Annotated in this window: 51 protein-coding genes and 1 riboswitch (1 of these 52 running past the window's edge); of the genes, 28 read left to right on the top strand and 23 right to left on the bottom strand. The window is 38.5% G+C overall.

What is annotated here, in order from left to right; all coding sequences use genetic code 11:
• On the top strand, window positions 1–822 hold the 3' portion of the coding sequence (locus HPC41_RS00935; RefSeq protein ID WP_172392149.1) for an SRPBCC family protein. The gene continues 105 nt to the left of window position 1, outside the view; the window shows 822 of its 927 coding nt (coding positions 106–927); the start codon falls outside the window, past its left edge; the stop codon is at window positions 820–822.
• A gap of 78 nt (window positions 823–900) precedes the next feature.
• Complete coding sequence (locus HPC41_RS00930; RefSeq protein ID WP_216660618.1) at window positions 901–1,272, top strand: luciferase domain-containing protein; 372 nt, start codon at window positions 901–903, stop codon at window positions 1,270–1,272.
• 271 nt (window positions 1,273–1,543) lie between these two features.
• Here the strand turns inward: HPC41_RS00930 and HPC41_RS00925 are convergent, their stop codons facing one another.
• Window positions 1,544–2,557 (bottom strand): phosphotransferase enzyme family protein, encoded by a 1,014-nt coding sequence (locus tag HPC41_RS00925; protein WP_172392147.1) that lies wholly within the window; start codon window positions 2,555–2,557, stop codon window positions 1,544–1,546.
• Window positions 2,558–2,877: 320 nt separating this feature from the next.
• On the opposite strand from HPC41_RS00925, the gene HPC41_RS00920 reads away from it, so the two are divergent.
• From HPC41_RS00920 to HPC41_RS00910, 3 genes are read left to right on the top strand one after another with little or no spacing between them, the layout of a single operon-like run.
• On the top strand, window positions 2,878–4,419 hold the full coding sequence (locus HPC41_RS00920; RefSeq protein WP_172392146.1) for a TerB N-terminal domain-containing protein: 1,542 nt from the start codon (window positions 2,878–2,880) through the stop codon (window positions 4,417–4,419).
• A gap of 12 nt (window positions 4,420–4,431) precedes the next feature.
• Window positions 4,432–5,772 carry an ATP-binding protein gene (locus tag HPC41_RS00915; protein WP_172392145.1) on the top strand — a complete coding sequence of 447 codons (1,341 nt, stop codon included), beginning with the start codon at window positions 4,432–4,434 and terminating at the stop codon, window positions 5,770–5,772.
• Between the two features lie 37 nt (window positions 5,773–5,809).
• The gene (locus HPC41_RS00910; protein WP_172392144.1) at window positions 5,810–8,071 is read left to right on the top strand and encodes a DEAD/DEAH box helicase; all 2,262 of its coding nucleotides are present in this window, start codon (window positions 5,810–5,812) and stop codon (window positions 8,069–8,071) included.
• Here HPC41_RS00910 and HPC41_RS00905 read toward each other — a convergent pair.
• The gene (locus HPC41_RS00905; RefSeq protein WP_172392143.1) at window positions 8,039–8,719 is read right to left on the bottom strand and encodes an NADPH-dependent F420 reductase; all 681 of its coding nucleotides are present in this window, start codon (window positions 8,717–8,719) and stop codon (window positions 8,039–8,041) included. The two genes, HPC41_RS00910 and HPC41_RS00905, sit on opposite strands and share 33 nt — an antisense overlap.
• Window positions 8,720–8,925: 206 nt before the next feature.
• On the opposite strand from HPC41_RS00905, the gene HPC41_RS00900 reads away from it, so the two are divergent.
• The 3 genes from HPC41_RS00900 to HPC41_RS00890 are packed head-to-tail and all read left to right on the top strand — an operon-like array spanning window position 8,926 to window position 11,474.
• On the top strand, window positions 8,926–10,050 hold the full coding sequence (locus tag HPC41_RS00900; RefSeq protein ID WP_172392142.1) for an LLM class flavin-dependent oxidoreductase: 1,125 nt from the start codon (window positions 8,926–8,928) through the stop codon (window positions 10,048–10,050).
• Between the two features lie 48 nt (window positions 10,051–10,098).
• Window positions 10,099–11,118 carry an LLM class flavin-dependent oxidoreductase gene (locus HPC41_RS00895; protein WP_172392141.1) on the top strand — a complete coding sequence of 340 codons (1,020 nt, stop codon included), beginning with the start codon at window positions 10,099–10,101 and terminating at the stop codon, window positions 11,116–11,118.
• Between the two features lie 8 nt (window positions 11,119–11,126).
• The gene (locus HPC41_RS00890) at window positions 11,127–11,474 is read left to right on the top strand and encodes a winged helix-turn-helix transcriptional regulator (RefSeq protein ID WP_172392140.1); all 348 of its coding nucleotides are present in this window, start codon (window positions 11,127–11,129) and stop codon (window positions 11,472–11,474) included.
• A 273-nt stretch (window positions 11,475–11,747) separates the two neighbouring features.
• Here the strand turns inward: HPC41_RS00890 and HPC41_RS00885 are convergent, their stop codons facing one another.
• Window positions 11,748–14,135 carry a TonB-dependent receptor gene (locus tag HPC41_RS00885; protein ID WP_172392139.1) on the bottom strand — a complete coding sequence of 796 codons (2,388 nt, stop codon included), beginning with the start codon at window positions 14,133–14,135 and terminating at the stop codon, window positions 11,748–11,750.
• Window positions 14,136–14,244: 109 nt separating this feature from the next.
• On the opposite strand from HPC41_RS00885, the gene HPC41_RS00880 reads away from it, so the two are divergent.
• A complete protein-coding gene (locus tag HPC41_RS00880; protein WP_172392138.1) occupies window positions 14,245–15,339 on the top strand; it encodes a hypothetical protein in 1,095 nt (364 codons plus the stop codon).
• Between the two features lie 262 nt (window positions 15,340–15,601).
• On the opposite strand, the gene HPC41_RS00875 is transcribed toward HPC41_RS00880, so the two are convergent.
• The 8 genes from HPC41_RS00875 to HPC41_RS00840 form a co-directional block, all read right to left on the bottom strand.
• Window positions 15,602–16,510: a DUF4267 domain-containing protein gene (locus tag HPC41_RS00875; protein ID WP_172392137.1), complete on the bottom strand. Its 909-nt coding sequence runs from the start codon at window positions 16,508–16,510 to the stop codon at window positions 15,602–15,604.
• 72 nt (window positions 16,511–16,582) lie between these two features.
• Window positions 16,583–17,161: a Crp/Fnr family transcriptional regulator gene (locus HPC41_RS00870; RefSeq protein WP_172392136.1), complete on the bottom strand. Its 579-nt coding sequence runs from the start codon at window positions 17,159–17,161 to the stop codon at window positions 16,583–16,585.
• 449 nt (window positions 17,162–17,610) lie between these two features.
• The gene (locus tag HPC41_RS00865) at window positions 17,611–18,561 is read right to left on the bottom strand and encodes a helix-turn-helix domain-containing protein (protein ID WP_172392135.1); all 951 of its coding nucleotides are present in this window, start codon (window positions 18,559–18,561) and stop codon (window positions 17,611–17,613) included.
• A gap of 100 nt (window positions 18,562–18,661) precedes the next feature.
• A complete protein-coding gene (locus HPC41_RS00860; protein WP_172392134.1) occupies window positions 18,662–19,498 on the bottom strand; it encodes an SDR family NAD(P)-dependent oxidoreductase in 837 nt (278 codons plus the stop codon).
• A gap of 198 nt (window positions 19,499–19,696) precedes the next feature.
• Window positions 19,697–20,134 carry a Rid family detoxifying hydrolase gene (locus HPC41_RS00855; protein ID WP_172392133.1) on the bottom strand — a complete coding sequence of 146 codons (438 nt, stop codon included), beginning with the start codon at window positions 20,132–20,134 and terminating at the stop codon, window positions 19,697–19,699.
• A 64-nt stretch (window positions 20,135–20,198) separates the two neighbouring features.
• Window positions 20,199–21,107 carry an alpha/beta fold hydrolase gene (locus tag HPC41_RS00850; RefSeq protein WP_172392132.1) on the bottom strand — a complete coding sequence of 303 codons (909 nt, stop codon included), beginning with the start codon at window positions 21,105–21,107 and terminating at the stop codon, window positions 20,199–20,201.
• A 223-nt stretch (window positions 21,108–21,330) separates the two neighbouring features.
• A complete protein-coding gene (locus tag HPC41_RS00845) occupies window positions 21,331–22,155 on the bottom strand; it encodes a helix-turn-helix domain-containing protein (protein ID WP_172392131.1) in 825 nt (274 codons plus the stop codon).
• Window positions 22,156–22,548: 393 nt separating this feature from the next.
• Window positions 22,549–22,938 (bottom strand): cupin domain-containing protein, encoded by a 390-nt coding sequence (locus tag HPC41_RS00840; protein WP_172392130.1) that lies wholly within the window; start codon window positions 22,936–22,938, stop codon window positions 22,549–22,551.
• A 537-nt stretch (window positions 22,939–23,475) separates the two neighbouring features.
• Between HPC41_RS00840 and HPC41_RS00835 the strand changes: the two genes are divergently transcribed.
• Window positions 23,476–23,865, top strand: coding sequence for a RidA family protein (locus HPC41_RS00835; protein ID WP_172392129.1), 390 nt, complete (start codon window positions 23,476–23,478; stop codon window positions 23,863–23,865).
• Window positions 23,866–24,427: 562 nt separating this feature from the next.
• Here HPC41_RS00835 and HPC41_RS00830 read toward each other — a convergent pair.
• Window positions 24,428–25,309, bottom strand: a complete 882-nt coding sequence (locus HPC41_RS00830) for an NmrA/HSCARG family protein (RefSeq protein ID WP_172392128.1) — start codon at window positions 25,307–25,309, stop codon at window positions 24,428–24,430.
• A 75-nt stretch (window positions 25,310–25,384) separates the two neighbouring features.
• Here HPC41_RS00830 and HPC41_RS00825 point away from each other — a divergent pair, with 75 nt between their 5' ends.
• The 4 genes from HPC41_RS00825 (at window position 25,385) to HPC41_RS00810 (ending at window position 27,980) form a co-directional block, all read left to right on the top strand.
• The gene (locus HPC41_RS00825; RefSeq protein ID WP_172392127.1) at window positions 25,385–25,771 is read left to right on the top strand and encodes a winged helix-turn-helix transcriptional regulator; all 387 of its coding nucleotides are present in this window, start codon (window positions 25,385–25,387) and stop codon (window positions 25,769–25,771) included.
• Window positions 25,772–26,123: 352 nt separating this feature from the next.
• A complete protein-coding gene (locus HPC41_RS00820) occupies window positions 26,124–26,666 on the top strand; it encodes a Crp/Fnr family transcriptional regulator (RefSeq protein WP_172392126.1) in 543 nt (180 codons plus the stop codon).
• A gap of 219 nt (window positions 26,667–26,885) precedes the next feature.
• Window positions 26,886–27,476 carry an NAD(P)H-dependent oxidoreductase gene (locus tag HPC41_RS00815; protein ID WP_172392125.1) on the top strand — a complete coding sequence of 197 codons (591 nt, stop codon included), beginning with the start codon at window positions 26,886–26,888 and terminating at the stop codon, window positions 27,474–27,476.
• A 27-nt stretch (window positions 27,477–27,503) separates the two neighbouring features.
• Complete coding sequence (locus tag HPC41_RS00810) at window positions 27,504–27,980, top strand: DUF4405 domain-containing protein (RefSeq protein WP_172392124.1); 477 nt, start codon at window positions 27,504–27,506, stop codon at window positions 27,978–27,980.
• Window positions 27,981–28,575: 595 nt separating this feature from the next.
• Here the strand turns inward: HPC41_RS00810 and HPC41_RS00805 are convergent.
• The 4 genes from HPC41_RS00805 to HPC41_RS00790 all read right to left on the bottom strand — a co-directional run bounded on the left by HPC41_RS00805 (window position 28,576) and on the right by HPC41_RS00790 (window position 32,142).
• Window positions 28,576–29,445, bottom strand: a complete 870-nt coding sequence (locus HPC41_RS00805; RefSeq protein WP_172392123.1) for an SDR family oxidoreductase — start codon at window positions 29,443–29,445, stop codon at window positions 28,576–28,578.
• A gap of 10 nt (window positions 29,446–29,455) precedes the next feature.
• Window positions 29,456–30,577, bottom strand: a complete 1,122-nt coding sequence (locus HPC41_RS00800; RefSeq protein WP_172392122.1) for an FAD-dependent monooxygenase — start codon at window positions 30,575–30,577, stop codon at window positions 29,456–29,458.
• Between the two features lie 80 nt (window positions 30,578–30,657).
• The gene (locus HPC41_RS00795; RefSeq protein ID WP_172392121.1) at window positions 30,658–31,494 is read right to left on the bottom strand and encodes a helix-turn-helix domain-containing protein; all 837 of its coding nucleotides are present in this window, start codon (window positions 31,492–31,494) and stop codon (window positions 30,658–30,660) included.
• 291 nt (window positions 31,495–31,785) lie between these two features.
• Window positions 31,786–32,142 (bottom strand): winged helix-turn-helix transcriptional regulator, encoded by a 357-nt coding sequence (locus tag HPC41_RS00790; protein ID WP_172392120.1) that lies wholly within the window; start codon window positions 32,140–32,142, stop codon window positions 31,786–31,788.
• A gap of 164 nt (window positions 32,143–32,306) precedes the next feature.
• On the opposite strand from HPC41_RS00790, the gene HPC41_RS00785 reads away from it, so the two are divergent.
• On the top strand, window positions 32,307–33,041 hold the full coding sequence (locus tag HPC41_RS00785) for an SDR family NAD(P)-dependent oxidoreductase (protein ID WP_172392119.1): 735 nt from the start codon (window positions 32,307–32,309) through the stop codon (window positions 33,039–33,041).
• Window positions 33,042–33,312: 271 nt separating this feature from the next.
• On the opposite strand, the gene HPC41_RS00780 is transcribed toward HPC41_RS00785, so the two are convergent.
• The gene (locus HPC41_RS00780; protein WP_246250244.1) at window positions 33,313–33,642 is read right to left on the bottom strand and encodes a DUF3592 domain-containing protein; all 330 of its coding nucleotides are present in this window, start codon (window positions 33,640–33,642) and stop codon (window positions 33,313–33,315) included.
• 759 nt (window positions 33,643–34,401) lie between these two features.
• On the opposite strand from HPC41_RS00780, the gene HPC41_RS00775 reads away from it, so the two are divergent.
• The 4 genes from HPC41_RS00775 to HPC41_RS00760 all read left to right on the top strand — a co-directional run bounded on the left by HPC41_RS00775 (window position 34,402) and on the right by HPC41_RS00760 (window position 41,210).
• Complete coding sequence (locus tag HPC41_RS00775; protein ID WP_172392117.1) at window positions 34,402–34,914, top strand: sigma-70 family RNA polymerase sigma factor; 513 nt, start codon at window positions 34,402–34,404, stop codon at window positions 34,912–34,914.
• 84 nt (window positions 34,915–34,998) lie between these two features.
• The gene (locus HPC41_RS00770; RefSeq protein ID WP_172392116.1) at window positions 34,999–36,180 is read left to right on the top strand and encodes a FecR family protein; all 1,182 of its coding nucleotides are present in this window, start codon (window positions 34,999–35,001) and stop codon (window positions 36,178–36,180) included.
• Between the two features lie 214 nt (window positions 36,181–36,394).
• Entirely contained in the window at window positions 36,395–39,604 is a 3,210-nt protein-coding gene (locus tag HPC41_RS00765; RefSeq protein ID WP_172392115.1) for a SusC/RagA family TonB-linked outer membrane protein, read from the top strand.
• Window positions 39,605–39,614: 10 nt separating this feature from the next.
• A complete protein-coding gene (locus tag HPC41_RS00760; RefSeq protein WP_172392114.1) occupies window positions 39,615–41,210 on the top strand; it encodes a RagB/SusD family nutrient uptake outer membrane protein in 1,596 nt (531 codons plus the stop codon).
• Window positions 41,211–41,600: 390 nt separating this feature from the next.
• Here HPC41_RS00760 and HPC41_RS00755 read toward each other — a convergent pair whose 3' ends face one another.
• Window positions 41,601–41,939, bottom strand: a complete 339-nt coding sequence (locus HPC41_RS00755) for a winged helix-turn-helix transcriptional regulator (protein ID WP_172392113.1) — start codon at window positions 41,937–41,939, stop codon at window positions 41,601–41,603.
• Window positions 41,940–42,054: 115 nt separating this feature from the next.
• Between HPC41_RS00755 and HPC41_RS00750 the strand changes: the two genes are divergently transcribed.
• From HPC41_RS00750 to HPC41_RS00740, 3 genes are all read left to right on the top strand, one after another.
• The gene (locus HPC41_RS00750; RefSeq protein ID WP_172392112.1) at window positions 42,055–42,525 is read left to right on the top strand and encodes a nuclear transport factor 2 family protein; all 471 of its coding nucleotides are present in this window, start codon (window positions 42,055–42,057) and stop codon (window positions 42,523–42,525) included.
• Between the two features lie 15 nt (window positions 42,526–42,540).
• On the top strand, window positions 42,541–43,761 hold the full coding sequence (locus HPC41_RS00745) for an epoxide hydrolase family protein (protein WP_172392111.1): 1,221 nt from the start codon (window positions 42,541–42,543) through the stop codon (window positions 43,759–43,761).
• A 192-nt stretch (window positions 43,762–43,953) separates the two neighbouring features.
• Window positions 43,954–44,048: riboswitch (TPP riboswitch) on the bottom strand.
• 258 nt (window positions 44,049–44,306) lie between these two features.
• Window positions 44,307–45,497 (top strand): exo-beta-N-acetylmuramidase NamZ family protein, encoded by a 1,191-nt coding sequence (locus HPC41_RS00740; protein ID WP_216660616.1) that lies wholly within the window; start codon window positions 44,307–44,309, stop codon window positions 45,495–45,497.
• A gap of 157 nt (window positions 45,498–45,654) precedes the next feature.
• On the opposite strand, the gene HPC41_RS00735 is transcribed toward HPC41_RS00740, so the two are convergent.
• The gene (locus HPC41_RS00735) at window positions 45,655–47,013 is read right to left on the bottom strand and encodes a hypothetical protein (protein ID WP_172392109.1); all 1,359 of its coding nucleotides are present in this window, start codon (window positions 47,011–47,013) and stop codon (window positions 45,655–45,657) included.
• 247 nt (window positions 47,014–47,260) lie between these two features.
• Here HPC41_RS00735 and HPC41_RS00730 point away from each other — a divergent pair, with 247 nt between their 5' ends.
• The 5 genes from HPC41_RS00730 (at window position 47,261) to HPC41_RS00710 (ending at window position 52,067) form a co-directional block, all read left to right on the top strand.
• Window positions 47,261–48,118 (top strand): retropepsin-like aspartic protease, encoded by an 858-nt coding sequence (locus HPC41_RS00730; RefSeq protein WP_172392108.1) that lies wholly within the window; start codon window positions 47,261–47,263, stop codon window positions 48,116–48,118.
• 174 nt (window positions 48,119–48,292) lie between these two features.
• Window positions 48,293–49,276 carry a type I glyceraldehyde-3-phosphate dehydrogenase gene (locus HPC41_RS00725; protein ID WP_172392107.1) on the top strand — a complete coding sequence of 328 codons (984 nt, stop codon included), beginning with the start codon at window positions 48,293–48,295 and terminating at the stop codon, window positions 49,274–49,276.
• A gap of 10 nt (window positions 49,277–49,286) precedes the next feature.
• Window positions 49,287–49,892 (top strand): pyridoxamine 5'-phosphate oxidase family protein, encoded by a 606-nt coding sequence (locus tag HPC41_RS00720; protein WP_172392106.1) that lies wholly within the window; start codon window positions 49,287–49,289, stop codon window positions 49,890–49,892.
• A 91-nt stretch (window positions 49,893–49,983) separates the two neighbouring features.
• Window positions 49,984–51,525 carry a protein adenylyltransferase SelO gene (locus HPC41_RS00715; protein ID WP_172392105.1) on the top strand — a complete coding sequence of 514 codons (1,542 nt, stop codon included), beginning with the start codon at window positions 49,984–49,986 and terminating at the stop codon, window positions 51,523–51,525.
• A gap of 107 nt (window positions 51,526–51,632) precedes the next feature.
• Entirely contained in the window at window positions 51,633–52,067 is a 435-nt protein-coding gene (locus tag HPC41_RS00710) for a GNAT family N-acetyltransferase (RefSeq protein ID WP_172392104.1), read from the top strand.
• Window positions 52,068–52,434: 367 nt separating this feature from the next.
• Here the strand turns inward: HPC41_RS00710 and HPC41_RS00705 are convergent, their stop codons facing one another.
• The 3 genes from HPC41_RS00705 to HPC41_RS00695 form a co-directional block, all read right to left on the bottom strand.
• Window positions 52,435–53,094, bottom strand: coding sequence for a SanA/YdcF family protein (locus HPC41_RS00705; protein WP_216660615.1), 660 nt, complete (start codon window positions 53,092–53,094; stop codon window positions 52,435–52,437).
• A 68-nt stretch (window positions 53,095–53,162) separates the two neighbouring features.
• Window positions 53,163–54,302 (bottom strand): hypothetical protein, encoded by a 1,140-nt coding sequence (locus HPC41_RS00700; RefSeq protein ID WP_172392103.1) that lies wholly within the window; start codon window positions 54,300–54,302, stop codon window positions 53,163–53,165.
• 132 nt (window positions 54,303–54,434) lie between these two features.
• The gene (locus HPC41_RS00695; protein ID WP_172392102.1) at window positions 54,435–54,809 is read right to left on the bottom strand and encodes a toxin-antitoxin system YwqK family antitoxin; all 375 of its coding nucleotides are present in this window, start codon (window positions 54,807–54,809) and stop codon (window positions 54,435–54,437) included.
• Window positions 54,810–55,449: 640 nt separating this feature from the next.
• On the opposite strand from HPC41_RS00695, the gene HPC41_RS00690 reads away from it, so the two are divergent.
• Complete coding sequence (locus HPC41_RS00690) at window positions 55,450–56,313, top strand: alpha/beta hydrolase (RefSeq protein ID WP_172392101.1); 864 nt, start codon at window positions 55,450–55,452, stop codon at window positions 56,311–56,313.
• A 49-nt stretch (window positions 56,314–56,362) separates the two neighbouring features.
• On the opposite strand, the gene HPC41_RS00685 is transcribed toward HPC41_RS00690, so the two are convergent.
• A complete protein-coding gene (locus tag HPC41_RS00685) occupies window positions 56,363–57,595 on the bottom strand; it encodes an IS256 family transposase (RefSeq protein ID WP_120334405.1) in 1,233 nt (410 codons plus the stop codon).
• Window positions 57,596–57,671: the final 76 nt, after the last annotated feature.

The following is a 57,671-nucleotide window of genomic DNA, read 5'->3' as shown; positions in this document are numbered from 1 at the left end:
TTGGCGCCTAAGGATACAGGTATACTTGTCTTTTCAGAGTTTGTAATTATTCCAATGTTAATGGGTATTATCACGGCTTGGTTTTGGAAAGATATAGAAATAAGGGGAAAACAAATAACTGGATATTCTATCCTGAATGGTCTTATCGCCATTTTAATGAGTTTTTTCTTCTTAGGTGAGGGCTTTATTTGTCTCCTAATTGTTTCGCCCCTTATTTTTGGCTTTATCATCTCCGGGGCCTTTATTGGAAGGGCAATGTTTAAAAAGAGAAATCAAAAATTGAATATAAGCATTGGGAGCCTATTACTGGGGATTTTTATTGTTGACTCCTTGAGCGACCATTATCATGAAAATATGGTTTCTGATGAAATCTTAATTCATGCGAGTACCGCAGAGGTATGGCAACACGTGGTCGCCTTTGATCCGATATCCCAGAAGGAAAACTATTGGCTCTTTAAAATTGGGATGCCGAGCCCTATGGCGACTACGGTAAGCGAGCATAAACTGGGTGCAAACCGAAAATGTATTTTTAGCAATGGGTATATCTTCGATGAGAAGATTGTAAAATTTGATGTCAATAAAAACCTAATTTTTGATATCGTTGATCAACCCAAAGACCCTGAAATTATGGGCCACATTGATATTAAAAGAGGTCAATTTATATTGAAGGATAATGGAAATGGTACCACCACTCTTATTGGAAACAGTTGGTATAACCTCCATGTGTTCCCTACCTGGTACTATGATCTTTGGGCAGAAAGTATCACCAGAAATGTCCATTTTAGAGTCATGGAGCATATTAAATTATTAAGCGAAAGATAGCCTATGTTTTCTTTTGTAGTAAATAGAGTCGGCTTTTTAAAGGATATCCCTTTATTCGCCATTATATTTGATAGTCTCATGAGATTCTGGATGTTTTTTACCAAGCCTGAGCTATTGGATTGGATCGACGATCTGGAAGAAAATGTGACACAAATGCCTGGAACTACGGTTGGAATACATAAATATGGTGGGACTGAGTTTAATTATATGGGAAAAGAGTTTGCACATGTACATAGCAATGGCTTATTGGACATCTTATTAAATAAAGAACTAAAACAATCGCTAATGACTGAAGGAAAAATTAAGGACCATCATCTATTTAAAAATTCAGGATGGATAAGTTTTTACCTTCAGAATAAACAAGACCTAGGCTACGCGTGTTACCTCCTGAACAAGGCCTACGACCACACCAAACAAAAGCAGAATTCTATACAGCTAGATACTATATGAAAACTATTCTATACTTTTAGCAAAACATGTTGTTCTTTAAGCTTTCTCAATAACACATACTTATCGGGCAAACAATGGTTTTGGAGCCAGCTGAACACCGGAGTGTGTCCCGATATTTAATGCTTCGATTTCACATACGGACAGTAGCACAAATATTATAAAAAGATATGATTTAAAGCCTGGACAAAGTCAAAGAAGTGTTCAAAGAATTTCCCGCCCTGTACAAGTAATTGGAATCAGCATAGTCAGTTTACAGAAAAAAAATTGTAAGCTACTTGTGCAAACTTCGGTCTGGCTTATCCCAATAAGTAGCTACCAAATGTTTTAAAAGTCCGGTATACGCCTTTACTTGGGAAGACTGGCTAAAAGCATAGAATTGATCGTGGGTAGTATGAAAGCCCATATAGAAAAGCCAGAATCCCAGAGAGAGGTAAGGTACGACAACCAATTCCTGTTCACTTATAGGACGGTTTGCGCGATATCCATCAAGAAAAATGGCATAGGCATCATTGGCCGCCTGCTGCGTCATCCTTCCAGTGTATACTTCCAGCATAAGGTGTTGCCAAAAGGACATGATATCATTCACCAGCCAGCCATAGCCCATAAAATCAAAGTCAAAAAAGGTAATCGAATTACCTTCAAAATGAAAGTTTTTGGGAAGGAAGTCAAAGTGACAATAGCCTTTTGAGAAGTGAAATGTATTTAGTTGAGACAGTTTATTCTCTACCTGTTGCGCTGCCTGCAAAAGCCAGGCATGTCCTTCTGGATCCTCTGCAAAAACGGGTTTCAACATTTCGAGGGGCTTAAAAAGGGTTGTTTTGAGATCAAAATTCCACCGCTCTTCTCCCAGCCTGATTTCTGATGATATATTATGAAAGCGCGCCATTTCATGGCCTAAGATGTGAAGTTGGTTTTCATTCAGCAGCTTTACTGTATTACCGGGTGCATAGCTCAATAGCACCGCATGCCTTTCCCCTTCAACCGCTTCAAACTGCTGAATAGCGTTTCCGAAAATATCCAAAATGGGATAAGACACGGATACGTTCGCCTGTTTCAACGCCAAAAGCAATTCCACTTCCTCTTTTATTTGCGGCAAACTTCGATGAGAAGAACGATAAACCCGAAGTATAAAGCGGGTGTCAGATGATTGAACCAAATAGGTATCGCCTACTCCTCGCACCAGGAGTTTACATTGAACGTCGCTTACTCCGTATTTTTCTGAGACCACCGAGGATAGCGCAATTGGGCAAAGGGTAGAATAAGTTGCAGGGAAAACCGCTTTCATAGGACAAAGATATAATCCTAATATTATATTGTAAAGTAAATTCGTGACTACCAAGGTTTGATATATGTACAAAAAATAGATACTACTGCCTCTGCGAGCGATCTTAAGCGCTATCGGTATGTGTAAACCCAGCAGAAAGGTATGACATCGCAAGAACACAAAGATCGTTAAGCATACAAAAGAACTGACCAACTACATGATAAACAATAAATGTATTTTGTGCGCAAGCTCGTTCCGAAAAGTGACATTAATTTACTTGATTATTCTACCTCTTAACAATATATTATAGCTATATTTACACTAAATTTTTTAGTTATTTAATGAACGGAAAATTATATTATACCGATCAAAAGATATCCTTCGATGTTGCTAAAAATCAAACTGACAAAGGAGATAGCGTACAAAACTGGGATTATGTTCCACCCAGCTTGCCCTTAAAACGAGGAATATCTTCTGTAAAGATGAGAGGGATTGATGATGCTCCACAAGAGCTAAGACAGCTTAACCAGATGTTCGAAGACGAGCCATGGTCAGTGCTGCGGAAAAAATCGTTTTATGAACAAGCCCTGGTTATGGTAGACTTTGAGGACGATGCGGATATCGTTCCTTTTTCTGAATATTTTCCTGTCTATAGGAGCATGAACACAGCTCAACTTAGAAGCTATTTTACGTTCAGAAAATTAATACGCCGTGGAGAATATCCAGATGTAGGACTGTCCTATATATTCGTATATATCTATGAAATATTAATGCAGATCGGAATTGAAAATCCCAATATTGGCTTGGATATCCTTAAGAATCTTAAGGATGCATATTCCTTCAGTCAGCCAAAAGTAATCCGATATCTGGATCTTTGGATGCAGGACTATGTTGTGTATTATAGGCTTACAAACCGCGTTGGAGAATTTTTCATCCAAGAAAAACAGGAAGATGATCTTGCAGCATTACTATCGGATTATAAGGACATCAACGAAACTCTTTTATTTGATACGGCATCGTTAATTGCTTCCTACAAAATAAAAAATGGTGCTTTATTCAAAAAATATCCTGATGATGTGACATCTGTCGCTGCACGCACAATCAAAGCAGCCATCCCTATTTACGAACAAAGAACTACTCATCACATAGAAGAACTTTGTCTAGGGCTGAAAAAACAGACTCCACATCCCATATTTGCCTCCGCTGTGTTCTATAGGCCAGATGCCCCAAAGGAGAATTCCTTTCAGATATCGCCACGGCGAAAATATTACTGCAAGGGAGGACTATGGTCGAAAGACACTTTTAGGGATAAAATATTTCAAAAAAAAGGAGAACCTTTTGGACTTATCCTACAGGAGACTGACAGAAGGTTGCGCATCAGCATGCATTTAAAATTCTCCATGGCAAAGAAGATAGCTGACCCTATAGTCGAAAATGCCATTCAAAAAGCAATAGATCAGTACCTACTGGAAAAAGCAGAAGAAGCACGTCCAAAGATAAACGTTGATTTCACCAAATTGGATAAGATAAGATCCGATGCCGATATCATCAGGGATGCGCTTCTAAGTGAGGAGGAAATTGAAAAAGATCTCCTTCCTACAGATAATCAGTTGAAAGACACCCCGGAAATAGCGGAAGAACCTCCCACTCCCTGCCGGAATAATTCGATTTTTTCCGACCAGGAGGTGAGCTTTTTACAATTACTTGTGAAAAGTGGTGACTGGAAAAATTACCTCCGTAATATCCGTTTGCCAATAGGTGTTATAACCGATAGCATAAACGAAAAAACAATGGTGGATATACAGGATATCGTTATTGTAGATGAAGGCGATGGACCTACATTACTCAGTGACTATATAGATTATATTATCAAAATGATATAGAAGCAAAAGGAAATGACAGAAAAAAATAATAAATCAGTTACAATACCCCGACGTATAGCTCAGACCCTGCTCAACGCTCTTAAGGGAGGTGTTGTGCCCCGTGTAGGATTGCCCTATATAACGGTGGGCAGGAGAAAGGAAATGGAAGCGTTGTTGCACGATGCGGAAATCGTCAGTGAGGGCGGTGCTTCTTTTCGCATGATCGTAGGCAAATATGGAAGTGGAAAATCTTTTCTATTGCAAACCCTTCGGAACTATGCGATGGACCGAAACTTCGTAGTGGTAGATGCCGATCTATCGCCTGAGCGGCGCCTGCACGGCAATAATGGTCAGGGATTAGCGACGTATCGCGAAATGATCAAGAACTTGAGCGTAAAGACACGGCCTGAAAGCGGCGCACTGAGCATGCTATTGGACAAATGGATCGATTCGCTGCAGACCGAAACGGCCGAGACTGCTAATATTAGCCCGGAAGACCCTATTTTTACCCAGAAAGTGGAGCAGAAAATTTTTGCTGTGATCCACGCGATGCAGGAACTGGTACATGGTTTTGACTTTGCGAAATTGCTCACCATGTATTACCGGGCATTTATCGAGGGTGATGATGATCTTAAGGCAAAAGTGCTCAAATGGTTCCGCGGAGAGTATAACACAAAGACCGAGGCGCGGCAGGAACTTGGGGTAAACGTAATTATTACAGATGATGACTGGTACGATTACCTGAAACTGTTTGCCTTTTTTTTCCGACAAGCAGGTTATAAGGGGATGATGGTTTTTGTGGACGAACTGGTGAATATCTATAAAATCCCAAATAGTATCGCAAGGCAATATAATTACGAAAAAATCCTTTCTATCTATAATGACGCACTGCAGGGCAAGGCCCAATATGTTGGAATCATTATGAGTGGTACTCCCCAATGCGTAGAGGATATTCGAAGGGGAATGTATAGTTATGAGGCGCTGCGTTCACGTTTGCAAGATGGTAAATTTGCACAGCAGGGCCTGCAGGATATGCGTGCTCCAGTACTCCGGCTTCAGCCATTAACAAGTGAAGAAATGATGGTACTCACTGAAAAAATAGCTAACATCCATTCCAGCCTGTACAATTACGAATGTAAATTAACGGATGTAGATCTATTGGATTTTATAAAAATAGAATTCGGAAGGATCGGCGCGGCATCAAACATTACCCCGCGTGAGGTGATACGGGATTTTATTGAACTGCTCGATATCCTTTACCAGAATCCTGACACCGATATCAAAACGCTCCTTGGTTCAGAAGCATTTGACTATGCAAAGCCAGAACTGGAAAATAAGGACATTGATCCCCTGTTTGCAAAATTCACCCTATAGGAAATTTATCCGAGATTCTCGAAACACCGAATTAAATATGGACACCTTTTCGCGATATTCACCTTTAATAAAAGAGTATATCTATCAGAATGGCTGGAATAAACTTCGTGCCATTCAGGCGGCTGCAGGAGAGGCAATATTCAATACGGATGAAAATGTACTTTTATCTGCCTCCACCGCATCAGGAAAAACGGAAGCGGCTTTCTTTCCAGTCATTACCATGATGCAGGAGGACCCTCCTACATCTATAGGCTGTTTGTACATTGCTCCCTTAAAGGCGCTTATCAACGACCAGTTCATCCGCCTGAACGATATCTGTGCGGAAAGCGGTATCCCTGTCTGGCACTGGCACGGCGATGTTTCGCAGTCGAGGAAAAAGAAAATGATGAAAGATCCGTCGGGCATCCTGCAGATCACCCCGGAATCACTTGAAGCCATGCTGCTACACCGTCACTCACAGATCCCCCATCTTTTTGGTGACCTCCGTTTTGTCGTCATTGACGAAATCCACTCTTTTCTCAGGGGGGACCGTGGTGGACAGACTTTATCACTGATCGAGAGGCTGTCGCGCCTTGCGGGTGTCAATCCCAGAAGAATAGGGCTCTCTGCCACCATAGGTGATACGCGAATTGTCGGCGAGTTTCTTTCGGCGGGAACCGGCCGTGGCACTGTTATACCACGTATCCAAAGTGGAGGAGCTGAATGGCACCTGTCCATGCAGCATTTTTTTACGACTGGGGCACAAGCGCATGAAACAAAGGGGAAAGGTGAAGCGGATGGCGATGCTTCAGAACCTGCGACAGATATCGCGCCCAAAAATGCAGATCCCGGTATTGGCTATATTTTTGAACATACCAGAGGTCATAAATGTCTTGTTTTCTCCAATTCACGTGAAGAGTGCGAGGTGGTAACAGCTACCTTACGCCAATACTGCGAGGTGAAACGTGAACCGGACCGTTTTCTCATACACCACGGAAACCTCTCTGTCTCCTACCGTGAAAGTGCGGAAGATATGATGAAACAAGAAGATAGCCTGATCACAGTCTGTACGACTTCTACGCTGGAACTTGGTATAGACATCGGTCGCCTGGAGCGGGCCTTTCAGATAGATGCTCCCTTCACAGTTTCTTCATTTCTGCAAAGAATGGGAAGAACGGGAAGGCGAAATGCACCTTCGGAAATGTTGTTTGTGATACGCGAAGAACATGCTGAGGCTCGTGCGCTACTGCCCGAGACTATTCCGTGGAAACTGCTTCAAGGGATCGCACTGATCCAACTGTACCTTGAGGAGCGTTGGGTAGAACCGCCTCGCACCGGGCGTCTGCCCTATAGCCTGCTGTATCATCAGACGATGAGCACTCTTGCCTCGGGGGGTGAAATGACACCTGCTGAACTTGCCTCCCGTGTCCTTTCGCTTGCTTATTTCCAGCATATAACAGCTGATGATTTTCGGGTACTGCTGCGGCACCTGCTCAGCATGGACCACCTTCAGCAGACGGAGAATGGCGGACTTATCTTGGGGCTTGCTGGTGAACGTATTGTCAACAACTTTAAATTTTATGCCGTATTTCAGGAGAATGAGGAATACAGTGTCCGATGGGATTCCGAGGAATTGGGTACCATTGTAAAACCACCTCCCCTTAACGATAAAATTGCAATTGCCGGTCGCGTCTGGGTCGTGGAGGAGGTTGACCGTAACAGCCATGTGGTCTATTGCCATCCGGTAAAAGGAATCGTGCCTGCTTACTTTGGTGATGAACCCGGAGATATCCATACAAAAATCCTGCAACGGATGCATCTGTTGCTGCAACAGGATGATACGTACCCCTATTTGCTTAAAAATGCGATAGCAAGACTTGCTCAAGCACGAGATATCGCTGCCAGATCCTTCCTTGATAAAAAAACACTGATCCCTCTTGGTGGTAAGATGTATGGTTTGTTTCCCTGGCTCGGAAGTTATGCCTTTCTAGCACTGGAGCGTTTCCTTCGCATTAAATGTGGCCCGGCTCTCGGTCTTAAGGCATTTGACTCAAAACGGCCCTATTATATCCAGTTTACGATGAACGTCAGTGAGCAGGATTTTTACCGAATTGTAGAGGAAGAGATAAAAAAGGATATAGACCCGATGACATTGCTTTATCCGAAAGAAGCACCGATATTTGACAAATATGATGATATTCTGCCGGAAGAGCTCACACGGAAAGGTTTTGCGATGGGTGTTTTAGACGTAAAGGCGATGAAGCAAAGCGTACTAAATTGGTTGGATTTACAAATACGGACGAGCAATCTCATCCGCTAAGGCAAGGTTTTCTGCGCGCTTGTTGATATCAGCTTTTTCTAAGGCATCAATCAAATTTTGTTTATCGAGATCCCTGCAATAAGCCGGCTCACCAGGTTGTTGTCGCCAGGATGAAGCAATCGCACCAGCATCGATGGCGTCAAATCCGATTTCATCAATCAATTGCATGATGGAAAGTTTGTCAGCTAAATTGTCACCTGCAACCGACAAAGCAATACGGCCAGGGTTCTCTTTGGGTAGTGCTTTTGCAGCCAGGCTTCCTGCAACAATATTGTTGAATGCTTTTATCACAGGATGACCGATTACTTTTGCCACCCATTCGCTGTCTGTTAAACCATTTTCGATGTCTATATTTCTGCCATCTCTTGAGGGATAATAATTGCCTGAATGGATGATTATCGCTTTTGATATGGATAAAATTGAAACTGGAAGATTTGGGATAGCTTTTTCTGGAATAGCTATAATAATAAGATCTTCTGCAGCAGCAGCTTCTTCCACCGTTCCAGCAATAGCACCTGTTTTTTCAACAACTTCTGTCAACGATGCGGGCCCACGTGAATTGGAGATGATTACTTCGTGTCCTAAATTTATTAAATACTTGGCAAGCGTACCGCCAATATTTCCTGAACCAATAATTCCTATTTTCATCCTTTAACCATTTTATGATGTTACAAAATTAACAATCATTTTGTTTGTTTTACGACATGCTTTCCCGAAGGAAAGCGAAATAGATTTCCCGTTTAAAAAATTAATTCTACTTTCCTTTAGGAAAGTACTATCTTTTGGTAAGTATAATTCAGTTAATTTTGCACTCTAAGATTTTGCTGTTTAACAGCATCAATAAGATTGGTATCATGAGTCAAAATAGAACATTGAAATTATCCGCAGGGATTGCCGGAACCGGCTGGAACTACACGTCGTGGATGCATAAAGATATGCCTGCCGATGCGGGGGAAAATGTGGATTTTTATGTAGAGCAAGCACAGATTGCCGAAGCTGCCAAATTTGAAACCCTCTTTTTGTTTGATGTCAGCCACGTTGGTGCAGGCAATATTCCGCATTACCTAAGCATGTTTGACGGCGCAACCATCATGTCTGCTATTGCAATGAAGACCAGTAAAATTGGGCTTTCTTTTACAGCTTCATCGTCTTACACGGATCCTTACAATATTGCAAGACAGGTATTATCACTTGATAAAATAAGCAAGGGGCGTGCTTCCTTAAATGCTATTACTTCCAATCCTGGTGGAATGGTCAATTTCAGCCGTGGGCATTTGGGCAAGTCTGACCAATATCCAATGCATAGAGAGTTTTTAGACATTCTGCTGGGACTCTGGGATACTTATGAAGATGATGCTTTTCCAAGGAATAAAGAGACTGGCGTCTTCTTAAAACCGGATAAAATGCATACCATTAATTACCGTGGTGCGTATTTCTCCGTGGATGGACCGCTCAATATCAGTCGTTCCGTGCAAGGCCGACCGGTATTGTACACAGCTGGCTCGTCGACCACTTTTGTAGATATCGCAACAAGCTATACAGACGGCGCCTTTATAGCCGGGCCAAGTTTGGAACACGCCCTTTACACTGCTACCGCCTTACGAAATAAACTAATCGAGAAAAATAGGTCTCCCGAAAATTTTGTGATCGCTACTTCGCAAAATGCTATTGTTGGAAAGACTGACGCAGAAGCCCAGCAGAAATATATGGAACTGGTATCCCTCGACCGATATAGAGCGATGCCAGCACCTTTGTTTTTTGGATCTGCTGAAAGAGTGGCTAATCAGGTGCAGCAATGGTATGAGGCAGGGGCCATGGATATGCTGGTCGTAACGCAGGATTATCCGACTGGATTGGCCGATTTTGCTGAGCTGGTCGTTCCTATTTTACAGGATAGAGGAATTTTCCATAGAGAATACAAGGCAGATACGTTAAGAGAAAATCTGGACCTGAAAAAACCTTTATTCCGAAAAATTTAAAACCATGAATGCTTATCAGCATTTTAAATAATCATTAAAAATAAAAAAATGAAAACGAATATAAAATATTCCATATTGGAGTTGGCAACAGTATCACAAAATACCTCTGTGAAAGAAACATTGAATAACACGATAGCGCTTGCCAAAGTAGCGGAAGAAAATGGCTATGAAAGATATTGGTTCGCCGAACATCATAATTCGCATACTGTTGCCAGCTCAGCAACTGCTGTTTTGATCGGGTATGTAGCAGAAAACACCGAGCGCATAAAAGTAGGTTCGGGTGGTGTAATGTTGCCCAACCATTCGCCACTTATTGTAGCAGAACAGTTTGGAACCTTAGCACAATTGTATCCACACCGCATTGATCTGGGGTTGGGGAGAGCTGTAGGAACAGACAGTGCAACGGCACAGGCCATCCGTTCGGATTCGTTTCAGGCTGCACATTCTTTTCCCGATGAAATTGGGAAAATACAGCGTTACTTTTCTGAGGAAAACAAATCTGCCAAAGTAAGAGTTCCTATGGCTGAAGGTATGGACGTTCCGATTTTTATATTAGGCTCGAGCACTGACAGTGCTCATCTGGCTGCCCAAAAAGGACTGCCCTACGCTTTTGCCAGTCACTTTGCTTCTACGCATCTGTACAATGCCCTTCGCATATATGAACAGGAGTTCCAACCTTCTGAATTCTTAAAAGCACCTTATACCATCGCTGGTATCAATGTAATCCTGGCAGATACGAATGCGGAAGCAGAAAAATTATTCACGTCATTGATCGGAATGTTTTATGGAATGTTAACTGGAAATATGCAAAGCGTACAGCCACCAACAGCAATGACAGATGAATGGCGGGAGATCTTTAATCATCCACAGGTGAATCAGATGCTAAAATTTTCTTTTGTTGGTGATAAAGAGACCGTAAAAAAACAGGTCATCAATTTTCTGGAAGAAACTAATGTAGATGAACTAATTGCAGTTTCAACAATGTATTCGGCTGAAGACCGCATAAAATCAGCGCAAATATTTGCAGAGGTGATGAAAGAAATTAATGTAAATTTAGCAACTCAATAAGCTTAATTATGGCACAGAAAAAAATGCATTGTGATTGCCTTGCGACCATCAAGCCCGTTCGCGATACTTTAGATGTCATCAACGGTAAATGGAAATTGCCGATTATTATTTCCATAGGTGTCGGAAATGACCGCTTTACCGATATTCAGGAGAGTATTCCAGGCATTACACCGAAGGTTTTGGCCAAAGAGCTAAAAGATCTAGAACAGCATAAACTAATCTTACGAACAGTTATCGATGAGTATCCTGTTAAGATCTCTTATCAATTGGAACCTTATGCCGATACCTTAACACCGATAATTTATGCATTGAAAGATTGGGGGCTAAACCATCGGAAGGTGGTAACAGCAGAATAAAAAGACAACTATTGTATTGGTTGTAAACAGAATTGGCATCAATATAATAATATTCTCATCCAGTATTCGTTGTATTATCTCTTCGAAATTCAAAACCTGCATTGCTGTTTTTATAATTTAGAGAATAAGAAACAGAAAATGTTACACATTAAATAAAAAAAGCGTGAAATATCAATCGTCTCCTTGGTTAAAAATTGATTTGTCATATTCTTTTGATTTTATGTGTATAGCAAAGTATGGTGATATGACTATCTCAGTAAAATAAGGCTTGTATTATAGCAATAACTTCATTCCAATGGAAAGATTTCGTCCTGGAAGGGGAGCAAGATATTTGAGTATGGAATTTTGCGGGCGTGCTTCTACATTCAATAGATTATTTCCTGAAATAAAATAGACGAATTCATATCGTTTTATATTCACCTTGTAACTCAATTGTCCTGATAGCAAGGAATAAGCGGGCATAGCCGGTTCAACATTGATATTTTTGCCTAAATAACGTTGTCTCAGATATCGGTCGAAATTGGCGTTCCCAGAAAACTTTTTGTATTGCAGTGCAATAGATAGTCCATATCTACTGGTTGGTAGGTTGGGCATATAGTCTCCTTCTGCCCATTTACGCATGCTGTCATCCGATGTATTTATATTTTTGACCAAATCGGCGAAAGCATTTAACACAACATGACAATCTGTTGCCCATACATGTGTGTAGCCTCCCTCTAGCTCCCAGCCCCGGATCTCGGTATCTGATGCACGCCATTCCTTAACCAAAAAGCCACCAGAACGGGAAATGCCGGTGTGGGCCAAATAGAGATAATTTTTAAAAAAACTGTGGTAATGAGTCGCGGAAAACTTTAATCCACCATGTTTTATCCCTCCGGATAACTCATAGGAATCTGAGCTTTCCTTGTCAAGGCGATCATCGCCATTTTCTTCCACCAGGATTGCAAAATGGTCATTTCCGGCGTAAAGTTCATTCACCCCTGGGGCACGTTCGGCATGTGAATAGGTAGCTTGTAGATAGGCAATGTCAAAAATTGAATAGCTGATATCGGCCGAAAAGTGATTTAAGCTAAAATCTCGGGCCGAAAGATGACCTCCGGCAAGCCCCCTGCTCCGCTGGTAGGTAGGATCGCTCAATGTACGTCGGGCAATCCAGTCATGTCGATATCCTAAATGAAGCGCAATTGGATTAAGATCTATTGTCTGCAAGGTAAAGATACCGCCCTCTCGACTTAAATTATTGGGAATATAACGTCGATCCCCCTCGCCCTTTAAGGCTACAAACGAAAAATCAAATCCGCTCACCCCGGACCAAAAACGGGCGAATTGTTGGGTTATCTCCGATCGAACCGCATGCCGCTCGCTATCAAACCTATTGACACGATATCTGCCTAAAATCTCTCGATCATCAGATAATTCACCTCTATAGCTAAATTTAATCTCCGAGATCAACTGTGTTTTGGGCTTAAAAGCAGATTCTAATTGCCAGGCATAGGAATAGGTACGTGTATTGATCGCTTCATATATCGGAGTCCAAACCGTGGTGTGGCTATGAACAGGCTTGTTACGCTGCGCAAAACCGGGAATACCATAATAACTCTCAAGAGCGTAAAGTCCCAGTCCTATTCGAAAGTTGTCCCTGATATAACTTGTTCCTGCATGGACAGACCGTCTCTCGGCATGGCTATTGGGCATCAGGCCGCGCTCAACAGGGACGTAATCCGTAATCCCATGAATGACTTCGGTATACAGTGGTGTCTTTGGATCCTGTCCAGAGATATATTTGTCATTTTGTGGATTTAACACCTTTACTCCATTGATAAAGGAATAATTTTCAAAAGTATATAAATCAGCTTCGGACAGGCCCCACTTTGGATCTGCCATATTATCGAGTACAAACTGGCTCAGATAAGGATAAAGCGTCAGATTCCGAATCGTTTCGCGGTCTACATTTACCTGCGCCATCGCGGCTGTCAGATGATCGATCTTGGGATCATAAGCAATCGGTGCTTTGGTATTACCCGGGATCTTGAGGTCTCCATGCGCGAGCCTTGTCGCACCGATATGTCCCACCCAATACTTGCCGACGTTTGTATTGAAGGCAAGCGATTGTCTACTTCCACTATTGGTTCCAAACTCCGCACTCGCCTGACCTGAAATCCCCCTTTGTAAACGGGTAATCGGAATGCTGTTGTCGCTGAGATTGACAGCTCCACCAATCGCCTTTCCACCAAATAATACGCTTGCTGCTCCCTTGTACACTTCTATTTCCCGGAGATTATCCATATCAATATTTGGGTTGAGGTTTGGACTGATTCCCGATAGATCATTGATCGAAAGACCATTGGACAGAATATTCACCCTGCTGCCGCTTAAACTGCGTATCATTGGAATTCCCGAATTGGGGCCAAAAGAAGCGTTTTGTACCCCAGAAATATGGCTCAATGTTTCGCCGACTGTTTGCGCCTGTATACGATCCAGCTGTTTCCGATCCAGCCTTGTCTTTTGCCCATAGCCTGGCACATGGCCAGTTGCCACCGCTGTGGGCAACTCGATAATGCGTAATGTATCGACTGTCGATTGGGTCTGCGCATGTGTAGATCTTGCTGTCAATAACATCAACAGAGATGCTAAAAATAATTTATTCTGATACTGTAACATAGTGTACTGTATTCCTGTTTGAGCTGCAAAAATAGAAAAGAAAATAGTAATTGCAATATTGTTGCATTAATAATTTACAATCATTACCTTCGTCAAAATTTTACACCTTATGAAATATATCAATACACAAATCGTTATTGCGGGGGCATTGATTCTCCTACTCGGCGCTGCATCATCCTGTAAAAAAGAGACAGCTCCTACTCCTACTGAAATCTCGCTTTCGTTACCTTCACAGGTCAGCCTTCGCTACGGCGAAACACAGGAGATTAATCTACCGAAAGACCTATCTTCAAACACTGGACTTACTTTCAGTTTTGACTTTTCCCAAACAGGTGAAATCAATTTGGGAAATGGGAGTAAACTCAGTGATAAATTGAACCAGGCTATTAAATTTGATAGTGAAAAACAGAGTATTCAGATTAACAGCGCCCTACTCTATCCAAATGGAGCTCAATCCAACGACGCACGCATTCCCGACGATTATAAAGTCACTGTGATAGCCAAAGAATCTCATGGTACTGTGGTAGCAAAAGAGGGTTTCTCGATTAGGATATTGGCTGGATCAATTGCTATCAAAGGCCTAAAAAACGGAGATGAGTTACCTTATTCTTATGTACTGTATAATGACCAATCTACTGATTTTGAAATAGATCCTCTTGGTATCCCGATTACTGGTGCTAGCTTTCATTTGGTAAAAAAGGACGGACAGGAAAATATTGCATCAATCTCTGGTACTCATATCAAGTTATCAAAAGATGCTGGCGATCCGGAAAAGAAAGCTGAAAAGTCGTTCGAGCTGACTCCCGAATTGAGGAAAGATGGTTTTCCTATTGCTTCCACCACCTTTAGGGTCATTCTGATTCCACAGATTAAATTTTTGTTTGGACAATATTATCCCGATCTAAACCTTACGATTGACTTTAGCCTGATACATATCGGTCTTTCAAATGGTTATGTCTCTGCAGCTCCAACACTATATCCGGAAAAATATAAATCTACATTTGAACTGGTTTCAATAGAAAAAGATGGAATTGCATTTGCTGATAGCGAAAAGCTGTTTAACGTAAATACACAAACAGGTGCGGTGTCCGTGAAAAAAAGCGACAGCTTAAAGGCGGGTAGCTATAAGGTGACAATAAAGGCACTGACAACCACTGGCCTAGCATTTACAACTAACCTCACCTTAGCGATGGCTGAAGAATAATAAAAATACCCAGGTTACAGTAATAAAATAATTACTGTAACCTCTCTCTTAATTAGCATTACAATACTTCGTTGGAAGTAAACTCAGATCCAGTTAATCATGCCTCTCCCCGAATTTAGCGTGTTGTAAAATAGAAACCCCGCTGTTTTGACCTGTTTTTCGATAAACATTTCAGATGTGAGATCCCAAACAGTCCTCATAAAGCTGATCCTAACGGAAATTTTATAGACGCGATTGTATAAAGGATAAAAATGCTTTATTATTACCTAATTGTTTTACAATAGGTATCCTCAAGAACCTTCAACCGGCCTCGATGTATAGCAATTTTTGCAATCAAATTTAAAAATGGTTCAGCAATTTTCATTATTCCGGTCATCTTGGAGTTATTCAGATATATGAAAATTGCAAGGTTTGAAAACTTTTTAGGAATTCCATTGCTATTTGTAAGGCCATCCTTAGCCAGCCCTAGTAGAATAAGTGAAGCCTTCTCAAATAATATATTTCCAGGATCTATGGTAGTTCGTATCCGACACGCATTATTCGATCTGTTGTTAAAAAGATGCTTCTCATTGGCAGAAATACTTATCTCGTCCCCAGCCTTGAGCCGATAACGTTTACCGCCCTTACCTACTTCCAGTTCGCCTGCCAATATTTCAAATTTTTCTGAAAATAAGGTATGGTAATGCCAGGGGGTTTTTGCTCCAGGAAGCAGATCACACTCCGTAACGGTGGGCCCACCATTAGTTGCGGACTGAATTAAATTAAAGGATATTTGTTTGTCAGAACTGATTTTTGCTGGTTTTTGGATTAAAAGTATCGGGCCGATAATGATGCAGATACCAGTAGCGATCCAATGAGCAATCGTATGCTGCCAATCGCCTCCATTTCCGTCCATTACGATCAGCAAGTCTCCCAGTGGCACAATAGTCGCGGAAAGCAGCGCTATGCCAAGCGCCTTCTTTTGCTTTGTCACTGCTAATAGTAGTAGAAGCATCCCGGAAAATATATCCCTTACTCCTTTGATGTAATGAAAGGAATAATCATCATTGGTATCGGTGAAGATGCCAAAATCGAATTCGGCTTGAACTGGTGAAATTAAAAACCTAAGACCAATAAACAATAATCCTACCGCGGTCAAAATTGAAATGATGTAACAAATTCTCGTTGTCATAATATTTGCTTTTTAAGTTGACAACAAATTTATCTGTATCCATTTCACGTTTCATGCACCTGGGTTAACAAATCATTTTTTATGCAGATTCCTACTCCGTATGCGACTTAGCGATTGTGGTTTAACCCCCACATAGGAAGCAATGTAATACTGCGGGATACGCTGAAGCAGATCAGGATATTCTTTTATAAATTTTTCGTAGCGAAGTTCCGGTGAGTCTGTATAGAATGAATTCAGCCCCTGTAAAGTCTTGACAAATACTTTCTCGATAACAAGCCTTCCGAAACGTTCTCCGCTTTTTAGTGAACTATAAAATTTTTGAAGATCGTCATATCCGATGACCAATACAGTACAGTCTTCCAAGGATTGGATAATTTGCCGGGATGGCTGTTGGGGCAGAAAACTTTCATTGTTGCATATAAAATCAGATTCTTGGGCAAATCCATAAGTCTTCTCTTCCCCATCGTCATTAATATAATAGCGCATTACACCGCTGACCATAAAGCCAACGTTTCGGCAAACGTCACCTTCATTCAGAAAAAAATCGCCCTTACCATATTTTTTTTCATGGAAAAGCCTGGTAATTAACTCCTTTTCATCCTGGTTTACTTCTACCGATTTTTCGATCAACTCTAACAATTTTCCTATCATAATTTCACAGATTGCTTCTCTAAAGTTCGTAAAAAATTTTATGTGCCCTCACTCCTTTAGCTCCCTTTGGCTGTTACACGCCTATAATATGGTGTACTTGCTCAGGATATACACATATGAGCGCTGGCCCTTTGAATTCTATGTTCTCAAAATCAATATTTAACCTGTATTCCACCCCCTAAGGCTAACATTCATTGACAGTGGTTGTCCCGATGGGGCCTGGAAAGATCGTGCTCGTCAGCAATTTGATGTTCCATATTTACGATCAGCATTCCAGTCCTTGAATTAGGTGAAAGTACAAAATGATCTATCGTATGTTTTTGGTTTTTCAAGGGTTATAAGTGTTAAAGGTCCGATTGTATAATTGATTTTACTAAAGTGGTTTCTCAAAGATTTTGGTACGAATTCGCAGCGAAAAATAGTGCTGAAAGTTTAAGTAACTGTAAAAATTAATTGAATTGAGCTCTATATTGTTGTGGGCTTTGTTTGGTTTTTAATTTAAACAATCTGCTAAAGGATTGCGGTTGTTCAAAACCTAATTCAAATGCAATTTCAGAAATACTGAGAGCTGTGGTTGATAACCTATTCTTTGCCCGATAAATCATTTTATCATGAATGATTTGCTGGGTGTTTTGACCGATAAGGTTTCGCAACAGATCGCTTAGGTAACTCGCAGACATATGCAGCTGGTCAGCCAAGTAATTCACGGTAGGAACTCCCCCGCTCAGGACTTTATCGCTATTGAAATAATCCTCCAACACTTGATCGATGCGCTCGACAATACTCGGATAGTTTTGTTTTCGGGTCAAAAACTGCCTGTTATAAAATCGTTGGGCATAATTTAGCAACAGTTCGATCTGTGAGATGATCACATTGTGGCTCATCTCGTCTATACGATTCTCAAGTTCTTCTTCTATATTTCTGAAAAGTGAAAGAATGGTTTCTTTTTCTTTGCTCGAAAGATGCAATGCTTCATTTGTAGCATAAGAGAAAAAGTGGTACTGATGGATCTTTTGAGCTAACGGATATTGCAGTAAAAAATCAGGATCTATAAGCAGTGTGATCTGCGGTCTAAGTATTTTTTGTTTTCCAGTTTCCTTTTGTTTATCCTCTTCTATAGTTGAGAGAATTTGCTGAGGAGCCACAAAAAATAGCCCTCCCTCTTTAAAATCAAATTTAGTATGACCATAGATTAATTCTCCTCCAGCCTCTGGTTTAAAAGCAATTTTATAATAATTCAACACATGTGATTTAGGAGGAGCATGACCTTTAAGTGGTTTGTCTACCCCGTTCAACAAAACAATTAATGGATGCTGCGGAGGCGGAAAACCAGATGCCTCCATAACATCGGTCAGCGTATTAAATCTTTTTACGGAATGATTCGATTTTTTGGAAACCATATTATAAAAATTCTAGGTTACAAGTTAAGCAATATTCGCTTTTCCTCACAAAAAAGAAAAGCGAATAGAACGGAAAGATTGTTAAAGACGGCATAGATCCCTAACCTTGGGCCGCTTGAGAAATCGGTTTCCAAGCTTCCCATTCCTGAATACGTTCAGTATAGATTTGTTGGATATGTGGCAAATCATTTTTACCAAGTAGTAACCTCAAAGGCGGGTTTTCGGCATCTACAACAGCAAATATCGCATCCGGAGTAGCCAAAGGATTTCCTCGTTCCAGCTTTTGTAAATTTTTCATCAAGTTGCTTTTCAAATCGTCATAATCCGACAGCTTTTTGCTGGCTATTTTCAGTGATTCTGCACTGCCAAATTCAGTGCTGTATGCCCCGGGTTCGATCAACGTAACTTTGATGCCAAATCCAGCAACTTCTTTAGACAAACTATCGTAAATAGCTTCAAACGCAAATTTTGAAGAACAATAATAACCGATAAGAGGATTACTATAAATACCAACAGCACTAGATGTCCCCAAAATATGGCCATGACCTTGTGCTCGCAATATAGGTAATGCGGCCTGAACTACATGGATAGGTCCTATAATATTGGTTTCGTACATAGCTTTTACCTCTTCGGTGCTACCCTCTTCGATGGTACCCACCAGAGAATATCCGGCATTATTAAACACGATGTCTAATCTTCCAAAATATTCATTAGCCTGGTTAACTGCATTTTGCACTTGAAAGGCATTGGTTACATCCACTTCGAGAACCAAAACCTGATCACCGTACGTTTCTTTTAAGGCAGCAATACTATTTATATTGCGTGCTGTGGCAGCCACCTTATCTCCGCGTTTCAAAGCGGCTTCTGTCCATATTTTTCCAAATCCTCTTGAAGACCCTGTTATGAACCAAACCTTTTCTTTTTGTTTATTTTCCATTTTTTAATTGTATTAATATGAATGCAAAATTGGTTCTAAATAGACGTACTTACGTTGCCATAATGAGGATTATCCTAACCAAATTGAGAAAAGCGAACTGCTCGTAGAGGGAACTGTAGAACAGCAAAAAATTTATCTTTAATGGACGGAAAGCCCGAATAGGGTTGAAAAGAAGAAAGTTTATATCGTAAAATCCGGTCACCTTTTAGCGGCAATACATTCAATCTCGATGTCTGCATCCCGTGGTAAAGAAGCCACTTCCATTGTGCTCCTTGCAGGAAAATGATCATGGAAAAATTTACTATATATTTTGTTGACAGTTTCGAACTGCTTTATATCTTTCAAAAAAATAGTTGTTTTGGTAATGTGCTCCAAGTCGGACTGATTATTTTCTAAAATAATTTTTAGATTTTCCATAATCTGAACCGTTTGTTCCTCGATCCCGCTTTTTAACGTATTGTTTTTTTGGTCTAAGCCAATTTGCCCCGATACAAAAATAAGATGACCATAACTCGTAGAATGACTGTATGGACCTATTGCTTCTGGCAAGCCGGTATGTTTTACTGCTACGATCTGTTTTTTTGTGCTGCAGGAAAACAAGGTCAGTGTGAGGAAAGGTATGATGAGTCTGTGCATTTTAAGCAATTTTTATATTAAAAAAATGAGGTTAGCTTTTGACTAACCTCATCCTGTAATTATCTTATTTTTTGATGAAGTTTAAGATTTCGCTATTAAATTTATCCAACTCTTCGATAAACAGGGCATGCCCGCTTTTTTCGAAAGGAACTAAAGTTGAATTCTTAAGTAAGGCATTCATTTGTTCTGCTAGGTCAAAAGAACAGATTTTATCTAACTTACCGTGTAGGATCAAAGTAGGAATTGTTATTTTCTTCAAATCACTACGTAAATCGCTATCTCTTAAAGTTTTTAATCCTTCAGCCATTGCATAAGGTGATGCCTGAGCCTGGATGCTGCCTAACCAAGCGCCATGACCTTGGGAAACGCTGGTCTCATTGGCAGGAAATATCTTACCAAATGTGGCGAATAATTCCGGACGATTCGTGTTGTTCAGATTGATCAATCCATTGACGTCTTCCTTGGTCCATAGGCCATAGTTGAAATCTGCCCGTTTTGTCCAGATCGGTGCTGCTGCTCCAAATAATGCCATTTTTGAAACGTGGGCAGCGTTGTATTTGGCTACATAGTGAATCACTGTGGCTCCTCCCATCGAAAATCCGCCGATTGTAGCATTTTTAACATCCAATTTATCCAAAACAACTTTGATATCATCCGCAAATACATCATAGTTATATTTTCCTCCCGGTTCGTCAGAGAGCCCGAATCCTCTTAAAGTAATACCGATCACACGATAACCTTTTTGTATAAAATCGGCATATTGATATTCGTACATCGCATCGCTCAAGGGCCATCCGTGAATCAAAACAATAGGCTCTCCCTCACCAAGGTCGGTTATATGGAGTTTTACATTTTTCTCTACTTCAATATATTCTTCTCTTCCAAAGGATGCTGGTGTTCTTTTAGTTTGTGATAAAACTGTATTTGAAATGAAAGTTGTAAATAATACGACTGCTAAAATTAAATTTTTCATGGTCTTTAAATATTTATTATTGTTATTATTTTTTGATAGTACAAAGTTGCTCTTATTCTCCAGGCCATACAATGGACAGCTTTCGCTTTGAATTGCACTTTTTACCCAAAAAGAGTTTATTTACTTTTTGAACAGCATATATTTAGCAACAGAAAGGCATAAACATGAAAAAGCACAACCAAATAGGCTGTGCTTTTCTTAAAGTTGTACAATTAGAAATATTTTAAAACTGTTTTCTAAAACTCGTAGGGGATATTCCTGTATGTTTGGTGAAAAACCGGACAAAATAGGCGTCGTCCTCGTAATTCAGTGTGTAGGCAATCTCTTTAACATTCATCTTGGTATGGGCTAAAAGGCGCTTACTTTCGAGTATGATCCGGTTTTTTATAATATCGTTTGGCGTTTCTTTACTGACCAGGCTTATTTTTTTACTGAGATTTTTTGGCGTTATACAAAGCAGATCAGCATAATCTGCCACAGTATGTAGGGTCTTGAAATGCTGTTCGACCAATTTGCTGAATTTGCGTAGAAATTGAACATCGGCCTGTCGAACATCGTCAGCTAATTGATGCTGCTGTTTCCAGATACGTGTAGATTTCAGGATGATCAGTTTCAACAATGTCCGCAGCATTTCTTCGGTACCGGAGTCTTCATTTTTCAATTCTGACTGAATATCGTGGATGATCCTTTGGATCTCAGCAGACTGTTCTTCATTCAGGCTTATAAATGGAATTTCAAACACATTATTATATAAGATACCATCGCAGGCGACTTCATGATCGTGAATTTCTACACAATAAAAGTCTCTGTTAAAATGCATCAATTGCCCTCCTATAGTTTCACATGGTTTTAAAATGACATGGGGATTTATGAACAGTAACGTATCCGTTTTCATTTCAATCTCCTGAAAATCCACTTGGATAATGGCGTTCCTGGGAATGAACAATACTTTAATATGATCATGTATTGTCGTGAGGGAATCGTTTTGTTCGACGGATTTGCTAAATTCTAAGTTGCCAAATTTTTTGAATGAAAATTCCTTTATCATATATGATGTGAAAGATGACTGTGTTGATATCTTTTAAAAATTCTGATGTAAAAATAGGAAATAAAACACCAGCCATACCATTACAACATCTCATTTTTCAATATTACACCATATTTCAACTTGCCTTGCGATGGTTAATAAATCTAATCACTTAATTTTCTGCAACAATGCTTACTTACACGCATATATTAAAACAAAGAAAGATTTTTATCACAATAATCTCGTTAAATAAATATAACACATAAAAAAAAGGATGATTTTTCAGCTTTTTCACAGCCAAAAACCACCCTTTTACTTATAAATCTAATTACACGAGAGTTTTTCTAGAAAAAACGCTCTTATCAATGAATTAAAACCTAACGTATTGTAACCTGACTTCTTGATTAAATTATATTATTTCTTGAATACTAGCAATGGTTTATCTTTTTTTACGATATAGGTAGCGAGTTCGGAAGCCCTAACCTTTCCAATATTTTTTGCGGAATGGTTTCTCCCTGCTGGAACGAAAAGTACTTCACCTGCTTTCAGTATAACGGGCTTTTCACCTTCCAACTGATATTCAAATATACCTTCCAGCACATAAATAACCTCTTCGCCAGGATGTGAATGCATACCTACCGATGTCCCTGGTTTAAGGTCGATGCGTGCCTGAATGGTTTCATAACCTGCAGCTTCTATATTATGCCGCTGAAGATCTGTACGCTTTACTGGTGATTCCTGTCCAAAAACTTTACCTGTTAATAATGCTGTAACCAATCCGAATGTTAAAAATAAATTTTTCATATTCTGTAATTTTTATTGTTGTTTATTCTGTTTTGATATTACAAAGTTGGGGTAATTGGACCTGTCCAGCAATGGATAGTTTTCCCTTTCAATTGCATTTTTTGCCTATTTGACACTATGTATCGAATATCTCCCAGGAAACGCTCTATATTCATAAAATTTTCAGGCTATCTCCTACTTATCTTGCAAATAAAAGCTTAACAGACCTCTAATTATCTCAAAAACAACATATTACTCACCAAAATCTGACGGGTTCGACAACTATGGTTAACCCTAGTTTCTCTTCCCTACCTTATATTCAGGATCTATTCGCATTGGATAATAAAGTATATATAATTAAATATAATACTTCAAATAGTACCTATACAGGAAAAGTATTTGTAAACGGTGTTGAATCACTAACCTTATCTAGGTGTCTCACGAGAATCATTAAGTAGAAGCCTGTGATTTTTGTCACATCAAAAATGTGCCTAATGTCAACGTTATTTATTTCCGTTCTATTCATATTTGTATTGTTCATTTATAATATTAATAGGTATGGAAATTAATGCAATAAACCCATGGAAATGGCAAGACGCCAGAAGTTATTCTCAAGCGATTGAAGTTAAAAATGTAGAAGGCACCTTATATGTTTCAGGACAGACAGCCATCAATGATGATGGGATATCCAGTACTGAAGACATGAAAACTCAGCTTATCAAAAGCCTAGCTAACCTTGAACGTGTAATTAGCGAAGCTGGATACTCGTGTAGTAATATTGTTAGATTAAATATTTATACCACATCAACCGAAGAATTATGGCCTCATTTTTCAATATTTCAAGATTGGATAGCCAAACACGGAACTAAACAAGCATTGACTTTACTTGAAGTTGTTAGTCTATTCGAAACTCTGAAAGTGGAATTAGAAGCAACGGTTGTTAAGTAAGTAATTATTTAAAATTCATATAACTTAACTCCTTTATGCTTTAACTTTTTAGCATCTTCTTTATGGTAAATCTATTTGTTAATACAAATGGATTTACCTTTTTAGTTAAGATCCACTTGGCGAGAATATCAAAAATAGCAGCCATTTAAATATGCAATCCATCCATGAAATAATGAAGTATAATGAAAGGTTTTAAAGTTATGTAGGGATATTTTATGCCAGCCTTCCATACCTTATGGAAATGCTGACCGTCATACCACGCGCATTCTTTATTATACTCCAAAACAATTTAAACTTTTTAATGGGTTCAGCTGACAAATTATTAAATAACAGATGCTTATAGGTAGTAGTTAACGATATTTTCTAGCAACTCACCTCCCAGCTTGAGATACTTTTGCAGTGAAAGTATTACTCCGAAAAACACTAGCCATTTTGCTTGTCCTCCATATTATTTATGCCTTATTCAAGTATATATATATGAAAGTTACATCGCAATATAATGTATCTTAAGTCACGCATTTTATGATCAGTGAAAAGGCCTTAGCCTGATAAGATTATAAGATCAATTATTTTCAACTTGTAACTCTTTTATTTTTTTTATCCCCGTTTCGTCCAGCCACTGCTCAAATCTTGTTAGTTTGGGCATCCAGGACGATATAAGTTCATAATCAATGGGATCGTAACCTTCTCTGTCGATCATTTCAACCAGCTTTGCAAATGTTTCACTTTGCTGGTAGAGTATATCCAAAGGTATCTGTACAAAATTGATTGCTTGCTCCAACTTCGCTTCCAATAGCTGTAGAATTTGTTTAGGTGTGTAAAGTTCGCCTCCAAAATCGATAGTTTTGCCGTCGAATTCTTTGTAATTCTGAAATATTATCCGTGCAAAGGTGCCTATGTCATTTGTGGCTACCCAAGAAATTGCCTTGTCTTCAGGCAAGGGATTTATAAACTTATCTTCTCCCAACCCGAAACTTGGCAAAAGCAGATTTTCCATAAAAGTAGCGGGTCTAATCACGGCCCCATGTAAGCCACTGTCCAGTAGATATTTTTCAATTGTAAATTTAAATTTTGGCCTAAATGAATCCTGCTTGTCCGATCCGAGAACTGAGGAATAAAGGACAAATTTTACTCCCTGTTCCTTTGCTAATCGGATTGCCCGTATTCCAATTTCCGCTTCTTTTTCATCTGTTTCTTTGTTGGAAACCCATACAGGAGGAAGGACCAGGTAAAGGCCATCGACTTTTCTTAAGATATCTCTTAATCCCTCCACATCTTCCAGATCTCCCTTTACCAGAACTGCTCCAGCTTTTTGTAAGCTGAAAGCTTGTAAGGATTGAGGATTTCTGGTAAGTGCAAAGACTTCAAAATTATTTTTTAACAATTCGTATGCTAAGGCACTACCTTGCTTCCCAGTAGCACCTGTAATTAGGATTTTTTTCATTTTTTATTATTATTTTGAACAAAGTTACTTTCCTCATTTAGTAAATTTGTGGTTAGTTACCTTTAGGAAAGTGTCATGGAAAAAAAAGTAAAACCTTGTATAGCGGATGAAACGATTTTGAAGCAGCGATTTCTAGCTTTAAGGGATACCTTAGATTTACTAAGTGGTAAATGGCGCTTCTGCATTCTTTTAAACTTACATTATTATGAAAAATTACGGTTTAAAGATTTTTTCGAGGTTTCTAAAGGTATCTCTCCTAAAGTACTTACTTCTGAGCTTACGACATTGGAAGCCCATCAATTGATAGAGAAAAGTATTGAATTTACACCCACAAAAGATATCGCTTATTACCGATTGACCCAACACGCACAAGAAATCTGGCATGTCCTGAATACTTTGATTGAGTTTGGCCTCTCCAACCGTAAAGAAGTAATCCAGTCGCTGCATCAAAATGATAAGTAACCGGGACAAACATTTTTAGATTACCCTTAGGCCTGCAATTTGATTTCGGTCATTGGCCATTTAAGAGGCTTTTGAGCTATTGATTCATTAATTAACAATTGTTATCGCCGGCCTATTTTTTACTTACCACTTTTGTTTCATATAACAATTAATACGGTAGCATCCCAAACAAATGAAAAACAAAATCTATTATTCGATCCTAATACCCTTTTTTAGTTTTTTTTTTTTGCCTACTCGCAAGAGAAATTTACCATAAGCGGGTATTTTAGATTATGCGAGGTATTTTCCGTAAATTTACTAAAACCAAAAATAGAATTGACATAATCTCCCGGGCCTATTAAAGAAAATAATCATGTCAAAAAATGCTGAGACAAACAACGATAAATGGCGTATATTTAAGCCGCTCTTTACCCAGATAGAGGTCCCCGCCAGAACAAAATTGCTGGAAGAAGGCAACGTTTCCAAAAAAATGTTTTTCATTGAAAAAGGTTGCTTGAGAACTTGGATAAATAATAACGGCAAAGATATAACAACACAGTTTTTTTTCGAAGGAGATGGTGTTTCGTCCATCGAAAGCTTCATGACAAACAAACCTAGCTTATATACAATTGAAAGTATCGAGCCCTGTATTATACAGACGATTACGCAGAAAGATTTTCAGGATACGCTCAAGAGTTCGCAAGAACTGAAAGATAGTATAGTTGAGCATTTATACAGTCGCCTTCTAAAAAACCAGCAGATCTTCTTTTCCTATTTAAAAAACACCCCGCAACAGCGTTATGACGAATTGCTTGCGCAGCACCCTAAAATCATACAGCGCGTTCCGCAGCACTACATCGCTTCATATCTCGGCATAACTTCTGTGTCCTTGAGCAGGATCCGCAACAGAAGGTAGAAAATTTTAATGGCCGCTTTCGATGGTCTGGACACCGTTCTTATCAATTTATCGTTTACCGATTTGTATAAAAATTGGAAACACTTCTCATTTACTTACAAAGGAGGTTGTCTTGCTACAGCCTATCATCAAACACGAATCTATTTCTTAACAATTGTTATCGTCCTGGCCTGTTCAAACATCGGATCTTTGTATTGTAAATAGTAAACAATTCAAAATATGAGAGTAGCAATAGTGTTCGACCATCCATATGAAAAAAGTTTCTGCAACGCTATTTTAGAAGCTGTTACAGCAGGAATGCGTAAGGGAAAACACGAGGTGGATCTTATCCATCTCAACAATGATGGTTTCAATCCAGCCATGTCAAAAGAAGATCTCAAGGCTTTTGTAGATCATTCTCCTGTTGATCCTCAGGTGATAGACTATAGCAATCGTCTGAAAAATGTAGATCATTTGATTTTCATATTTCCGATCTGGTGGGATCTGATGCCGGCTATGACCAAAGGGTTTATCGATAGGGTTCTGTCTCCGGGTATAGTCTATGACCACCACCCTCGGGGTTTCGGGTTGGTACCGCTGTTGAAAAATTTGAAAGGCGTAACTCTTATCACAACAATGAACAAGCCCAAGATAATGTATTCACTGCTGATCGGCAACCTCATCAGGAAGGCCATGCTCAGAAGTGTGTTTAAAACGATGGGATATAAGAATTTAAGCTGGATCAGCCATAATATGGTGAAATCTGTTTCGCAGGAAAAGAGAGTCAAATGGCTCAATGATCTGGAAAAAAAATTTGCTGAATTTGAATAGATAGTCATCCAATTAAATTTTAAAATAATGAAACTAGACAGAAAATACGTGACACCGTTCATTTCCCTGCTATTTGTAGTCCTGGCTATTACAGGGATTTTTATGCTCTTCCATCTATTTGATGGGTATACCGAAGTCGCACATGAATTAATTGGGATCGGATTTGTAATTGCCGCAATTTTTCACGTTATGCTTAATTGGAAAGGCCTAAAAATTCATTTTATGAAAAAGGTCTTTGTACCGGCGGCTGCCGCCGTAGCGATACTTGTCTTATTTTTTGTTTATCTGGAACGTAAGCAGCTGCCCTTGGATATCGTGATCGTAGACAAAACATTTAAAGCTCCATTAGAACAATCCTGCAAAATCCTGAATATTGACTATCCGACAGCAGTCAAAAAATTAGAAAAAAAGGGCTATAAAATAAGCGACATAAAAACACTTGAGGACATCTGGAAAAAAAATGATACTGACCCCCAAGAAGTTATAGAATTGCTGATGCATTAAACATCTTGACTCGAGCAGTGGGGCAGATAACTTCCAATGCATAAATCATTCGTCTGCTTTAATAAAGCCGAAGCCTTTAAAATCACTAAAAACAGCATGCTATGAAATACTTTGTCGTCGAAAACAAAGAACAGCAACGAAATGAATTTTTGTATGATATTGTCGACTTCCTATGGGACAACGGCAATGAGGTACACATCAGTAGCAATTACAGCAATGCTGACTGTCGACACCTTATACAAAGCTGCGATTGCATCGTTCTATTAAAATATCAGGAAACTTGCCTTGATAAAGCAAGAGAAGCTTTTCAAAATGACCTTGCACTAGAGAAATCTATTCTAAAAAAAACCTTTCTTTTTTTTATAGAAAATGGTATTTATAGCAATATCATACCTTTTCCATATAAGCTCTTTGATCTTAGGCAATTAAATAAAAATGAGCTATCTCGTTTTTTTTGCTGGTGCAAAAAGCTAAATAGCTTTAACCTCCGCAGGTAAGCTATAGGCGATCTATTCAAAATCGTTAATCAGTTCTGAATACCTTGATTGCGTTTGGCCTTTCCAACCGCAACCAAGTAAGTAGTAAACTTATTTAATTATTTACCAAAAATACGTATTAAAAAATCTTTTAAGGACATTGGACTTCTGCCAAGTAATTGTTTGACATCACTTTTATTGGTGTCGAACTCTCCTCTGGCAATTGCCTCACTGTACCTTGCCAAATATGCAGAATCATCTTCAGAAAACCCGTTCTGCAGCAGCCGTGCAAGGTATACATCAAGCTGCGGTTGGTTATAAGCAACCCGTTTGCCCAAAATATCTGATATCAGCTCAGCAATTTCAGCGAAGGAGAATGCGGTATCTGCAGCGATGACATATTCTTTGTCTTCATGACCATCCGTAGTAAGTACAACAGCTAAAGCTTCAGCCATTTCTTTTATGGGTAAAAAAGGTACTTTACCATTTCCAGCAGGGATAGAAACACCTTTATCCAATATATTATTTCCGGACAACATCGGAATTATATCTGCATACATCGTATTGGCCATCAAGGTATATGGTACAGCTAGCTGTTTTAGATAATCACTTGTCTCTGCATGGTATTGCACATCCCCTGCCATTATACTTCGCCGCAGATCTTGCATTTCAAAACTGGTATAAATGATATGACCAACACCATTTTCCTTGGCAGCATTAATTACGTTTTTATGCTGCTCAAACCTGTGAGCTATTTCCGATGAGGAAGATATCAGCAGTAGCTTGTCCACATATTTGAACGCAGCTGTTAAAGACTCAAAATTCTGATAATCGCCATACCGCACCTGAATACCTTTTGGTTTCAATTCATTTGATTTGGATTCGTCTCTTACCAATGCGGCAATATTGCTTGCGGGTATTCCCTTATTCAATAAAGAATCGATGGTAGCCTTACCTAGATTACCGGTTGCACCTGTTACTAAAATCATAGTGTTTATTTTAAGATAAATGATCGTTATAAAACAAAAACCCATTTTGGTTTCTCAATCTCACTTCTTGTTCAGTGCGGGGGAGCAATTTGTCTAACATTTCTACTGCAGCACTTTGAATTTCCTGTATAAATGGGCGCAAGTCGTTGTTATATGCTTCAAAAGCTAATTCAAAATTCCCGTTTTGTTTCTCAAATGCCTCGGCCAACGCTGTTGCACCAATTATAGCTAAAGAACCGCCCATACCTGCGGCTGGTGAAGCACAATAGGCTGCATCACCTACCAATGCTACCCGTCCTTTGGTCCACGATGGCATTTTTATCTGGCAGAATTTATCAAAATAAAATGATTTAGAATCTACAAGCTCTTTTAACAATTCTTTGGCCCTCCAGCCTACACTTTCAAATTGCGCTAAAATTATTTTCTTTTGTTGCTCTTGATTGTGGAAATCATAAGCAATTTCAGCTTCGGGCCGGAAAGTAAAAATGATGTCTGTTTTATGATTGTAAGCGTAAAGTGCAATCCCTTTGTTTGGCTCCGCAAAGATCTGGTAAGTACCTTCTTCTACCAATAATTTATCTGCAATGGCAATGGAAAAGTATTGACCTAGAAAATCTACATACTGGGTTTCGTCACCAAACCAGATTTTTCTGACACCTGAATGTATACCGTCACATCCAAATACTAAATCATAAACCTGTCGCGAACCGTTTTTAAATATAGCTTCAATATTATCCTTTGTTTCGTTTAATTCTGCAATGCTATTATCAAAGATAATTTCAACATCGTTTTTTACGAGGTCAAAGAGCATACCGAGCAGCAAATCTCTTTCTATTTCAAACTCATTATCTGGCAATTTTTCCAACGAAACAGCATGTTCGGTAACATCGTCCGCATTTTTAAATTCCCATCGTTCTGGCCCTAGCCTATTGGCTTTTATTTGTTCAAAAAGCCCCATCCGTTTAATGATGTCAATGGTTTGGTCTTTTATATCAACAGGTGTTCCGCCCATTTTGAGATGACTTCCGATTTCTACAACAGTCACTTTGAAGCCCATTTTATTCAGCCAATATGCCGTGGTGAGCCCTGCAAAACTCGCACCCGATACAAGCACTTTTTTTGTTTGTTCCATTTCTTACGTTTCAAACTTAATGGTACAAAATTCGTGAGTATGATAAGAAAGAGAAATACCTCATCGGGGCAAGTATTGGACTAATCGTACCTTTTATTTCGAAAAGCCAATGCAGACATACCTGTACTCTTGTTAAAAAGCCTTGAAAAATAAGGGTAATCGTCATAGCCTAATTCAAAGGCGATTTCTTTAACCGATTTGTCCGAGTGATAAAGTAACCGCTTTGCTTCCAAAATAATTCTGTTCTGAATGTGCTGTGAAACAGTAAGACCTGTAGTATATTTTACACTTTCATTCAGATAATGAGTGGATATATTTAATTGCTTTGCGTATCTGGCAGGCCGCTTTAGTATGCAATAATTTGTCTCTAATAATCGCTTGAAAGACCTTGTAATTGATTCAGTTCTTGATGCCTTGTTTGATACGCTGTTTTGATCTAAAAACGCAGAAATGATCAACGCGATCAAAGTATTACAACTATCTTTCAAAAGTGGATAATATAATTTATTGTCGTTTTGTCTTGAAAACTTTAGACAAAGAGAAAAAGTTTCAAAAATATCTGTGCAAATATTATTTGTCAGTTCCAATGGCTTTGCCGGTGCAAGTTCTTCCAAAAATGTAAGGTAGTCTGGGTTTAGATTTTCATTTTTGACCGCCAAAGAACAAATATCCATTGTCGTGAAATCCAAAATTCGATGTACTTGGTCTGGATGCATATAAACAACTGTTGGCGCATTGATCTCATATTGTTGAAAATCAATTTCTATTGTTACAGTTCCTTTTTCAACAATATAAAATGTATGGCCCTCGTCCCGATGTGGTTGTGTTGCTTCTCCGCAGTGCTGGCCTGTTTTGAATTCGTCTATTTTAATACTGATTTTGTCAATAGCAATACCTAGACTGAACCTGTCAGTCATTGAATTTACAAGTATGTTTTTGTTTGCGGACATTATTGGTTGCTCTAATTCCTTATATTACATTTTTTCAAAAACCCTAAAACGATTTCGATGATAACATCCTCTTCCGAACTAATACCTGCACCATTTCAATCCTTAAAAAACTTTTAGGTATATCTTAGGAGATTATTCCAAAATTTTAGTTACCCCCAGGAAGTAGTCTGTCAACGAATTAAAGCGCGACAGCATCGCTGTTTACCCTGAATTGCTTTTGCGCAAAGGATCAACGTAAAAATAGGAATGTGATTCCTATTACTTCCCAATAATCACTTTTCGGTGTTCAGTCCCCCAATCAGCCAAAGTATCTATGATTTTTTTTAAAGTCAAACCATATTCTGTTAGTTGATATTGCACCGTTACAGGTTGTGTATCGAGCACTATCCGTTTAACAAGCTGATTCATTTCCAATTCCTTTAATTCTTTACTGAGCATTTTATTGGAGATACCTTTCACATCGTTCAAAATATCAGAAAAACGCCGTTTGTTGTAATAACAAACCGACGATATAATTGAGATTTTCCACTTGCCATTCAACACGTCCATGGCGTCGTGAACTGCCATAATTTGTTTACTATTTGTGTCACTATCACCGCATTTAATTTCCTTCATATGTTACCTTGTTACTCAAAAGTTACTGTTACTTTTAGTTACAAAGTTACTAAAATAAATTTATTCATTTTAAATTTGCATCGTTAAAGAAATCGATTTCAAATAACAAACAGATTTAAAAGGTTTAGATCAATAATGAATTTTCAATCAATAAAATTTAAGAAATGAATTTCACAAATAAAAATGTAATTATCACAGGCGGCAGTGCAGGAATTGGACTAGCAACCGCAAAAACATTTATTGAAAAAGGTGCACGGGTTTTGATAACCGGTAGAAATACTGATAGCCTGCAAGCAGCGTCAATAGATATCAATAGTCCGAATTTGAAAACCTTGGCCTCTGATATTTCTAAGCTAACAGATATTGCGACGTTGGAAAAAGAGGTTACAGAAAGCGGAACCAAAGTAGATGTACTTGTCTTGAATGCAGGGATTGCAAAGCAATACTCAATAGAAGATACAACAGAGGAGGTGTTTGATGACTTGTTCAACATTAATGTTAAAGGCCTATTCTTTACTTTGCAAAAACTAATTCCGCATTTATCAGAAGGAGCCTCTGTAATTCTTATTTCATCTGGAGTATCCGTTAGTGGATATGCACAAATGGGAGCTTATGCAGCGACAAAAAGTGCCGTTGATGCAATTGCACGTACAGCCGCAACAGAATTGGCTGACAGGAAAATTAGGGTAAACGTCGTTGCTCCCGGCTTGACGGATACACCTATGAATCAGCAAACGCCCGAAGATATTAAAAATGCTATAGCAGCAGCGGTTCCCCTGAAACGAATCGGAGAAGCAGAAGAAATCGCAAACGCTATTGTTTTCTTGGCTTCGAGTGGTGCTTCTTACATTTCAGGTTCTTACTTGGCGGTAGATGGAGGTGTTACCATACGCAGATAAATATTTCATGGCTATGATACTCCTGGCTTTATCAGTGTATCATAGCCTAAAAGCACACCTGATGTTCGCAGCTTTGTCTTATTTATTAAAATTTATTTCTTTCGAAAACTGTAGGGTTTTGAAAGTTTCATCATTTAAATTTGATGGTTCTAATTTATATATAGTGGGAACTCCTATACGATTATAACTGTTAAATTGCACCTAAGAAACAAAAGAAGTTGACTGCGACTGATATTGAGTCAAATTCTGAATCATTCCCATATACGGCAAATTAGAGAATAAATCTTGCTGCAATAAAATACCCACCTCCAATAACTAATAATGGAAGAGCTATTGATAACAGAACCAACGTCCATACAAAAACTCTAAAATAGCTATACAAACTCACCTTAGACGGATCGACAGGGTCATAGATGACAGTGGTTGTCTCCCCTACTTTCCAGGTTGGAGGGTCATTTCCTTCAGCCAGTTCGTAGGTGATTACCCGATTATCTTTTGTCCGAAAAGTGAAAACCGGTGCAAATACTTCGCCTTCTGATTCATATTTGTGAAGATCGATAACAGTTGCTGTAGCTTTATCACCATTTTTTAGGAATTCCATTGTATTACGGAAGCTGAAGATTGCGAGTAAAAGAAATACGACTCCTAATCCTAAGATTAAATAATATTGCCACATAGGTTTATTTTTAATTTGTTCCACTTCAATTATTCTATCATATCTAATTGATAAATAAACACTAACGAATATAATACAATTTTCAAAAATTAGCTAATCCTAAAACCTGTCAACGATGCAGGGTAATTTTCAGGAATTGAATTATCTGAGGAAGAGATCAAAAACATCACAATTGAAATATCATTTTCCAGGCCCCTGCCGATGGCAAAAGGCTGATGTTTTTTTCAAACCAGCTCAAAATGTTTCCATTATAATCGTTCTCGTATAAGGAATAGATTGCATCCACATATTATATTCCCTATTGTTTTGAAAAGTAAATAAAAAAGCTCCAATAGCTTCTAATGCCAATGGGTTAGCGACATTGGATTTATATACTGCAGATAATGTTTGGGGCAATGGCTCAAAATCGCTATCCGAGATAAGCAAAGCAGCCCCTAATACCCTAGAAAACAAAACGCATAGAAATAGCAGATGAAAGTTTTCGAAAAATAGATGGTTTCACATAGAAAAGCCATTGTCATATCATATTTATATTAAATTGAAGTAAACTAAAAATGAAAATGGGGCATAAAACCAGCTCAGTAGCGATTCAGAATTTTAACGGTTTTTATCTATAAAAAATCTCTAATATTTTTCTTTACTTCACTTTTAAATCTATATTTTAAGAAAAAAAAAGAAAACGAAATGTTATCCACAGAATATTATTTTAACAAATATTTTCTGCAACTCAGTGTATTTGCATTTCCATGGGTTGGTTCAGAGGAAATTGCAAAAGATATCGTGCAGGACGCATTTATCGTTCTAATGGGTAGACAGGATTTACTGGAAAAAGGGGAGCCCGTAATTAAAAGCTTTCTTTATAGCTCAGTAAAAAATCTAGCGATGAATATCAAGCGAAGAAATGTTGTATTTGACCGTGTACGCAACCAATTTAACACTGACAGACCAGATGACAATGACGTCATGGATAATTTAATAAATGCAGAATTGATCGGAGCCCTTCATCGGGAACTGAATGAACTACCTGAAGGTTGTCAGAGAATTTGCCGTTTAATCTATCTGGAAGGAATGAAGTATGAAGAGGTCGCTCAAGAACTAAATGTCTCCGTCAATACGGTTAAAACTCAACGCATGCGAGCGATAAACCTACTAAAAAGAAAATTCTTAAATATCTTTTTCACATTTTTTACTTTCTGACGCACAAACACTTACCATAAAATTTTATTTTTTTTTATAAATGGGTCACCCATTTAAACTGTTCAAGTTATTTAGCTTCTGATTATGATCGAAACCGACAAAATAATATTAGCAGAATTGATTGCTCTTCTTTTGAAAGATGGCGAACTAGCATCCGACAAAGAGGCTCAATTAAAAAACCTTCTACAAAAATATCCCGACGCGAGGGATAGCTTAGGTCGTCGACTATCACAAACTGATATTTATGCCCCATTTGATCTCCGCTGCATCGATTTAAGCAAAGAGTGGCTAATCACACAAGATAAATTCAGAGCGAAGGAAACAATTTTACAACCGAAAAAGAAATATCTCTCCCTGAATAAAACGAGGTACAAAGCTATTGGTGTTGCTGCCGCTATATTACTCGCCCTAACGCTATTATGGCAACGACAGCACCACGAAAAACCTGTAAGCTATTTAATCCCGGACAAAATATATGGACATAAAAATGATGTTCTTCCCGGAGGAACAGGTGCAATTTTAAAAATTGAAGGAAAAAAAGAAATACAATTAACAGAAAAGAAGGCAGTGCAGTATTTAGCGCAGGGTATTGAACTAAAAGAAGGGCGGCTGATCTATCCCTCTAACTTAACGGAAAACCTAAAAAACACTTTAATAGTTCCCAAACGATCCACCATGGTATTAGTCTTGAGTGATGGTACTAAAGTGTGGGTAAATGCAGCGTCAGAACTCAGCTATAAAACAAATTTTGACAAAAAAGAGCGAAGAGTGATCTTAAAAGGTGAAGCCTATTTCGAAGTCGCTAAAGATGCACATAGACCATTTATTGTCGAGACAAATCATATCAATATTCAGGCTATCGGAACGGCTTTTAATGTTAACTCCTATCATGCGACCACGAAGGTATCATTGACAGAAGGAAAACTTAAAGTCAGTAACGACGAAAATGAAATCTATATGGATGCCGGTAGCGAAACTGAGATCATCAATAAAAAGCTGAAAACTTTCCCATTAGCCAACAAAGCCGAAGCCACTGCTTTCAAAGACGGTTATTTTTATTTTAAAAATAAGAATATGCAACAGGTACTTGATGAATTAAGCCGTTGGTATGGAATTCAGGTTGATTGCAAAGTACCTTTAAATAGCGAACGATATGAAGGTAGCATAAAAAGAGATGTGACGCTGGGAGAACTTTGTAGTCTCCTAAAGGATTTAACAGGTTATAAACTGACCATTGACAATGATAAACTGATTGTGAATCGATAAACTAACTACTAAGGAGGACTTTTTATGTAAAGAAGAGAGATGCCTAAATTAATATGATAAAAAATGCAGAAGTACGGCAATACTCCTGCATCATAATTGAATTAACACTGATCATAAACCATTAATTCTATACCAATTTATGAATAATTTATTTTATTCAAAAGGGATCTTTTGTCCCATTGACAAAGGGAAAACTTTGAACCAATTCTTAAAAATGAAACTGACAGGAATCTTATTAGCGACATCCATGATGGGCGCCTACGCTTCAAGCTCCGCTCAGATTACTTTACATGCTCAAAATACCAAGATTGAAACTGTCCTGGAGAGCATCACTAAACAGACTGGTATACATTTTATTTTTAAAGAGGGATTGCTTAGAAACGAAAAAGCAACTGTAGAAATCACGGATGCATCCCTCGATAAAGCCTTGGATAAAATTTTCGAAAGCAGTGCTTTCTATTACATGTTACATCGCGGGACTGTTGTCATCAAACGCAAGAATGAGGTAACTTCTATTCCCGAACAAAGTACAGCCAGCATGGCATATCTGCAGCAACAGGTGGTAAAAGGAAAAGTTCATGATACCAAGGGAAATCTGTTGAGCTCAGTCAGTATCCTGCTAAAAGGCTCCAACATAGGTACTTCCACGAATGCCAAAGGAGAGTTTCAATTGACACTTCCGGATGGCAAAAAAGGAACATTGATGTTTAGTGCGGTTGGATTCAAACAGATTGAAATCCCCATTAACAATAAATCTGAAATGAATGTCATCATGGATACTGATGAAGTGGGACTTGATGAAGTTGTGGTAGTAGGCTTCTCCGAAGTAGACAAAAAGCATATTGCATCATCCGTATCGCAAATGGATATGGAGAAAATAAAAAATCGCCCGATTTTTAAAATGCAGGATGCTTTTTCAGGAACCATCCCCGGAGTAACGATGATGCGCGGAAACAGTATGCCGGGGAGTGTTCCGGGCACAATTTCTATTCGCGGAATCAGTACTTTACAAAATGCAGACCCCTTGGTCATCGTAGATGGGATGGAACAGAGCATCCATGATATCGATCCAAATCAAGTTAAAAGCATTACCGTTTTAAAAGATGCCGCCTCCGCTTCCATGTATGGTTCTCGTGGCGCAAATGGTGTTATCATCATCGAAACAGAACGTGGACAGACTGGGCAGTTTAAAGTGGTCACCAACAATTGGTTTGCAGTTAACAAACCTATCGACCTCCCAAAATTTGTTGGTGCCGTCGATTTTATGAAATTACGCAATGAGACATTAATCCAACAGGGGCAGCCAGCTATCTATCCGGAAGAGACAATCAACAAGTATGCCTCCGGAGAATTAAAGGAAGTCAATTGGCTCGATCAAGTAATGGAAAGAACATCGACAGCAATCAACAATAATGCAAGTATATCCGGCGGTGGTGGCGTCGGTACCTTTAATTTAATGTTGGGCCATATAAAAGAAAGTGGTCTCAATAAGATTGAAGGTACTCAAAAGTTTTCAGCCCGCTTCAATACGAATATCAATATTGCAGATAAATTTGTATTAATGGCCGACTTCTATGCACACCGCTTACAGGTAGATCGTTTATTAGCAAACGATGATGGACACGGCCTTTATAAACAAGCATGGCGATTGAACCCAACACAACAAATTTTTTATGATTCTGATCTGCCTGAACACTATATTCTGCATAACAATATCAACCCAGTTGCCTCTATAAAACATGGTGGTACAAAAAATAATATGTATGATCGTAGCACCATCAATCTACGTCCCAAATATAACATCAACAGCAACCTCAATATCGAAGGAAATGTGTCATACATGATCAATAAGTCAGCCAACAAACAAAAAAGATTGACCTATAAGTTTTTTGATGAAAATGGTGCTCCGGCAGCAATTTGGGGAAATGATGTCAATGCTTCACAGGGTGTTAGTGAAAGTCAGCTCACTGCACGGATGCTGGTTAACTTCAACAAGGAGCTCCGCCAAAACAAAGACAAGATTTATCTCACGGCAGGATCAGAAGTCATGAATTATACCTACACTGATTTTAGAGAAATCAGCAAAGCTTCTTTTTTCGGTAAACTAAATTATTCCTTCGACAACCGTTATATTCTGGAATTAACCGGACGCTCAGATGGAAGTAGCAAGTTTGCTCCTGGTCATCGCTGGGGATTTTTCCCTTCGGGAGCTTTCGCATGGAACTTGCATAACGAACATTTTTTCAAACCTATTCTCGAGGCGGGAACAGTTAATAACATTAAAGTACGGGCATCATATGGACTTATCGGAAACGAAAATGTAGCTCCATATCTCTGGCAAGAATCTGTAAACACCTGGGGTTGGACAATACGTGTTCCAAATCCAAACTTTTCTTGGGAAAAACAGAAGCAATGGAACTTGGGTTTAGATGTCAATGCATTTAAAAATAGGCTCTCCTTTACTGCTGAACTATACCATAAAAATTCATATGATCTTATTTATGATCAATTTGCCGTACCCCCACTCACGGGATCAAATAGCCTGGAGTCGGCAGTCAATATCGGTGCCGTGGAAAATAACGGTTGGGAGTTGTCGGCGAGCTGGTCAGATAAAAAAGATGATTTTTCATATACTATCGGTGGAATGCTTTTCGATAACCGAAATCGGATGCTCAAAGCGGGGTATAATGAAAACGATAGACTGATCTTTAAAGGCGATAATAACCGAATTTGGTACAAAGGTGTCCCAATTAACAATTATTATGGTTTCCAATCTGACGGTTATTTCCAGACACAAGAGGAGGTTGAAGCTACCCCAGCTAAAATGCCCAATTCAAGACCTGGCGATATCCGTTACGTGGATAAAAATCAGGATGGTATTATCAACGATGAGGACCGTAGTTATCTAGCAGATCCCCTTCCCCACTATAATTATGCAATTAATGTGGACTTTCGATACAAAGGTTGGGATTTTTCAGCATTGGGTCAGGGAATCGGAAAGCGCACGGGACGCTTGATTGGACAAGAAGCCTATCCGGTGTATGTCGATGGGAACAGCAATGACCTTGGAGCACCCCGCGTTGAATATGTGGCAAACCATTGGAGTCCTGACAATCCGAACAGCCGTTTTCCACGTCTTTGGACGGGACCGAGTCCCAATACTTTACTCAGTGATGTTTGGCTTAGCAATGCCGCTTTTTTCCGCGTCAAGTCCCTTCAGCTTGGTTATACATTTCCTAAAATCGGTAAAAGCATCAAAAATTTTAGAATATATGTTAATGCACAGGATGTATTCACTTTTACGAAATGGGAAGGTTTGGATCCCGAGCGTATTGATGTAGATAGTCCGGGTACAAATGACGGGAACGGAAATTATCCGCGTATGGCAACCTACAGTGTTGGACTGAGCGCAAGTATTTTTTAAAACTATGCTAATGAAAAAGAAAATTTTAACCTTGATAATTACGCTGGCAACTTTGAGTAGCTGCGAAAAATTTCTTGATAAACAAGATCCTACCGCAACATCTTTTGACGAGTTTTTCAACACAGAAGAAGATTTACGCCGGGTGGTCTACAGTAGTTATTTGGATGTATTTATGGGGCCGGGTGAACGCCGCTTACTCTTTTACATGTTAGATGGTCGAACCGATAACGCCTATGCTAGAATAGAGACAGACCATCATATGATCATTGCCAATGGTAATATGACGAGCAATGCACGTTTGGCCGAATATTACTGGACACTTTATAATAAACACATCGGTCGGATCAACACTTATCTAGCAAATATTGACATTCCCTATGTAGAAAATGAATCGATACGACAAAAATACAAAGCTATCTTAGAAGCACTGCGTATCTGGCATTATTTCAGAATTACTGAGCTCTGGGGGGATGTACCATTTGTACTGGTCCCCGTCACGCTGGAAGAAGCAATACCTCCAGTAACGCCTAAAGCTGAAATACTGGATAAACTGTTTGAAATGAGCCAAGATGTAACGAATAGGCTCCCGGAAGACGAAGGCACAACAAATGCCTATATGTTCAACAAATACTCCTTCAAAACTTTGGTCATGCGGTATGCTCTTTATAATGGCCGTTATGATCTGGCCGCAACCCTCGCGAAGGAAATAATGGATAGTGGCAAGTATCAACTCCATCCCCAATATGCAAGCTTATTCAATTATCAGGCGGATAAGACCAATAAGGAGTTTATCATCAAGTTTGACATGGAAAGCCACAACAATTCCGCTACAAATTCCTTTCAGCATCTCGCACCACAATATAAGACCGGAAATGGGCAATCGTATGTCGTTCCGTTGAAGTCTTTGGTCGATAGCTATTGGACACTCCAAGGGCGACCTATTGATAAATGTCCTTTGCATAGTAAGCAAGAATATGAGCTCAATCCAAAATTAAATCGGGATCCACGTTACGCCGCTAGCATTTTTGGACAAGGCGACCTATTCAACAAGGAGAAAATAGATATTTATGATTCAAAGAGTCTATTCTATTACCAAAACTTACGAAGCAGCCGATCAGGATATTGGTTTAAAAAGTTTGTCGATGAAGCTGATGCATTTCGGACAGGGGGTAATATGCACTTTCCTTTGGCACGCTACGCGGAGGTTTTATTAACCTATGCCGAAGCCAAAATCATGTTGAATACTGTAGACGACTTAGCAAAAAGCTGTATCAACCAGGTTCGACAACGTGCCGGACTTGACATGAGTGTAGCGGATGTCAATCTAACAGCGAAATCTCAACAAGAATGGATTGACTTAATTCGCAATGAGAGAAGGATTGAATTTGCCGGTGAGGGACTGCGTTATAATGATATCATACGATGGAAAACAGCAGAAGTAGTCCTAAATCAACCTGCATTGGGGCATATGCGACAAAGTCAAGATGGGAAATCCGAAGTACTTAAAATTGAAGATAGAAAATTCTTAAAACATCAATACCTCTGGCCTTTCCATGAAAGTAGTTTTCAAGTCGAACCCAACCTGATCCAAAACCCAGGATACTAAAGACTAAAAATAAGCTAGACTATTCTCCGGCGCTAATTCGGAGAATAGTCTAGCCGGCGCTGAGTTTTGATCTAATTCAATTTCGTAAGATATAGTGAATTAAGCACCTATACCATATCGTATGGTATATTTAAATTCGAAGTCAGATAAAAAATAAAGCCGCTGTGTTGCTCAGCGGCTTTTGCATTACTAAAAATTTATTCTTACAAATATTCGAGTCTGCAATTAATTGTCCTTCTTTCCTAAATTCTTGTATACGACTGTAAACCCTTATAATCAAATTGACAAAAAACGGCACTACACTATCACTCATGATTCAGATCTTAATATCAAAAATGCAGCTATCACGCCTGCCATGAATCAATATGATAATAAAAAATTGTTCTAATCCTAAATCTTATTGTCTACGATAACACTTCTGTGTTCTCTTCCCCAATTTATCATTTCCTGAATAATTTTTCCGAATGTTTTACAATAGCCTGTTGGCTCATATTCTATGAGTACCGGTATATCTGGATAAACGGTTCTCTTTACTAATTTATTTAATTCCATGTCTTTTAATTCCTTAGAAAGCATGCGTGTCGTTATGCCAGGAATGCTCCGTTCTATTTCGCGGAACCGTTTATTTCCATTACAAATCGAATTAATAACAGGAATTCGCCACTTCCCTCCAATAAAATAAAGCGTGTCTTGTAATGCTCTAAGCTCCTCTGTCTGATCTCTTTCCATGGGTACAAAATTAAGTGATATAATCAATGTTACTGATATACTCTGTTATACTAGTAACAAAAGTATATCAAATACACCATAAATTTGTCAAAGAAAATAAAAATAACAAATGAATATGACAGCTTTAGAAAAACTGGAAATTACTGATCAGATAAGAACGCTGATGGCTAGATATGTCCATAACGCCGATAGCAAAAACTTCAACGCACTTGCCAAGCTATTTACAGAAAATGGAACATTTATGCCATTGGATGTGAATGGCACCCCTCTGCTCCAGATGTCGGGAAGAGCAGAGATCGCAAACAAGATCTCGACGAGTGTAGGTCAGGCAACAGCCATCCATCATTTGTTTTCTTTTGAATTGAACATCCAATCCCATGAAAAAACCCATGCTGTATTTGCGATGGAAGACCATCTCATAAGGCCGGTTAACGAAGAAAGCAAAGTATTAATCGAAAGTAATGTTCCTGCATTTAGAACTTTACACGGTTTTGGACATTATCATGGTGATTTCGTTAAAATCGAAGAGACATGGTATATAGAAAAACTCGTACAAACCAGACTAAAATTAGATTTCACCTATTAAAAAAGTAATAAAATAATGAATACATACTTAAAACCTTTTGAGATTAATGTATCGGAAGAGATACTTAAAGACCTGAAAAACAGACTAAAAACAACACGATGGTCCGAGGATTTAAACAACGAAGACTCCTATTATGGCGTCAGTACCGCATATCTAAAAGGTATTGTTGATTATTGGATTGATGGTTATGATTGGGAATCTGCACAAAAAGAACTTAATTCCTTTAACCAGCATAAAATAGAAATAGATGGTCAGCCTATCCATTTCATTTATGAAAAAGGGAAAGGCCCTAATCCTACACCGATCATCCTTTCACATGGTTGGCCATGGACCTATTGGCATTGGAGTAAAGTTATTCGCCAACTTACCGATCCTGCTTCTTATGGTGGAGATCCGGAGCAATCATTCGATGTCATTGTCCCTTCGCTCCCGGGCTTTGGTTTCTCTACACCAGTTAAAGATGGAGAAATGAATTTTTGGAAAATGGCTGAACTTTGGCATAAACTGATGACCGGAACTTTAGGTTATAAAAAATATGCTGCTTCGGGAAGTGATTACGGCATGTTAGTCACGGCTCAACTGGGTCATAAATATGCTGACGAACTGATCGGTATCCATTTGGGTCAAGAAATGCCCCTAACGATTTTTCAAAGCGAAAGACCTTGGGTCCTTACGGAAGGACATATGATTCCTAAAGACGCATCTTCTGAGCTTCGGGAAGGTATCATCAAAATGCAACGGACGTACGCTTCCCATGTTGCTGTACACATGCTTGACCCTCCAACCATCACACATGGATTAAATGACTCGCCGGTTGGAATGCTAGCCTGGATACTTCAACGCTGGAAAAAATGGAGCGATATCCATGGTAATTTTGAAGATGTATTTTCCAAAGACGACATCATTACATTTGCCATGATCTACTGGGTAAATCAGGCAATTGGTTCTTCCATTCGTGTTTATTCGAATGCCAACAGATATCCATGGAGACTATCACATGATAGGACTCCCCTTGTAGAAGCTCCAGCAGGCTTTACATTCCTCGCAGGAGATGCCTATCCTCCTCTCGGTACTGAGGAAAACCGTGTTGGTATTTTCAAAAATGGTCCTATGGCAGCGCAATTTAATACCGTATATGCCAAAGCATTCAAAAAAGGAGGACACTTTGGACCTTGGGAAAACCCGGAAGCCTTTATCGAAGGCATTACAGATACTTTTAAATTACTTGAAGATTAGGATTGCTAAAATGGTAACGGTTTGGGTTCCAATATTCGTTAACCGTAAAAATCTGAAGTTAAACAGCTTCGGATTTTTTATTTTATTTAGAATAACTAACAAATGCACAGGGTTTGCATTTATTTCAATATCTCTTTTGGTGCAGATTATGTAGAAACCTGATCATACAACAAGGGTTTTGGCCGAAACCAAAACCCCAGGAAACATTCCTTCCTTCGCCAGCATTACCTGGATCAGGTTCTATGGGTATGTTCTCAGATTTTTTCAAACCACCCCAAAATGTTTCCACTATAAGGACAAAAGGTAAGGCTATTTAGTTTTACTACAATCTCAGCAAATCTTAGTTCGTAATGCTGTTTTGATGTCCCAATCAAGGGTCTACTCATTATTTTTGCGCTTTCTTGCGTATTTGGTTTTTTATTAATATTCTTATAGTAAAATTGAGAAAAGTCTATCTCAGCGTCTGATTAGAATCTGAGAACCATCTATAAACTTATTTAGGCCATCTCTTTATTTCGGACATGAATGCTTACAATTTAAATGTTATGGAAATTAGAAAAATCATCACACTTATCTGTCTTTCCTTTTTAATTACCCAATCTGCAATTTCACAGATAGTACCAGGCGCAGAAAGAATACCGGAATATCTTGATTACCTAAAGGATAAGAGGATTGGAATGGTAGTCAACCCAACTTCACGTATTGGCAATAAATCAAGTGTCGACAGCCTCCTATCATTAGGTGTTAACATAATTAAAGTATTTGGTCCTGAGCATGGTTTTCGTGGCGACGTTGGAGCCGGTGTCAAAATAAAAGATGATGTTGATCCAACAACAGGAGTAAAAGTTGTTTCTCTTTATGGAAAAACAAACAAGCCAACAAAAGAGATGTTGGACGATGTTGACTTAATGATTTTTGACATACAGGATATTGGGGTAAGGTATTTTACGTACATCGCAACCATGCATAGGGTTATGGAAGCTTGCGCAGAGAATGGTAAAGAACTGCTCATATTGGACCGACCGAATCCAAACGGATACTTTATTGATGGTCCTATACTGAACATGGAATATAAATCAGGGATTGGCATGCACCCAGTACCGATTACACATGGCATGACAGTTGGTGAGTATGCTCAGATGATCAATGGTGAAGGATGGCTAGCAAATGGCATTAAATGCAAAATAAAGATTATTCCGGTAGGCAACTACAGTCATGACATGGAATATACTCCCCCGGTTAATATGTCGCCAAATATAAACACTTACCAGGCTGTTCTTTTGTATCCATCTACCTGCCTATTCGAAGGAACTGTATTAAGTGAAGGTAGGGGTACAAAATTTCCATTCACTGTCATAGGCGCACCTAATTTCAAAGGTATCTATGATTTCTCATTCACGCCTAAAAGTATAAAGAACATGAGTGCAACACCAATTCACCTGGAAAAAGAATGTTTTGGACTGGACTTAAGAAACGTAGACTTAAAGAAAATCAGAAGTGCCAAGAAAATAGACCTTTCATGGCTAATTGAGACCTACAACAAGTTTCCCGATAAAGCAATATTTTTCGATAACAAACAGAGCAAAGAAATCGTGGACTTTGATAAATTGGCGGGAGGCCCGTTGTTAAAAGAACAAATAATTTCTGGCATGAATGCGGAAGATATCCGTAAAAGCTGGAAGCCAGGCCTTGATAAATATATGCAGATACGTGAAAAATATTTAATATATCAATAATTTAGAACTCGCATGATAACGTCGATTTGAAAGCGCAGTTTAATATATGGCCAAACTTTGCTGATAGCTATTGCCTCATTTTAGTGAAATTAATAACTCATCATATTTCCAGAATCTGAATGACAAACAATTTCAATAAGCCTATCAAGTTTATCCCTTAGTTAGAAAGAGCCCCTAGTGTGACACAGGTTGTCCATATACTGAATGCGAGAGCCAACAAAAGGCAGTACAAAAAAATATCGATGTCCTTTCTTAGTTTGATACCAAAAATAACGACAAACATCAATGGGCAAACTACAATAAAAATAAGGATACCTGTTGCGAATGCCTCAAATGTATCCTGGTTGTAATTCATGAGCAATAGCATAACCCCAATGTAAAACAGCCAGACGATAAACGGCGCGACAAAGCATAACAATACTTTCCAAAATAAACTGAGATTAAAACGCACAGGAACAGCCTTGCGATAATTTCTATATAATAAAAAACATATCCCAGCCATACAGATGATGAGAACTATCAATTGAATATAAATATTAAAAATGGTATCAGAACGGGTGTTGATGTTTGAAGATGACTCGAGTTTATCATGTTTGTACCGTTTCAGATGAGTTGCTTCACCATGAACAAATGTCTTTACAACCTTATCGGTACTTGTGCTGTCTCTTATCGTCCAGGTCGAGTCTTCCAACCCCATCTTATAAAATCCCTCAGTGATAGCTTTACCTCCTTTCATTCTGACGAACCTGCCGTCAAGTCGTCCACCATTAAATCTTAAAGAATCAATTCCCTGTTTGGTACTGACTGTAAGAAAAGTTATTTTTCCGGAAGGAACCAGGCTGGCGCTGTCTGCTATAAGGTGTAAAATAGCGAGATCAAGATTTCTGACAGATTGGTTTTTATTATAATCATCATTCTTTACCGGCCTATTGATATACAAATAATCTATTTTGACGACAAGTAAGGAATCTCTACCGTAAAATTCGAGTCCATCGTAGGAATCAAGACACCGGATGCTGGGATCTTTTAACAATACATACTGGGGCTGATCAAAAGACTGGATATACCTCGGCTGACTGGTGGCACAAAAAGAAAAAATTGCAACAACAGCGATAAAGTAAGTGCTGAATCGGGCCGTCAACGCCGAACCGACGGATAGCTGTAAACTACTTTTGAGATAGAACCAAGCAAACAATATCATGGGTAATGCAATCAGATCGGAAAGATCAACGGTTCTTCCGGTATTGAAATAAGGTTTCACCAGTTGAATAACAAAGGAGGAATATTCACTTTTCCAAAAGGCAAATAAAACTGCCGTGAAAATAAAAATCCATGATTTTTGTTTAGGGAAGATAGCAGAGCAAAAAATAGGAAAGATAAAAAGTCCACTGAAATCAGAAAGCTTCCCGGTAATCGTATTGTGAAATGCCGCTTTGAGAAAAAAGTCATTGATGATCAATACGAATAGAAAAAATAAAAAAAGTGGCGAAACAAGAATCTTTAAGCGTTGATACATAATTTATAGTTTACCTTAGGTATTGATACTCATTAATTAAATAGGTAACCTAACTGAGATTTAGCTGACAGAGGCATTAAGTATCACCTCAAGTATTACCTGATTAATTTTTGCAACCTTTAACAGTAAAGTCGTTGTCTATTAGGATTTTTCGCCAAATTTCCTGACTTTTATAGATAGAAAAATTTCGAGAACGGCGAAGCACCTAAAGCCTGGATTTGATAACAACATATAAAACGAAACCGATATGTTTAAAACAGTATTAGCAAGACACTTTTATGTAGGCGTAATAGCAGTATTCCTATTACCGCTAAATATCATTGCGCAAAGATTGCCATTACAAGTATTACCTTCCGGTCATATCCTTGTTAGTGCCGAGATTGAAGGAAAGAAAGGAAATTTTATTTTCGATACTGGCGGAGGTATCAATCTTTTTTTTGACGAATTTGCGAGCGCGCTAAAAAAGAAGGAAACCTATAATTTTCTCACGGCATTTCGTGCAACAGGAGAAAAAATTGTGTGCCCGCTTTACCAATCTTCAACCATTTTGTTCAATGGTAAAGAGTTCAAGGATATACCGTATTCTACATTCGACATGAAATTGGAAGGTATTAATGGGCTTATTTCTCTTCCAATGCTTTACGATACTGAATTTATTATAGATTATGCAAATAAACAACTAATTTTTCCGAAGGAGAAACTGCAAAGTGACAAAATCATTCCAATACAACTGACTACGCATGCAGATCACTCTCTTGATATTTCCACTTATGTCTACCTGAATAATAAACACAGGATCAATATTATGTTGGATTCAGGAGCTGGCAATGATTCATTTTGGTTCAGTGATAGGTTTATCCCCCTACTTGGATTAGACCAGTCCAAATTGAATGTAACGGAAAAAGTCAGCGAATTTAATCCTGAGGTAAAGACAAAATATTATAAAGGACATCTTGAATCTATCTCAAATTCTTTTGCAAAAGTAGAAAATCCTGACGTGTCTTTTGTGGAAGGTTTGATCTATGAAGGAAAGACAAGTATCAATTGGCTGGGTAAAAAACTAGGGTTCAATTTAAAAGATAAAGAAATCTATATACTGGATTAGTACTTCCGCTATTGAGCTTATAATTAGTTCCTGTCCATAAAGCTGCAATTTCACGATGCTCATTCGTTAGACCAGGGAATTTCTTGATCAATGTCAATCTTTTTTATTGAAATATAGTAGAACTTAGCCAATACATCAAACAGAAAAAATATAAACAGAATTAAAAGAAACGTTATGAAAAAGATAGCAATCAATGGGTTTGGCCGCATCGGACGAGCCGCTTTAAAAATAATAACAGAAACTGCTGATCTTGAAGTCGTTGGGATCAACGACCTGATGAGCATCGAAAATGCTGCCTATCTACTCAAATATGACAGCAATTATGGTAAATACGAAAAAGATGTAAACATCGACGGAGATAAGCTTATAGTAAATGGAAGGGAGGTTAAATATACGAGCATAAGGGAAATCGAAAACTTACCATGGAAAGATATTCAAGCTGATATAGTCATCGAAAGCACGGGTATTTTCACAAACAAAGCCGATGCTGAAAAACACTTGACCTCTGGAGCAAAATTTGTAGTCATTTCGGGCCCTACCAAAGATACCCCTACTGTGGTCCATGGAGTAAATACCGAAGATGGAAAGGTTTCTGTTTTTTCATGCGCAAGTTGCACGACCAACAATATCAGTCCGATCATCGAAATATTGGGAAGAAGGCTTGGAATAAAAAAAGCAATTCTGAACACCACACACGGTTATACTGCTTCACAGGCTCTTGTAGATGCTCCGTCAAAAAAAGAACCGCGTATGGGAAGGGCTGCCGGTATCAATCTTGCTCCCGCTGCCACTGGTGCTGCAATTGCGACTACGAAAGCGCTTCCACAATACGTCGGAAAGTTTGATGGCATAGCTGTTAGGGTGCCTGTTCCCGTGGGGTCCATATCGGATATCACATTTGTCGCCGAACGCGTTACAACAGTAGATGAAATAAATCAGATACTGATCGAAGAATCAAAAACTGATAGGTATAAAAGGGTTCTAACAGTAACAGACGAGCCCTTAGTATCTACTGATATCATCAAAAGTCCGTTTGCAGCGACAGTTGATCTGGAAATGACAAGAGTTGTCGATGGTGATCTTGTGAAAGTGATGGCCTGGTATGATAATGAATGGGGATTTACCAATCAAATGATCAGACAAATACAATCTATTTAACGCAATAGCAATGAATTATGCAAATACCGCCTTCACCGAAGTTATTAAGGCTCTACAGAAACAAAACGGTAGTCGCGCTGCCTACGACCGAATAGAAAAGTTTAGCTATGTCGATGGCTTGACAGAAACAGAAAAGAGTTTTATCAGTGGAATGGACAGTTTCTACATGGCTTCGTTCGGAGAAAACGGATTTCCATACATTCAACACCGTGGCGGAGCGAAAGGATTTATTAAAGTTATTAATAAAGATACCATCGGGATAATTGATTTTAGTGGCAACAAACAATATATTTCGGTTGGGAATATCTCTACGAATCCAAAGGTTTCTTTAATTATGGTATCTTATCCGAATCGTGCACGATTAAAGATCTATGCCGAAGCTGAGATCGTGGAGATTAACGAAGATCCAGGCTTGCTCGCTTATCTAACCCCAGAGCATTATAAATTTAAAGCAGAGCGAATGATATTATTTCATATTAAAGCTTACGATTGGAACTGTCCTCAACATATTACTCCCCGGTACACCGAAGCTGAAATCACCGAAATAATAGCCTCCAAATTGCAATATATTGAGAAGCTAGAACAGGAACTATCAGCGCTACGCGCAAAACCTTGATCCATATGTTTCCTGCAGCGGGAAAAAACTGAATGGAAAAGACCGTCCAATATTTGGGAGGTCTTTTCTTTTATATTTAATATCTTTGAGTATGAATATCGAACGTATCAGACAACCTTTCCTCAAAAAATTTCCCGGAGATTTTTCCAATAATCCTATACAGAGAAGCACGCCAAAAGTTTTATTTGCCACGATTAAACCTGTGGGGTTTGACAAGCCGCAATTAATTGCTTTTAACGAGGCTCTTTCTGAGGAAATAGGTCTGGGAAAATTTGAAGATAAAGATCTTCATTTTCTGGTAGGATCTCAACTTCCTGACAATATTCAGACCTATGCGACAGCGTACGCAGGGCATCAATTTGGTAACTGGGCAGGACAACTGGGAGACGGAAGAGCCATTCTCGCTGGCGAGATTACCAATACAACGGGTAAGAAAACAGAAATTCAATGGAAAGGTGCTGGTGCAACTCCCTATTCAAGGCGTGCAGACGGGAGGGCCGTATTAAGATCTTCTGTACGCGAATACCTGATGAGCGAAGCCATGCACCACTTAGGTGTGCCCACTACCAGGGCTTTAAGCCTGGCCTTTACAGGAGAAGATGTTATTCGGGATATCATGTATAATGGTAATCCACAATATGAAAAAGGGGCCGTCGTGATAAGAACAGCCGAGAGTTTCCTTCGTTTCGGACATTTTGAATTGATGTTTGCGCAGGGCGAACACAAACTATTACAGAATCTGCTCGATTTTACTATTGAAAACTACTTCCCTGAAATTGTTTCATCTGATCAGGAGAAATATAAAGATTTTTTTGAAAACGTATGTACACGCACGGCAGACTTAATGGTAGAATGGTTTAGAGTGGGATTTGTCCATGGGGTAATGAATACAGACAATATGTCCATCTTGGGTCTAACGATTGATTATGGTCCCTATTCCATGATGGATGAATATAATTTAAATTTCACCCCAAATACTACGGATCTACCGGGGAAAAGATATGCTTTTGGAAAGCAGGGTCAGATCGCACACTGGAATCTATGGCAACTTGCGAATGCGCTCCAGCCGATAATAAAAGATCAAAAATTCCTGGAAAACACGCTATCCAATTTTGGAATTTATTTTTGGGAAGCCCATGACAAAATGCTTTGTAAAAAATTCGGATTTGATGGACTCAAAAAAGAGGATGAAGAGTTTTTTGCCTACTGGCAGGGTTTAATGCAGGAGCTAGAATTGGATCATACTTTGTTCTTCAATCAATTAGAAAAAATAACGCCAAAAACAGATTTGAAAGAACATTTCAGTGGAGTAGCTTATACTGTTTTAAATAAAGAAAAGCTCGGTAAACTTGGAGAATTCATTGAACTGTACCGATCCCGTTTGCATTCAAATTCGATTTCAACGGAAGAATCACTGGAATTAATGAAAAAAACAAATCCTAAATTTATATTGAGGAACTATCTGCTCTACGAATGTATTGAAGAAATTAGTAATGGGAAAACAGAAATGTTGATTAAACTAACTCAAGCTTTAGAAAACCCATACCAAGAGCAATTTCCGGAATTTTCTATGAAGCGCCCATCCAACTATAACGATATCGCAGGATGCTCTACACTTTCATGCAGCTCATAACAATGCGCGCACCGTATCGCAATGGGGCAATCATCCTCAGTCTACTGATTACCGGCCCTCAATTTTGTTTGAGCATTTTTTAGCAGTTTATTCCTAATTTTATAGTTATGTCAAAACAAATTAGGCTCGCAACTACCGACGATTATCCGACAATCTTGGAAATCTGGGAATCCGCGGTAAAAGCTACGCACGACTTTCTCAGTGAGGAAGATTTTATTTACTTTAAACAGGTTATCCCGACGGATTATCTGCCAAACCTTGAGGTATTCATCCTTACCGAAAGAAAAGTACCTATCGGATTCTCCGCTGCATCAGAAGGAAATCTGGAAATGCTCTTTATCCATAATGACTATCGGGGAAAAAACTATGGTAAGCAATTATTTCATTATATGAAAGATATGTATGGCATTAATAAGGTCGATGTCAATGAACAAAATCTCCCGGCCCTTGGCTTTTATGAAAAATTGGGATTTAAGAAAATAGGAAGGTCTGACAAGGACGGTTCTGGCAAGAACTATCCGATGGTTCATATGATGCTTTAAATTTAATGTAATTGGTGTTCATAAATTATGACCTGACCTTAAAAAAGTAACTTTTTAGTATTCAGAAATACTTTCATCAGGAACAGTCGAATAATACTAGTTTCGCCCTATTTAATTTTTAATGTCGATGTTTACACCATAAACTTTTCTTCCTTAGACTATCGACTATGTAAAACTGGGAATTGATGCCAATAAAAAGGCTGTCCGATGTTTCGTTAAGTATTTTCACATGATAGCGGATATCTATTCCTGTCTTTGAATTCGGATCGAAAAAAGCATGTCTGTTTTGGGTATATCAAGTTCGCTTTTAAAAGATCTGTCTGTCTAACGACCAAAGTAGTACAGAAGAAAGAAGGCATCTCATAAACTATTGTTTTGTATAATTAGATTTTCCATTTATATCAACCGGTTTACCCAGATATATTGGTTTCCTATTCCTTATAATATCCCAAACGGATTTTGTAACGGATAGTTTTTCTCTCAATGAATAGTACTTATAACCTGGATAAATGCCCCTATCTGCACTATATCCGAAAGATATTACACCCAATTGATCACCTAAGTAAATACATCTATTTAAGTGATATTTCTGAGATACTAAGATTGCGGTATCAACCTTAAAAATATGTTTGGCGCGGTACATAGTCGAGTAGCTATCAAACCCAGCGTAGTCGATGTAAATTTTTGTGGTATCGACGCCATTTTTTTGACAATATAACTTCATTACTGTAAGTTCATCGTATTCATTCCTTCCATTATCTCCTGACAGCAATATCTTATTTACTTTATTGCTTTTATAAAGCGAAATCCCCGCATCAAGCCGATCTTTTAAATACCGACTTGGCCGATCGCCATTTATACCAGCGCCAAAAATGATGACCACCTTAGTTTTGGGCACATCTTTAAGTTCAGTGAAAATTACCTTTTCTGTTGTGGCCGTTACATTACTATTGCTTACCAAAACAACCGCTAGGCCTATTAAGCTTAGGACAATAGCCGGTAAAACGAACTTTTTAATCTTTTTCATTAGCTTGATCTTACAACGATTTATAAAGATAGATTTCCTTTACTTCTTTGACAAAACTGCTCAGAAAGCTATTTGATAAACATTCCGGAAAGCAACATGTTGTCGTTAAAATTTAAGGTCACTTTATAAGGCAAAGTTTTAATTTCGATAAAATTCGCAAAATCCACCGGGTGATAGGCTATTTTTAACTTATCCAACAACTTGAGCACTTCTTCAAATTTTAAACCTGGTTTTAAGCCATTTTCAAATGAGATATCTACCTTTCTAAATTCGTTGATGGCGTAGCCATTGATAAAGTTCTCTTTTTGGTTATCCGGATTGTTTTTGCTGACAGCAAAGTAAAAGTAAAAATCATGATAATTATTCTGATAATAGATTTCGTTAGTTTTTCCGGTAGCGCCATCAAACTCTATCATACGTTCAAAACGTTTGTTTGTGACTGATTTTATAAACTCTTCTTCAGTTGTTTTACCAACAATCAAACCATTGATATTCCAATCTTTATCGATATTTATCGCAGGTTTGCCTTTAACATCTTCTGGCTTGGTCGCATTTTTCATCAAGTCTGCCATGTATTTTTCATTATTGCATCCGCCAAAGTCAATTAAACCATTCATGATGTCCCAATAGCAAGTTTTAGACAGATCGGTATTGTTCAGCATGATCAACCTGCTGTAATCTGGAGCGTAAAAGATAAATTTGTTCTGCGTCTTGATATTCCAATATAAGCCGTTGTCGGTATTTGGATTTTTAGTTCCCCTACCGTATTTCGCCTCTAGTTTCTTTAAAATATTGGACTGTAATTCTGCCGTTTTCATCTCAATTCTCACACCGTAGATTTTACTTTCAGCATCGTAACATTTTAAAGCTTCATCTAATTCATTGATGTTTTGAGCTTCCTTGAGATCGATATGTCCGCCACCGAAGCGTGTAATGCTATCTGTTTTTAGTTTCTCTGCGTCGATTAGAAAAATAATCCGTTGTCCTTCTAAATCAATTCCATCGAAATTATATTTCTTCGATTTCTCGACCTCTAACAACAAACTAAAAGGATATTCAACAGTTTCTACGCCAATCAATAATCGATCATTAAAACTGCTGATTTTTTCAATCGGTTCGTCTAAGTTTAAGGTTGCTAAATCTATCTTTTCTTGACTTTTGCAAGAAATAATTAAAGGCAAAATGGCTAGTAATAATAATTTATGCATGATTCTTATATTTCTTTTAATAAATGGTGGACCTTTCATTTCTGTAGGCTTTAGATACCTTTCAGTTAAACGATCTAAGTTAATTACTTTCATATCTATATTTCATTTAGCAAAGTATATTGTTCGACTTTATCATAAATCATCAATCGATTTTACTTTACCATTATCAAAAATAATTCGTCTACGGATAGTACCATCTTCGTTATAATAAAGCCATTCCTTTTGCTTAAGATTATTTTGATAAGAACCCTTTTCTGCCAACTTTTTGTTTCTATAAACCTTGGCTTCGCCATTTTTTATGCCGTTCACAAATGGCTCGTAATTGGTTTGGTAACGGTTAAATTTTATTGCATAATTTCCATTTAGTGGCTCGCAAGTTTTCTTTGAACAAGTCTTGCCAGTAGCATAAATATATTCGGTTTGCTCAAGGTCGATATTAATCCACCTCTGTGCGAAACAATTGCTCACTTGAGCTAAAAATAAAAATAAAGTGATGATCCTGTTCATGATATTAATGTTTGATCCTTCTTGCTATTCCTAAAATTTCACTATTTATACCAAAGGGCTAAATTTACCTGATACCAAATATTATTGTGCTTCATCATAATCCCTAAATAGATTTTCTCGATGTGCTTTTTCACTTTAATGGTTGGGATTTTAACCAGCTGTCCTTTTTTCCATTGCCACAAATCTAGTTTTAAAACCTGTAAGAAGATGAACGAATTATAATTCGCTGGAGATAAATTATCATTCGTAGCCATTTGCGTTTTTTTTAACCGATTCAAGCTAGATCGCCCCCTTCTATTCTGGAATTTCAGTTATCAACAGATTCAGCACATCTGATATTGTCTATTTTAATTAAAATTGATTTTCCATATTCTCTTACTTATAGGTATAGCAAAAGTATGGCTGTTCTAGCGCTATCTAATAAAATATGGGGTATCTAAGCGGTATATGGGAGCCATTAAAAAGTCGGTAATTGCTATAGAAAAATATCAGGGATATGATATATTCTTTTTAAATTGTAGGAACAGAAATTGGTCGTTAGTATACATAATTCCGTGTTCGTTTTTGTAATAAGAGAGAACCAGCCTATCACTACCATTTTTTATTTCTTATGAAAATGAAGATTAATAAAGCACATAACATGAAAAAAAAAGTAGGTGTTAAAAAACTATCTTTCGGAAGTATATATGTTTTAGTTGCTTTCACGCTGTTACCCTATTTCAGTAATGCACAAAACAAAACATCCTTATCAACGGAGGATTGGAAGAATTTATTAGCCGACCAACTATTCCCTGGCAAAAAAGTTGATAATATAATTTTCCACTTCGACGTCCCCTTTGAAGAGAAGTTTATCAAAGTGGATGATAGTATCCTTTTACATGGTCTTCTATTTAAGGCAAAGAAATCCAAAGGTATCATATTCTATTTACATGGAAGCAACAATGCATTAGATACTTGGGGTAATATTGCTCCAATATACACTGCCAAGGAATACGATGTATTTATGCTCGATTATCGTGGTTATGGTAAGAGTCAAGGAAAGGTAACTGATGAATATACGCTCTATCGGGACATTCAAATTGTTTATGATAAACTTATGGAAACTTATTCGGAAAATCAGATCATAGTGCTAGGCCAATCCATGGGCACCGCACTCGCATCATATATAGCTGCAAACAACCATCCCAGTCTTCTGATTCTGCAAGCGCCATATTATAATATAAAAGACTGGACAAATGATGTCGCTCCTGAGTTGGACACCTCTAATATTCCCTATAATTTTGATAATTCCTCTTTCCTAAAGACGGTAAGATGTCCTGTAGTTATTTTTCATGGCAACAAGGATACAGCTGTGTATTATGGTTCATCTGTCAAGCTCTCAAAGCTATTTAAGGCTACTGATCAATTTATCACATTGAAAGACGAAAGTCACAATGATTTTTCGAAAAACAAGGCTTACCTAGATTCAATAGGATTGATTTTGGAAAAGAATAAACCGGAGTAAATCGTAATTAGTGGGAGTGTAACTCAAACTGTGTCATTGGATTAGCATCTTAAAAACCTCTTTCTAATTTGAGTCTATCCCCAAATCTAATATAAAGTTGGGATATGGTCAAGCCCCAGTTATGCATTGGCATCGTCCATTTTTTTGCAATATCTTTAATAATTAAATACATCAATTTCATGAGCGCCTGTTCAGAGCTGAAAGCTCCTTTAGACTTAATAATTTTTCGTATCTGACGGTGCATTCCCTCGATCGGATTTGTGGTGTATATAATCTTGCGAACCTGATCCTCGTACTCAAAGAAAGTAGAAAGATTGGTCCAATTATCCATCCAGGATTTGGCAGCAAGCGGATATTTCTTACCCCATTTTTCTTCGAAAGACAAGAGGTTCTCATAACCTATTTCTTCGTTCACGGCTTTATAGACTGGCTTTAAATCCTCCATAACAAGCTTTTTATCTTTCTCAGTTACATAGCGCATACTTGTTCTGATTTGGTGAACAATACACAACTGGATCTTTGTTTTTGGAAAAATAGCTTCTATGGCCTCAGGAAACCCTTTTAGACCATCAATACAAGCAATAAGGATGTCTTCAACACCACGTTGCTTTAGATCCGTAAGAACTGAAAGCCAGAACTTAGCTCCCTCATTTTCTGAGCTATAAAGACCGATCAGATCTTTTCTACCATCCATACCAACTCCCAGTATGTTATAAATAGCTCTTGATTCAACAGTTCCATTCTGGCGAACTTTAATGTGCATGCAGTCCAGGAATACAAAGGGATAAACAGCTTCAAGAGGCCTACTACGCCATTCATTTACAGCTGGAAGTACACTTTCGGTAATACGCGATATTTCAGTGGCAGAGATTTCCATTGCGTACATTTCGCGTATAAACTCGCTTATCGCCCGTGTGCTCATTCCTTTGGCATACATGCTCAGCACGTGTCCCTCAAGCTGTTCAGTAATGATTAATTGCCTTTTAGGTACTACCTTAGGCTCGAATGTGCCGGATCTATCACGGCCTGTTTCCAGTTCAAATGTCCCAGTGTTAAGGCCTCGGACAGTCTTTTTTGTCTTGCCATTTCGCCGGTTGCTATTGCCCGAAGCTTTCTCTTCGTTCAAATGGTTTTCCAGTTCTCCATCCATCATTGATTCCAACAGATGCTTCATTAACGGCGCTAGGACGCCATCATTGGGAGACAAACTTTTACCTTCGTAAAGACCTTGCATGGCTTCTGCCTTGAAGCGTTCAAAGTCGAATGGGTCTTTTTCTTTCATGACCGTGTCGTTTGAATAATTGAATATAAATAATCTTATTGAATTATTCCTCTGACACAGTTCATGTTACAGTCTC

Source organism: Sphingobacterium prati, assembly GCF_013167215.1.
Classification (GTDB): domain Bacteria; phylum Bacteroidota; class Bacteroidia; order Sphingobacteriales; family Sphingobacteriaceae; genus Sphingobacterium; species Sphingobacterium prati.
Note: the sequence above shows the minus strand (reverse complement) of the source record. Positions and strands in the feature narration are given on the sequence as shown.

What these genes read in the sequence shown, in the direction of transcription:
- HPC41_RS00930 (WP_216660618.1), top strand. Translation starts at nt 901, where the DNA reads ATGAGATTCTGGATGTTTTTTACCAAGCCTGAGCTATTGGATTGGATC.
- HPC41_RS00925 (WP_172392147.1), bottom strand. Translation starts at nt 2,557, where the DNA reads ATGAAAGCGGTTTTCCCTGCAACTTATTCTACCCTTTGCCCAATTGCG.
- HPC41_RS00920 (WP_172392146.1), top strand. Translation starts at nt 2,878, where the DNA reads ATGAACGGAAAATTATATTATACCGATCAAAAGATATCCTTCGATGTT.
- HPC41_RS00915 (WP_172392145.1), top strand. Translation starts at nt 4,432, where the DNA reads ATGACAGAAAAAAATAATAAATCAGTTACAATACCCCGACGTATAGCT.
- HPC41_RS00910 (WP_172392144.1), top strand. Translation starts at nt 5,810, where the DNA reads ATGGACACCTTTTCGCGATATTCACCTTTAATAAAAGAGTATATCTAT.
- HPC41_RS00905 (WP_172392143.1), bottom strand. Translation starts at nt 8,719, where the DNA reads ATGAAAATAGGAATTATTGGTTCAGGAAATATTGGCGGTACGCTTGCC.
- HPC41_RS00900 (WP_172392142.1), top strand. Translation starts at nt 8,926, where the DNA reads ATGAGTCAAAATAGAACATTGAAATTATCCGCAGGGATTGCCGGAACC.
- HPC41_RS00895 (WP_172392141.1), top strand. Translation starts at nt 10,099, where the DNA reads ATGAAAACGAATATAAAATATTCCATATTGGAGTTGGCAACAGTATCA.
- HPC41_RS00890 (WP_172392140.1), top strand. Translation starts at nt 11,127, where the DNA reads ATGGCACAGAAAAAAATGCATTGTGATTGCCTTGCGACCATCAAGCCC.
- HPC41_RS00885 (WP_172392139.1), bottom strand. Translation starts at nt 14,135, where the DNA reads ATGTTACAGTATCAGAATAAATTATTTTTAGCATCTCTGTTGATGTTA.
- HPC41_RS00880 (WP_172392138.1), top strand. Translation starts at nt 14,245, where the DNA reads ATGAAATATATCAATACACAAATCGTTATTGCGGGGGCATTGATTCTC.
- HPC41_RS00875 (WP_172392137.1), bottom strand. Translation starts at nt 16,510, where the DNA reads ATGACAACGAGAATTTGTTACATCATTTCAATTTTGACCGCGGTAGGA.
- HPC41_RS00870 (WP_172392136.1), bottom strand. Translation starts at nt 17,161, where the DNA reads ATGATAGGAAAATTGTTAGAGTTGATCGAAAAATCGGTAGAAGTAAAC.
- HPC41_RS00865 (WP_172392135.1), bottom strand. Translation starts at nt 18,561, where the DNA reads ATGGTTTCCAAAAAATCGAATCATTCCGTAAAAAGATTTAATACGCTG.
- HPC41_RS00860 (WP_172392134.1), bottom strand. Translation starts at nt 19,498, where the DNA reads ATGGAAAATAAACAAAAAGAAAAGGTTTGGTTCATAACAGGGTCTTCA.
- HPC41_RS00855 (WP_172392133.1), bottom strand. Translation starts at nt 20,134, where the DNA reads ATGCACAGACTCATCATACCTTTCCTCACACTGACCTTGTTTTCCTGC.
- HPC41_RS00850 (WP_172392132.1), bottom strand. Translation starts at nt 21,107, where the DNA reads ATGAAAAATTTAATTTTAGCAGTCGTATTATTTACAACTTTCATTTCA.
- HPC41_RS00845 (WP_172392131.1), bottom strand. Translation starts at nt 22,155, where the DNA reads ATGATAAAGGAATTTTCATTCAAAAAATTTGGCAACTTAGAATTTAGC.
- HPC41_RS00840 (WP_172392130.1), bottom strand. Translation starts at nt 22,938, where the DNA reads ATGAAAAATTTATTTTTAACATTCGGATTGGTTACAGCATTATTAACA.
- HPC41_RS00835 (WP_172392129.1), top strand. Translation starts at nt 23,476, where the DNA reads ATGGAAATTAATGCAATAAACCCATGGAAATGGCAAGACGCCAGAAGT.
- HPC41_RS00830 (WP_172392128.1), bottom strand. Translation starts at nt 25,309, where the DNA reads ATGAAAAAAATCCTAATTACAGGTGCTACTGGGAAGCAAGGTAGTGCC.
- HPC41_RS00825 (WP_172392127.1), top strand. Translation starts at nt 25,385, where the DNA reads ATGGAAAAAAAAGTAAAACCTTGTATAGCGGATGAAACGATTTTGAAG.
- HPC41_RS00820 (WP_172392126.1), top strand. Translation starts at nt 26,124, where the DNA reads ATGTCAAAAAATGCTGAGACAAACAACGATAAATGGCGTATATTTAAG.
- HPC41_RS00815 (WP_172392125.1), top strand. Translation starts at nt 26,886, where the DNA reads ATGAGAGTAGCAATAGTGTTCGACCATCCATATGAAAAAAGTTTCTGC.
- HPC41_RS00810 (WP_172392124.1), top strand. Translation starts at nt 27,504, where the DNA reads ATGAAACTAGACAGAAAATACGTGACACCGTTCATTTCCCTGCTATTT.
- HPC41_RS00805 (WP_172392123.1), bottom strand. Translation starts at nt 29,445, where the DNA reads ATGATTTTAGTAACAGGTGCAACCGGTAATCTAGGTAAGGCTACCATC.
- HPC41_RS00800 (WP_172392122.1), bottom strand. Translation starts at nt 30,577, where the DNA reads ATGGAACAAACAAAAAAAGTGCTTGTATCGGGTGCGAGTTTTGCAGGG.
- HPC41_RS00795 (WP_172392121.1), bottom strand. Translation starts at nt 31,494, where the DNA reads ATGACTGACAGGTTCAGTCTAGGTATTGCTATTGACAAAATCAGTATT.
- HPC41_RS00790 (WP_172392120.1), bottom strand. Translation starts at nt 32,142, where the DNA reads ATGAAGGAAATTAAATGCGGTGATAGTGACACAAATAGTAAACAAATT.
- HPC41_RS00785 (WP_172392119.1), top strand. Translation starts at nt 32,307, where the DNA reads ATGAATTTCACAAATAAAAATGTAATTATCACAGGCGGCAGTGCAGGA.
- HPC41_RS00780 (WP_246250244.1), bottom strand. Translation starts at nt 33,642, where the DNA reads ATGGAATTCCTAAAAAATGGTGATAAAGCTACAGCAACTGTTATCGAT.
- HPC41_RS00775 (WP_172392117.1), top strand. Translation starts at nt 34,402, where the DNA reads ATGTTATCCACAGAATATTATTTTAACAAATATTTTCTGCAACTCAGT.
- HPC41_RS00770 (WP_172392116.1), top strand. Translation starts at nt 34,999, where the DNA reads ATGATCGAAACCGACAAAATAATATTAGCAGAATTGATTGCTCTTCTT.
- HPC41_RS00765 (WP_172392115.1), top strand. Translation starts at nt 36,395, where the DNA reads ATGAAACTGACAGGAATCTTATTAGCGACATCCATGATGGGCGCCTAC.
- HPC41_RS00760 (WP_172392114.1), top strand. Translation starts at nt 39,615, where the DNA reads ATGAAAAAGAAAATTTTAACCTTGATAATTACGCTGGCAACTTTGAGT.
- HPC41_RS00755 (WP_172392113.1), bottom strand. Translation starts at nt 41,939, where the DNA reads ATGGAAAGAGATCAGACAGAGGAGCTTAGAGCATTACAAGACACGCTT.
- HPC41_RS00750 (WP_172392112.1), top strand. Translation starts at nt 42,055, where the DNA reads ATGACAGCTTTAGAAAAACTGGAAATTACTGATCAGATAAGAACGCTG.
- HPC41_RS00745 (WP_172392111.1), top strand. Translation starts at nt 42,541, where the DNA reads ATGAATACATACTTAAAACCTTTTGAGATTAATGTATCGGAAGAGATA.
- HPC41_RS00740 (WP_216660616.1), top strand. Translation starts at nt 44,307, where the DNA reads ATGGAAATTAGAAAAATCATCACACTTATCTGTCTTTCCTTTTTAATT.
- HPC41_RS00735 (WP_172392109.1), bottom strand. Translation starts at nt 47,013, where the DNA reads ATGTATCAACGCTTAAAGATTCTTGTTTCGCCACTTTTTTTATTTTTT.
- HPC41_RS00730 (WP_172392108.1), top strand. Translation starts at nt 47,261, where the DNA reads ATGTTTAAAACAGTATTAGCAAGACACTTTTATGTAGGCGTAATAGCA.
- HPC41_RS00725 (WP_172392107.1), top strand. Translation starts at nt 48,293, where the DNA reads ATGAAAAAGATAGCAATCAATGGGTTTGGCCGCATCGGACGAGCCGCT.
- HPC41_RS00720 (WP_172392106.1), top strand. Translation starts at nt 49,287, where the DNA reads ATGAATTATGCAAATACCGCCTTCACCGAAGTTATTAAGGCTCTACAG.
- HPC41_RS00715 (WP_172392105.1), top strand. Translation starts at nt 49,984, where the DNA reads ATGAATATCGAACGTATCAGACAACCTTTCCTCAAAAAATTTCCCGGA.
- HPC41_RS00710 (WP_172392104.1), top strand. Translation starts at nt 51,633, where the DNA reads ATGTCAAAACAAATTAGGCTCGCAACTACCGACGATTATCCGACAATC.
- HPC41_RS00705 (WP_216660615.1), bottom strand. Translation starts at nt 53,094, where the DNA reads ATGAAAAAGATTAAAAAGTTCGTTTTACCGGCTATTGTCCTAAGCTTA.
- HPC41_RS00700 (WP_172392103.1), bottom strand. Translation starts at nt 54,302, where the DNA reads ATGCATAAATTATTATTACTAGCCATTTTGCCTTTAATTATTTCTTGC.
- HPC41_RS00695 (WP_172392102.1), bottom strand. Translation starts at nt 54,809, where the DNA reads ATGAACAGGATCATCACTTTATTTTTATTTTTAGCTCAAGTGAGCAAT.
- HPC41_RS00690 (WP_172392101.1), top strand. Translation starts at nt 55,450, where the DNA reads ATGAAAAAAAAAGTAGGTGTTAAAAAACTATCTTTCGGAAGTATATAT.
- HPC41_RS00685 (WP_120334405.1), bottom strand. Translation starts at nt 57,595, where the DNA reads ATGAAAGAAAAAGACCCATTCGACTTTGAACGCTTCAAGGCAGAAGCC.